Here is a 57,671-nt window from a genome sequence, read left to right as displayed (position 1 = left end):
GGCGTTTTCCAGCCAGGCCAAGGCCAGGCCAATGGCCAGAATAAAGCCGCCGTCGCCAATGCGATTGGTGACAAACACCCGCGTCGCGTTATGTGCGGCAATGGGGCGGTCGTAGGCATAGGCTATCAGCCAGTAAGAACAAACCCCGGCGATCTCCCAGGCAATAAAGGTAAACACCGCATTGCCGGACAACACCAACAGCAGCATCGCCGCCGCAAATAGATTCAGGATGAAAAAGAAGCGGTGGAAACCGGCCTCGCGGTGCAGGTAATTCACCGAGAAACGTATCGCCACCACCAGCAGCAAGGAAAACAAACTCGCCAAAACCAGATTGAAGCCGCCGGTGGCGAGTGTGTAGTCTACGGTCAGCGTGCCGCTGCGCAGCCAGATACCGTAAGACACAGAGTCGGGAAGCAGGCCGGATAAATCGGCTATCAATAAACCTAAGGCCGTCAGCACAGACAGGCCGATAGCCGTCAAAGCCAGCCGGGCGGTGGTTTTCTCGCCGGCCTCGCCGTCGATAATCCTGCAAAAATGCAGGCCACCTATCAGCAGCGCAGCCAATAACGGAAACAAGGGAATCAAGGTTGCGTAGGCTACCATACTCACGCAACTCCCATTAATTCGGGCTGCTTAATCAGCATTGGCGTCACCGGCTGGGTTTCCTCGCGGTAACAATCCGGGGAGTTGTCCCTTACCGCCAGCTCGATGTCGCCGGGCTGCCAACGCACAAAGCCGACGCCGCGCTGAAATACAAATATCTCACCGCTGTCAGGATCTTTGGCGCTGAGATGCACCCAGCCGCCGCCTATCAGTTCTCGCAGGCTTTCCTGCCGGCCATAAATTTGCTCCAGCACTGCGGTTTTGGCTTCGACGATGATTTGCAAGCGCATAGCCTCGTGAATCTCGATCATCTGCCGGGGCAAACCGGTGCGCAAATCGCTGCCGGCACCTTCCATCACCGCGCAAAAGCCGGTCAGATTGTGCGGCACTTTCGAACCGCAACCCAGCCGCTCGTTATTCACGGTGGAAAAATAATATTCCAGATTGATGCCGGCACCGACCGGGCCAACCGCCAACAAGATACCTTCCAGCACCATGCCTTCCGGGTCTTGACTAGGATCGTAGGAAATCAAAAACAAGCGGCGGTCGAAAAACGCACCTTGCGTCAACGAGCGTCTGCCGACCAGCGCGGCGGCATTGGTGGCGTGGCCCAACTCCGGTCGAGCCTGGGAAAAATCGGCGGCCCGACCGAGAAAATGCCGCAAAGCTTGTTCCGGTTCGGGCCGACGCGGCGCGGAAGCCAGGCGTCGGCAACGCTCATGAGCAGACATGCGCTGTGCGTGTTGCATCTGCTGCATAAATTTATTGAAAGCCGCTTGCCGCTCGGTTGGCACGGCAATGCTGTCATACCAGGTAATGTCTTCGTCGCAGGTGTTGTGTTCGGCGCCGATAAACCAGGTATCGTCTGGAATAACGATGCCGCGCTCGGTCAGCAATTGCCGCACCTCTGGACGATTGGCCATCGCCGCGAACAGCCGCGCATTCGGTCCACCATGCCGGCCGCTACAAGCCCCACAATCATAAGCGGATAAATGCGGATTGTTTTGGCTCATCGAGCCGTGGCCCATCAAGACCACCAATTCGGCAAAGCCATAGGTCAAGCCGGTATTGCGCAAAAACCCGGCGATCCGATCAGCTTGTTCCTGGTCGGTAAAGCCCAGTCTCGGCTGTTGCGGTGTGGCCGGCGTCGCGGCGTCGGTAGCGGTAAAATTCAATTGCGAGGCCACATCGGGCGCGATCTCTTTCGCCGCCGCAACCAACAGCTGATGCTGAGTTTTCGGAATGAAGCTTTTCGCCAGCAAACCGAGCAAGGTAAACGGCGCCATGGCGTTAATCACCGGATACGCCAGCAGCGCATCGCGGCGCAAGCCATGATGGAGCAAATCGGCAATTCGTTGCTTCAGATTACGGCCTTGCCGGTGCCGGGCCAAGGCTTTTTCCTGGCCGGGTTGACTGCACTCCTGAACATTGTGCGCCGGCACCACGACAACCGGACACAGAGCCGTCAATTTGCTGTCATCCAAGCCTTGATAATTCATCGGCACGCCGAAAAACCCAGCGGCCCCCAGCGTTTCGATAGCCGGATTGAGTTCTTCCAAGTGGCGACGGATACCTTCCTCGCGGTCGTCCATGCAAAACACGATTTGCGCCTCGGGCCGGCTATTGCGTTGCGCCCAACGCCCTCTATTGTGATTAGCGTGCAAGGTTTGCAGCAGCGCTTGCTGATAGTGGCGTTCATAGGCGTTCAGCCAAACGGTGCTACGCTGTGCTTCGCTGAAAGCGTCGATAATGCCCAGGCACTCCAATAGCAGTACCGGCTCTAAATGCTGCACATCATTGGCGGTTAAACCAAGTAATTGACAGACCCGAAACAGCCGCCACCCCTGGTTATAAACACTCAGGGCCGAGGGCGCCAGCGGGCTGAGCTGCCAAGTCCAGATCCGTTCGGCCAAGGTCTGCCAGGCTTGCTTGTCTCGCGATGCCTCGTTTAATAACGATTGCGCGGCCAGTGCCAGATATTCCGGCAATTGGCCCTGAATTAAGGCCTGCCTGACCGAAAACTCCGCCAGGTTTTTCGAAAAATAGCCGCGCAGTTTGTCCAGTTGCGCCTCGCAATGCCATTGCCGGCGGCAAAGCTGTTCGGCGTAAAGCCGGTCCAGGGTCAAGCGTATCGCCAAGTAATCGGCCAATAAGGGCTTCGTGTCGTCGTCTGCTTGATAATCCGGGTGGCCCTGACGCCAGTTGATCAAGCCGGACCAACCCGGCAATTCCAAGGCCAGTCTTTGCAAATACCCGGCCCAGCCTTGTTCCGGGACAGCCAGCGCCGTCAGTTGTTGGGTAATGGCGTCAATGGCATCGGCCGGCAACGCTGCGGTAACCGCTTCCCAATCATTCAATTCCTGAAAAACCGGCTGGGCGTCGTAGATCAAACTCTCGCGCCAGGCTTGATACAAACCCAGTTCTTCCCGCTTGGGTAAGCGCCAGGCCGCCAGCCCTTCGTCCAGCAAGGACGAGCACAAACGGATCAATTGCGGGCGTACCGTGTCCAAAATATCCTTGCCGGTCAAAGCCAACAGCAAGCCACGCACGGTCAAACTGTCGCCGACCCGCGAAAACAGCTTTGCCATACTCTCCTCGCTGAATTGGCGCAGATGCTGCTCCGCGCCGGCATCTGCCGTATCCGGCAACCATTGCTGGATTTGCTCGGCGGACAGGTCGAGCAAATCTTCCGGATGCAAGTCAAGCATCTGCAAGCCAAGCTTGGCGAGCAAGGCGTCCCACAACTCCCGAGCGGTTTCGCCCGCGGCAGACGGCCTATCCAACACGCCCAGTTCGCGCACCTGCCAATCGAATTGCGCGGGCGTCAGTGCAGACAAATCGTGCAGCAAGGCCAGCCGATAAAGCATTTGCTGAGTGATGGTTTTGCCATGGACCTTGCAAATCTCGGTATCCAGCGTATCCCCAAATTGCTGCCCTAAAGTGGCGTCAATATCGCCATCGTCAATTCGGCCCTGCGCATAAAGCTCGCGAAACTGTTCGGCCGACAGATAGCAGCTGATACCGGTTAACTGAGTAAATTCCGCCAACGCTTGTTCGAACGGCAAATGCTGAAAGCCATGCAAGGTATTGTGATGCACGAAATCGTGAATCGGCGCCTGTCCCGGCAGGACATGATCCAGGTGGTGGATCGCGTCGAGGATAATGTCGCGCGGAGAGGCGCTATTCGATAAGGAATCGTGCATGATCAAATCAATTCCATATCTATTGACACACCGAACGATGAGACTCGTCCCTTGAAGGTGGCAAGGGTGTTTATCCCGTATGCCGCGCCGAGCACCGGAGCTTTTGGCAGGGTCAGCCCGTAGGGGCGATGCAAGGATGCATCGCGTTGCCGAAGGGGCAGGAAGCCCCTTTCGGCAACCCCTGTCAAAAGTGAGGAGCACAGGAAATAAGCGGCATCCGGGCCGCCTTTTCTTTGGATACTTTCTTTTGACGGAGCAAAAGAAAGTATCTCGCCTGTCGGTGCGAGAACCGACTTCAAAAAACCGTCGCGATAGCGACACATCATCATCCAAGCGACCGCACGTCCAGCAAAAAGCAACATCACGGCAACCTCTCCCCCATCACCAACAACATCTTCCCCACCGTCGCTGTAGACAACTCAATCAAAGGCGCCGGCAATAAACCAAATAACACAATACCGCCGACCAACACCCCGGAGGCCATCAGTTCCAGCGATTTTAAATCGGCGATGTCACGCATCTGCGGTTTGACCGGCCCGGTGAACAGCAAACCGATGGTGCGCATCGCATAAGCCGCGCTGATCAAAATGCTTAAACTAAAAAACACCATCAGGCCGCCCCATTGCTGAAAGCCGCCGATCAAAGTGTGCAGTTCGGCGATAAAACCCACGGAACCGGGTAGGCCCATGGCTGCCAGCAAGGTCAAGGTTGTCAGCGTGGCGAAGCGCGGCATGACCTGCACCAGCGAACTGTAATCCTGGATATTGCGGGTATGCGTACGCTCATAAAGCAGGCCCACTAACAAAAACAACGCACCGGCAATCAGGCCGTGAGCGGTCATTTGCAATATCGCGCCGGTGAAGCCGGTTTCATTCAGCGCGGCGATCCCCAGCAAAACCACGCCCATATGACTCAAGGACGAGTAAGCCACCATGGCTTTCAGATCGCGCTGCCGCCAGGCCAGCAAGCCGCCGTAGATCATGCCGAACAGGGCCAGAAACACCAACAAAGGTTGAATCAATTTGGCGGCGACCGGCAGCATCACCACGCAGCGCAACAAGCCGTAGGCACCCATTTTCAAAAGAATGCCGGATAGCAGGATACTGATCGGACTGGGCGCTTCGACGTGAGCCAGCGGCAGCCAGCCATGCAAGGGAAAGATCGGCATTTTCACGCCGAACCCAATCAGAAACCCCAGCAGCACCAGCACTTGTTCGACCTCCGGCATGTTTTGCGCGGCTTGGCCCATAGAGGCCATCAGGGAACCCTGGTTTTCCAAATCGTATTGACTGATCGCCAGCAGACTCAGCAACATGAACACCGAGCCGCCCATCGTGTACAACACAAAATTCAAACTGGCGGCATGCCGGCGTTTGCCGCCCCAGCGGTCGATCAGGAAGAACAGCGGGATCAAGGTCACTTCCCAAAAAATGTAAAACAGCGCCCAGTCTTGTGCCATGAACACGCCGAGCATGCCGAATTCCAACAACAAAACGGAGATGTGATAGCCCTTGATGCTATCGGACAAGGAGAATGAAGCCAGCAGAGAAATACAAGTCAAAAGAGTAGCCAGTACCAGCATCGGCATCGACAGGCCGTCTACACCCAATGCGTATGCACTACCCAGCTTGGGGTTGAGGGGATAGAACTCGCTAAATTGCAGTGCTGTGTCGTTGGCATCGAACTGGACCAATAGCAAACAGGCCAGCAACAAAGCCGCCAAACTAAATAGATTAGCTACAATTCTGATCAATCGACTGTTCCGGCCGGAGACCAGTACCAGCAATATTGCCCCCAGCGCCGGGGTCCATAACAGCGCGCTTAGCATCACCATTGTTATCGTCAAAGTCCAATACAGCAAACATTCTAACGACATTTGGTTGAAAAAAGCCAATCCGACAAAAAATCGGTTTAAATAAACCACGCCGTATCCAACGGCTCATAACTTAGGCGACGGAACCGATTTCGCAAACCCACGGGCTTCGTGTAACCTACGCCAACCAAAAAGCAACGGGATTTAGGGGGAATCCTTACCATGCGCAACAATGTCACACTATTCAATAGCAGCAATCACCGCTACGTTTTATTAAACGAAAGCGAGCCGGGCGAAGAAGACGGCATCCCCTCCAACCAATACCTGATAGTGCATAACGGTAAGGGCACATTAATGGATCCGGGCGGCTTCGGCGTGATGCCGCAAGTGCTCAACGAAATGCTGCAATACCTGAATCCCGACGACATCGAAGCCATTGCGCTCTCTCATCAGGATCCGGATATCGTCGGCGGCCTGAGCAGCTGGATGAAACTGACGCCGGCACGCATATACGCCTCCCGCATTTGGCTGCGTTTCCTGCCGCATTACGGCATTTCCGGCATGCGCCGTTTTGTCGGCGTGGCCGATCAGGGCGAAACGGTAAGCTTACACTCCGGCCTGCAATTGCAATTTGTCCCGGCGCATTTCCTGCACTCGCCCGGCCAGATCAATGTTTACGACCCGATTTCGAAAATTCTGTTTTCCGGCGATGTCGGCGCGTCAATGGTGCCGAACAATAACTGCGATATTTTCGTTGACGATTTCCAAAAACACTTGCCGTTTGCCGAGGGCTTTCATAAACGCTACATGGCCTCCAACCGCGCCTTGCGCTATTGGGTGCAGCAGGTGCGCAAACTGGACGTGGAGCTCATCGCTCCGCAGCATGGCCCGGTCTATCGCGGCCAAGCCAAAATCGATTTTCTAAACTGGTTGTACGATTTGCAGTGCGGCAGCGATTTGCTGGATCTCGAATAAATGGACTATCCGCATAAAAAACCTTCGCAGCTCAAATCGCTGCATATCCACAGCATCCGTACGCTGACCGAATTACTGGAAGCGCAAAACCGTACGCAAACCTTCGAGCACGGCATCATCGATCTGGCGATACGCGAGGTCGGCAAGTTGGCGGCGCGCCTGCCGGTGCTGGCCGACAACGACGCTGCGAAAGCAGAGGTAGCCGGGCACGCCCAGCGCTGCAAGACCATTGCCGCCAGCCTGACGCTGCTTAACCAGCAGCAGGACAAAGACGCGCAGCGAAACTGCCGGATGATTTCCTCGCTGATCACCGAAACCCACGAGCTGTTGCAGAGGATGGAGCTGACGCTAATCGACAAAAGTCTGTTCGAACGGCAATCCGCGGTATTGGAGAACATCATCCTCTCCCACGAAAAAGTCACGCAATGGAAAGAGTTCATCCAAGATATCTTGCTGGAATTTCACGGCTTTTTCCCATTTAATTTTTTCTCTATCGCTTTCACCAACGAATCCGGGATCAGCATTTATTTGTATTACTTGGGCCAATACAGCGAAGAAACCAAGAATTTCGTTCGTAAACGCCTGGCAGACAATCTGCTGGCGGAACTGAAAATTCCAGCCGACACCCTGATTGAGCTGGAAGAATTTTTCATCACCGGCATTAAACAGCAACGCGACTTCGAGGAAATCGAAACGATCACAGTCGGCGTACCGGACGAAAAAATTGGCGTCGGCGGTATCCTCGGCGTCAGTTACGCCTCCGGGCTACGCTTGACGGCTCAAGAACAAAGCATCATCCGCTCGTTGCTGGCGGTAATGGTGATGGTGGTCGGCTCCAGCAAGACCTTGTCGCGCACCCTACAGGAACTGGCGTATTACGCCGAACACGATCCGCTTACCGGTCTGCACAATCGCCGCTATTTTAATGAAATCCTCGAATACGAATTCGGTCGCGCCGCCCGCCATAACGATCAATTCGCCCTGTTATCCATGGATTTGGACAACTTTAAAGGTGTCAACGACGGCTTCGGACACATGATCGGCGATCAGGTGCTGGTGCACCTGGGGCAACTGTTGAAAAAGCAGCTTCGTAAGGGCGATGTATTAGTGCGTTTGGGCGGAGACGAATTTGCCGCCTTGCTGCCCGGTACCGACGGCCACAGCGCGCTGATCATTGCCGAATCGTTAAGGCAGGCAGTGCATGATTTCGAATACCAGGTCGATGGGCCTTATCAAGAACATATCAGCCTGACAATGTCGGTCGGCGTGGCTACCTTTCCGAGAGACGCGCCGGTCATTGCCGATTTGCTGGCGGGCGTGGACTTGGCCCTGTATCAAGCCAAAGCCGCCGGCAAAAATTTCGTTTGCCCCTTACATAGCCTGGAAACCGGCATTGCCCAAAACAAAAAGTTACTGGGTCTGTCGGAAGTGTTGAAAAAGGCCTTAAAGGAAGAGCGCATCGTGCCGTATTTCCAACCGATCATGGCGTGCGCCAGCGGCGAATTGCATGCTTACGAAGCGCTGGCGCGGCTGACTACCGAAGACGGCGAGATTATCCCGGCCGGGGTGTTTATCGATGCCGCCGACAAATACGGTATCAGCTTGAATCTGGATCATGTGATGCTACGCAAGGTCACCGCGTTCATGGCCGAGCAGCGTGCCGCCACCGGCCAAATGCCCACCGTATTCGTTAATCTGACGCCGCAGGAAATTCAGCGCCGCGACATTTTGCAATATGCCGAAGATCTCTGCCGGCAATACCACATCCCGCCGAAAAAACTGGTATTCGAAGTCACCGAGCGCGAAGCCATCGGCGATTTATCCAATATGCGCAAATTTTTAAGCAATTTGCGGGAGAAGGGCTTTGCCTTTGCGCTGGACGATTTCGGCAGCGGTTACAATTCCTTCCATTATCTGCGCGACCTACATTTCGAATACGTCAAGATCGACGGCGCATTTATTGCCAACATAGTCGAATCCGAGGTCGATAGCGTGTTGATCGAAAATCTGAATCGGCTCTGCCAGCAATTGGGCATGAAGACCCTGGCGGAATTTGTCGAATCGGAAGAAATCCTGACCCGGCTGAGGGCGATGGGCGTCGATTATGTCCAGGGCTTTCATTTGGGCTTGCCTAGAGCGCGTTTCCTGTAAACACCATGCAAATACACATGATCGCCGTTGGCAACAAAATGCCGGACTGGGTGCAGCAAGGTTATAATGAATACGCCAAGCGGCTGCCGCGCGAATGCGAGTTGCTGTTAAAGGAAATCGCCCCGGACAAGCGCCGCAGCGGCGACATTGCCCGGATAACCAAGGACGAAGGAGAACGCATGATAGCGGCATTGCCCAGCCGGGCGCACGTGGTGACGCTGGACATTCCCGGCAAGCCCTGGACCACGCCGAATCTGGCGCAAGCGCTGCAACGCTGGCTAGGCAACGGTCAGCCGGTCGCGATGATGATAGGCGGGCCGGAAGGCTTATCCCAGCAAGTACGCGATCTGGCGCAGGAATCCTGGAGTTTATCGCCGCTGACTTTTCCGCATCCCTTGGTTCGAGTGATTGTCGCTGAACAAATCTACCGGGCTTGGAGTCTGCTGAATAACCACCCTTATCATCGTTAAGCGCATGCACCCACAACTACTCCTGGCGTCCGCCTCGCCGCGCCGCAGCGAATTGCTCAAGCAAATCGGCATCCGTCACAGTATCATGGCGGTCGATATCGACGAAACGCCGTGGCCGGGCGAAGCACCCGCCGCTTACGTCGAGCGGGTAGCTGCGGAAAAATCCGCGCTCTGTCTGGCATCGACCGCTACCGATTTACCGGTACTGGCCGCAGATACCAGCGTGATTTGCGACGGCCGCATCCTGGGTAAACCCGACGATTTGCAGCATGCGATTGAAATGCTCAGCCAGTTGTCGGGACGCAAGCATCAAGTGTATAGCGCGGTATCCTTACGCGGAGAGCAACACTGGCAGGCGCTTAGCGTCAGCGAAGTGCGCTTCCGGCCCTTGAGCCATCAGGAAATCGTCGCTTATTGGCAAACCGGGGAACCTCACGACAAGGCTGGAGCCTATGCAATTCAAGGCTTGGCCAGCGTGTTTATCGAATCGATCACCGGCAGTTTTTCCGGCGTGATGGGCTTACCGCTATTCGAAACCGCGCAATTATTAAGCCTAGCAGGCATAGACATCATCCCATGAGCGAAGAAATATTAATCAACGTCACGCCGCCGGAAACGAGAGTAGCGGTGATCGAAAACGGCGTACTGCAAGAACTGATTATCGAGCGGGTGCGGCAAAAAGGCTTGGTCGGCAACATTTACAAAGGCGAGGTGTGCCGGGTGTTGCCGGGCATGCAAGCGGCCTTTGTCGATATTGGTTTGGAAAAAGCGGCGTTTTTACATTTATCCGATTTCAGCAGCAAGGAGCTGGCCGAAAAAGCCTCGGAAAATATCGAGCACTATCTAAAGGAGGGCCAAAAACTGGTGGTACAAGTCACCAAGGACCCGCTCGGCAACAAAGGCGCGCGGCTGACCACCGACATTTCCATCCCCTCCCGCTACCAAGTTTACATGCCCTATGCCGGCAACTCCGGCGTGTCGCAACGCATCGAATGCGAATCCGAGCGCACCCGCTTGCGGGCCTGCATCGAAGCCTATCAGCAAAAACATCAGGTACCGGGCGGCTTCATCGCCCGCACCGCCGCCGAATGCGTGGAAGATGTGATTTTGTATTCGGACATGACTTTTCTGCACAAACTCTGGGAATCCATCCTGGAAAAAAGCAGTAAAGCCAAGGTCAAAACCTTGATTCATGAAGACCTACCGCTCAGCATCCGTACCTTGCGGGATTTGTACAAAGACGGCATCGAAAAAATCCGGGTCGATTCCAAGGAAACCTTTCTAAGGCTGGTCGAGTTTGCCGAAACTTTCGTCCCGGAAATCGTCTCGGTGATCGAGCATTACTCCGGCGAAAGGCCCGTGTTCGACATTTACAACGTCGAAGACGAGATCAGCAAAGCGCTGGACCGCAAAGTCAAACTCAAATCCGGCGGCCATCTGGTGTTCGACCAGACCGAATCGATGACCACCGTCGACGTCAACACCGGCGGTTACGTCGGTGGTCGCAATCTGGAAGAAACCATCTTCAAGACCAATCTGGAAGCGGCGCAGACCATTTCCCGGCAATTGCGGCTGCGGAATTTAGGCGGCATCATCATCATCGATTTCATCGACATGCAAAGCGAGGATCACAAGAAGCAGGTGTTGACCGCCTTGCAACGCAACTTGGACAAGGACCACGCCAAAACCAAAATTACCGAAGTATCCGCGCTAGGCCTGGTGGAAATGACCCGCAAACGCACCCGCGAGAGCCTGGAACACATCCTCTGCGAACCCTGCTCGACCTGCGGCGGCCGCGGTGTCCTGAAAACCCCGGAATCGATTTGTCTGGAAGTTTTTCGGGAAATTATTCGGGTGGTCAGACAATACAATGTCCAACAAATCTTGGTATTGGCGTCCGAGCAAGTCGTGGAAATGCTGCTCGACGAAGAAGCCGATATGTTGGCGGAGCTGGAAATGTTCTTGAAAGTCGGCATCAAAATCCGCGCTGAAGCCGAATACAATCAGGAGCACTACGACGTGGTGTTGTTATAGGCGGCTATTTTGGTTATTCACCACGTCACCCGGGCCACCCGACACCTGCTGTTCTGGTCGCTGATCGCGATAGCCCTCGTCTTGAGCGCGGTACGGGTTTTTTTGATCGATATTGCCGATTACCGCATCGCACTGGAACAAAAAGTCCGCGAGACCACCGGCATTCCGCTGCATATCGGCAAACTGGGCGCGAATATGCGCGGCTTCAGCCCGGAATTATTGCTGCGGGAAATCGCTATCGAAGGCACCGAAGCCGATGCCAAGCCAGCCATCCGCCTGCGCGAAGTGCGGATCGGCATCGATTTGCTGGAATGGCTGCTGACCCGCGACCCGATGGCCGCCGGTTGGGTGACGCTGGTGGGCGCCAAACTGGATATTCTGCGTAATGAAGATGGCAGCCTCAGCATCAAGGGCCTGCAAAGCAGCGACGAACAACCGCTATGGCTATTGCAGGGCGGTAAATACGAGATTCTGCAAAGTCAGGTAACTTGGCAGGATCTGAAGCGGCATCGGTCCCCGGTCACTGTCGAACACTTCGATTTGCTGATCAAAAACCACTATCTGGATCAAAGCCACGAGATCCATCTACTCAGCAGCTTGCCGGAGCAATACGGCGACAGCTTGCGTATTTCCGCACGGCTTAACGGCAATATCTTCCAGGCCAACGCGATTAACGGCCAAATTTATGTGGAAGGCAGCAATCTGCAAGGGCCGGCCTGGCTGATCGAGGATTTACCGCTGGGCTTGCATTTGGAATCAGGCTCCGGCGATATGCGGATCTGGAGCCAATGGCGCGATTCCATGCCTTACCAAGTCAGCGGTTATCTGCAAGGCCAACAGATTAAACTCGCCAGACAGCAAGGTAAAACCCTGCAATTGGACACTTTCGAAGGCAATCTGGGCTGGACCGAGCAAGATGGCCGGCAACGCTGGAGCGCTTACGACATCAATGTCTTCGCAAATCATCAGCGCTGGCGGGGTGGAGAAGTCTATCTACAGCAGGACGCGCAAGGCAATCTGAGCGGTGTGATCAAGCAGTTGAATTTGCAAGCCTTGATGCATGTGATACCACCGTTTTTGCCGGCAGAGCAAACCGATTTGGGTAAATGGCTGCAACTCAATCCACGCGGCAATTTGCAAGACCTGTCGTTTTACGCTGACGGTAAGCAGCAACGCTATGCGCTTAACGGACATTTCAGCCAGCTTGGTAACGATGCCCAAGGCGACGTGCCGCAACTACAGGAACTTAGCGGCTCTATCATTGCCGACGACCAGGGTGGGCAACTAACATTAGACAGCGCAAACGCCAAGTTCAACGCGCCGGAAATGTTTAGGAGCAGCCTGGACGTCCCGCGCTTACAAGGCCGAATCGACTGGCGGCAAACCGACACCGACTGGCAAATCTCCAGCGAAAATCTGCAACTGGACAGCGCGGCCTTCCACACCCAAACCAACCTGCAACTCAGTATCCCGAAGAATAACGACAGTGCCGTTATCGATATGCGCACCCGCTTCGGCAATTTCAAAGACATCAGTAAAGTACCGCAATACCTGCCGGCCAAAATCATGGGTAAGGATGCGGTCGCCTGGCTGGACGACGCCTTTATCGGCGGGCATATCGACAAGGGCGAAATGCTGTTGAACGGCAAATTGGCGGACTTTCCTTTTACCAACGGCCCCGGTCGGTTTGAAGTGGTGTTTGCGATAGACGACGGCGAAATCCAGTTCAACGCCTTATGGCCGCATTTGCGCGCAGTGCATGCCGACGTGCAATTCCTCGGCGCGGATCTGAAAGTAGCCATCAATGGCGGGCATAGCGAAAACGTGGACATCAATCAAGCCGTGGTCTCGATTCCGGATCTGGCCAATAGCGATTATGTTTACGTGTTGGGCCAGGTGCAGAGCAGGTTACCGCACAGTTTGCAGTATCTGCAAAAAACCCCGTTACGCGCCAAAATCGATCCGCTAGCCAAAGTGTTGGCCCCGGATGGCAATACCCAGGTCGATCTTGATCTGAAAATCGCTTACTACGAAACGCTGCCGACTACCGTCAAAGTCGATGCCCATCTGGATAAGGCTCGCTTGCTGGTCAAGCCGGTCGACCTTGCGGTCAACGACATCAGCGGCGTACTGCGTTTTACCGAAGAAAGGGTGAGCAGCAACCGCCTGGAAGGCAGTACCCTGGGTTATCCGATACACGCCATACTGCAAAGCGATGCCAGTGCCACGCAAATTCTGATAGACGGCACGACCGACATCAAGCGCCTGGAAAAGCAATTCAGCTTCCTGAAAAACCAGGTGGCCAACGGTAGCTTCAACTATCAAACCGTATTGACGCTGCCTTACGACGCAGGCCTGCCGTCTACCCTGAGCATAAACAGCAATTTACAGGGCGTAACGATCAACACGCAAGACGCACTGGCCAAATCGGCCGACCAAGAACAGGCATTGAATCTGCAATTTACCCTCGAAAACAGCAGCGCCTATTTGCCATTAAAAGTTGCTTACGGCAAAGAGCTTAACGCGGCACTATTGATCGACGGCAAACAAAATCAGCTGCACTCCGGGCATATCGTCTTCGGTCAGGAACAGGCCGACTTTTTCGAACCTGCGGGTTTGAAATTGCAAATTCAGCAGCCACAGTTCAAATTATCCGATGCGCTTGCCGCATTCTCCGATACCGAGACTCAGCAACGCTTGCCGACGTTAAAAGAAGTTATTCTGGATACCGAGCAACTGATCTGGCAGGGCCAGAACATCGGCGCGCTGAAATGCCGGCTCCAGCATTTGAATCAGGCTTGGCAAGCCACGCTGGACAGCCCGATGGCGCGCGGCAAGTTGACCTTACCCGATCAACGCGGCGGCGCCAATGTTATCAAGTTACAAATGGATTACCTGAATTTATCGGCGATGGACAGCCTGAATTTCGACGCTGCGGAAGAAGTGGTCACCGATTTGCCCTTAATCGACATCGACAGCAAACAGCTGCTATGGCGCGGCGTGGATTTGGGCAGCTTAAAACTGAATACCGAGCGGCTGATCAACGGCATTCACTTCAAACACGTGCAACTGGCGAGCGTGGCCGGTACCATCGATTTCAGCGCGGACTGGATCAAACTGGTCGGCGGCAGCTCGACACAATTGACCGGCAAGCTGAACATGAACGGTTTCGGCTTATTCTTGTCGCAATTGGGTTTTACCGACGATTTAAGAGGCACGCATGCCGAAATCAATTTCAACGGCGGTTGGCGCGGCGCCCCGCAGCAGTTCGCGACGGCCAATCTGACCGGGCAAATGCAGCTCAAATTCAGCGACGGCCGCATTTCCAGCATCGAGCCGGGCTTCGGCCGCTTGCTGGGCTTGATCGCCATGGAACAATGGGCCAAACGCTTGAGTCTGGATTTTACCGACGTCTACCGACAGGGCCTAGCCTTTGATCAAATTACCGGCGACTTCAAAATCAGCAACGGCTTGGCCTATACCGACAATTTATTGATCGACGCGGTATCGGCGAAACTCAGCATAGCCGGCACCGCAGATCTGGTGAAAAAGACCATGGATCACCGCGTTGCCGTCGTGCCCAAGAGTTCCGGGGCTGTGCCGATTGCTGGTACAATCGTTGGCGGTATCGCTGCCGTCATTACCCAAGTGGTGACGGACGATTACAAAGAAGGTTATTTTTTCGGCTCGCAATACAAACTTGCCGGGCCATGGGGCAATGTCGAAGTGACGCCGCTACACGATCAAGACGGCTTGGTGCAAAAAGCCTGGCGCGGCTTAACCGGCGGCTGGCTGGAGTCACTGAGCAAATGAGCGGCTCTGCCGAGCGAACTTCCCACAGCAGTTAAAACTATCGAAAACAATTAAAATCAGGGACACCTCATGACCATATGTGCCGCCATCCAGATGGCCTCCGGACCACAAGTCAGCGCCAATTTGCTCGAAGCTGAAAAACAGATAGCCGAAGCCGTGAAAGCTGGCGCGAAACTGGTGGCCTTGCCGGAAAATTTCGCCATCATGGGCATGAACGAATACGACAAAGTTAAAGTCAGCGAGCAGGATGGCACCGGCCCCATCCAGGATTTTCTGGCCACCACCGCGAAAAAATACGGCGTATGGGTGATAGGCGGCACGATGCCGATGCAGGCCACCGCCCCCAATAAAGTCCGAGCGGCCTGTCTGATTTACAACGAACAAGGCGACCGAGTCGCCCGCTACGATAAGGTGCATCTATTCGACGTCAGCGTGCCGGATACCGCCGAAGAATACCGGGAATCCGATTCTGTGGAAGCCGGCGACGCCTCCTGCGTGATCGATACCCCGTTCGGCCGGCTAGGTGTAGCGGTTTGCTACGACTTGCGTTTCCCGGAGTTTTTCCGGCCTATGGCGCGGCAGGGCCTGGATATATTGGTCATTCCTTCCGCATTTACGGCTAAAACCGGCGCCGCGCACTGGGAAGTGCTATTGCGAGCCCGCGCGATCGAAAACCTCTGCTACGTCATTGCGCCGAATCAAGGCGGCTTTCATATGAACGGCCGGCAAACCTACGGCCACAGCATGGTGATCGATCCTTGGGGCGTGGTGCTGGATTGTTATAAAACCGGCCCTGGCTTCGTCAGCGCCGAAATCGATAAAAGCCGCCTGGAAAAAACCCGCCTGTCTTTCCCGGTGCTGGAACATAGACGCTTTTTTTGCGAGTGAGCCTTATGCTGTTGAGAACGCTGACTTACGGCCTGCCTTGCCTGTTGCTGACGGCTTGCGCGGATGCGCCGGACAAATACCGCGACACCCATCACCTGGAACTGCCGCCGGTTTTGCCGATAGAACACACCAATCCGCAGCCTGCGGTAGCCGTCGACGATTTGAAACCCAAATCGGCTCTGGCCGATTTGATGGCGTTTACCGACGACGGCGGCAAGCCCGTGCTTACCTTGAAAACCCGCCCCGACCGGGCTTGGGAAATGGTCGCCACTGCACTGAAAATCAGCAATATCGAAGTGCTGGATAAAAGCCAGGAAGATCAACGCTTTCAGGTACGTTATGACCCCGACACCGGCGGCAAGGATGTCGGCTTGTTACGCTCTTTATTCAACAATAATTACGACGAAGCCGAGTACACAATCAAGTTGAAAGAAGAGCGCCGCGGCTTAACCGTCAACGCCAGCCTGACAAAATCGGACGACTTGGAGTTTGGAGAAGATGGCTCTGCAGAGCTGATACGACTGCTGCACAAAGCCATAGACGAAAAAATCATCAACCGCGAGCCTGACAAGAAAGCCGACGATTAAGCGGGAAGGGCCGATTAAGCCTCGTCCCGCTGCCAATTCCCGGACTTACCGCCGCTTTTTTCCAGCAAGCGCACCCCTTGAATCGTCATGCCGCGATCCACGGCTTTGCACATATCGTAAATAGTCAGCAAAGCAATCTGGGTCGCGGTGAGGGCTTCCATTTCCACGCCGGTTTGGCCGGTAGTCTTCACGGTCGTTTGACAATAGACACGACTCAAGTCGGTTTGGGCTTGCAGGCTAAGCTCGACATGACTGATCGGCAAAGGGTGGCATAAAGGAATCAACTCGGCGGTTTTTTTACTGGCCATGATGCCGGCTATGCGGGCGATTCCCAGCACGTCGCCCTTCTTGTGGCTGCCGGCCGCAATCAGCGCCAAGGTTTCCGGCTGCATCTCTATGTAACCCTCGCAAACCGCCTGACGTTGGGTAATGGCCTTATCCCCGACATCCACCATATGGGCTTCCCCGGCGGCATTAAAATGAGTGAGCGGTGAATTGGACATGGCATACTAGGCAAGTGAAATCAGCCAAGCATTGTATTACCGGGTGAATAAAGATGTCGATTAAAGTGCTTTACTTTGCAAGCTTGAAGGACCGCGTTGGCCGTAGCGGCGACGAACTAAATATAGAGGCTCCGCTGTCGGTACTCGAGGTTTGGCAACGGGTCAATCCAAACATGAACATACCCGATACGCTGTTGGCGGCGGTCAATATGGAGTATGTCGGGCTGGAGGCCGAAGTTAACGACGGCGACGACGTAGCGTTTTTCCCACCGGTCACCGGAGGTTGAAATTATGACCATCAAACTCTGCGCCGAGATTTTCGACCCCTGGCAGGAGCTGGCCGATTTTCAAGGCCAAGCTGCCGGCATGGCAGGCAAATACGGGGCCACCGGTATCTTCGTCGGCACCATGCGCGACTTTAATCAAGGCGACGAGGTGCGCGGCATGCACCTGGAACATTATCCGGGTATGACCGAAAAGCAATTGCAGCGCATTGTCGAACAAGCGCAAGGCCAGTGGCAGTTGTTGGACGTGTTGCTGATCCATCGCATCGGCCAAGTATCGCCCAACGATACGCTGGTGCTGGTGGCGGTGTGGTCCGCGCATCGCGGCGACGCTTTTGACGCCAGCCGCTTCATTATGGAAAACTTGAAAAGTCAGGCGCCGTTTTGGAAACGGGAAACCTTGGAATCCGGGCAAATCCGCTGGGTGAAAAAAAACAGTAACGGCTATCTAAAGCAACCGTAATGCTGTTAAGACTGGCGCAAATTGCCCGTGGATTTTGTATCAGCAGCGTAATTTACCGTTGGCATTTCACCTAATGAATGGGCTTGCAGCTGCTGTTGCAGTTCGGCAATTTGCTGATTGGCTTGAGTAACCTGCTGTTTCAATTCGCTTATGGTTTCATGCAGATATTCGAAGTGAACTTGAAAATAGCGGGCCGACGGGAAGCAGGCATCCAAGGCTTCCGGCGACATTTTGTCCAATTTGGTTCGAGATCGTCTTGTTTTCATATTACACCTAATCATCATTCTCGGCTAAAACATACCCATCCGGCATGATTGCTATGATGCTGTTAATAGTAAGACGTTCCAGAACGCAAATCCCCCACTTAAAATACTAAATATTTTCGCAAGCGCTCCAAGCGTCAAGCAAACTTGCCCGGCAACCAGCCACGCTCGACACATTCCCGAAAATTCCATTGCGGCATATTCTCGGTTTTATAGCTCCAGAAAAACCACCCCAAATACTTTTCGAACACGGCTAACTGGGCGGCCGCGTAGCCACGACAAACGATATCGAATTGAAAGTCGTCCATCTGCGTATGGACATAATCGAAAGGCCCGTCGGCCCAAAGTGTTGCAAGCTTTGCATCTAAACCCAAACTCCATTCTCCGACGTAGGTCGGCAAACCCAGGCCGCCGATGATATAGTCGGCTTCGGTTTTCAAGTCGCAAACAACTTTTTGCAGATGCCGATAAATATCCCTGTCGATATCGTCCTGCACAAAACATTGATAACGGTGTATATCGAAGATCACATTGCCATGCTCGGGCGGCTGTAAAAAGCCCGCGTATTCGCGAAATGACCTGAAACCATCATGAAATACTACCGCCACCCGTTCGGCCGGACAATGGCGGCGTATACGCCAATACGCGGCGCTGGTGTAACGTTTCAACAATTCGGTATCCACATCCCAACGCGGCTCGTTCAAGACCTCAATCCCATGCAAGGCCGGGCGCTTGCCGTAGCGCTGCGCCAATCGTTCCACGGTCTCCAGGGAATAGTCGATATAGGTGTCTTGGGTATGCCACTCGCAGACATCCTGGATGCCGCCATTATCGAAACCGTTCTGACAGCCGGGCGCGGCATGCAAATCGACAACTACCTTTAAACCAAACTCTTCGGCCCAATCGAACGCACGATCAAGCACCTCAACGCCGCCATCGACAAAGGGGTGTCGCGCCGTGCCGAAACTATGATGATAGGGGTAGTCGGCCGCGAACAGCCAGTAGCCAACCGGGATGCGCACCGCATTGATCCCGACTTGCGCCAACCAGGCAAAGTCGGCGCGGGTGATGAATGTTTGCCAATGCTGCTGCAAACGCGTTTCGGCGTCGCGGCCCAATTCGACGCACCAACTGGTTTCGTCCCTGGCATTCAGCCCGGCAAATAAACTGGGAGTCATCCATTTTTCTAAAACCAACCAGCCGCCCAGATTGACCCCGCGCAGCTTGTTAGCAGACATCATGACAACTCCCGACAACGACGCCCTAGAGCGAGTTACCCGTTAACAGAGGGTAATCCGCCGTTTGTACAAGGCCTGTATATTGGGCTGTTTGGTGATGGTCAGCACAGCTGAATCTGAGAGCCTTTTATGAATCAGATTAACCATATCCACTTCACCTTCAGGGTCGAGCGAATCGAAGGCTTCCTGCATCAATATCCATTTAGGTTTGTGCAACAACAGTCTAACTAGACCCAAGCGTTGTTTCTGTTCGCGCTCGAGATTCTTTTCCCAATCGGCAACCTGATCTAGCTGCTCTTTCAACTCTTTAACCCCAGCCAGCTCGAGAGTATTTTCCAAGACCTGCTGATCGAAAACGGATGCGTCGGAAGGGTAGCAAATTGAGGCGCGTAGAGTGCCGGTCGGTAGATACGGACGCGGCGGCATAAAGAACATGGTTTCATCATCCGGCAATTCTACAGAGCCCTCGCCCCATGGCCAAAGCCCGGCAATCGCCTTGAACAACTTATTGCCGGAAAATGCATTACCGGCAATCAATACCCGCTCTCCGGCCCTGATTTCTTCGTTGAGGGTGGACACGCAAACGATTCGGTCCAAACGCGAAATGCATAAATCGCGAAACGCCAATACGGATTTGTCACTTTTAACCAACCGAATCCGATAGGGATCGGGTTTGGCGATTTCCCGCTCCAATTGTTCTAAAGCCTTGCTCAATCCTAATACCCGCTCGACTGAAGCGCGCCATTCCGCAACCTTGCCCATATTGTCCACCGGCCAGGATAAAGCCGCGACCATTTGTTGGAAAGCCTGCGCGGATTGCATCAACGCACCCAGACTGATAGTACCCAGGATGAAGCGCGGTGCCGACACCAGAATAGGGAACGCCATAGACAATATGGAATAACCGGAGCTGAACATGGTGATACGCTGCCAGGCGTGGGTTTGCTGATTCCAGGCATCGACAATATTTCCGAATAAGCGGTGAAAATGCGGATTCTCATGACGCTCACCGTGAATCAAGGCGATGGCCTGAGCATTCTCGCGGGCTTTGACCAGCGCGAAACGGAAATTGGCTTCCACGGTCTGCCTGTTGTCGGTAGCCATGGTGAGCGGTTTACCGATCCACCAACCCAGCGTGGATGCGCTAGCGGCGTAAATCAGCGCCAACCACACCAAATGGCCTTGAATGGGGATTTCGATCAAACCTAAATCTACCGTAACGGTCCCCGACAAGGTCCACAATATCTCGGTAAAACTGGTCAACAACAGCACGCAGTAAAAGAAAGTGTGTAACAGATCTATTGCATATTCAGTGGAAATGCGAACATCTTCGGCGATCCGGCCATCGGGATTATCGTGTTGGCCCGGCAAGTGCGTCACCAGATAATGCCGGCCGTCACGCATCCATTGACCGATCAATTTGTCGGTTAGCCAGCCCCGCCAGCTCAATTGCAAACGACGTTTGACGACCAAATGGGTGGCCGTAATCGCCATATTCGCGATAAAAATCAAGACGATCAATCCAACTTGGGTAAACAGTCTCGACATCGAGCGCTGTTCCAGAGCATCGAATAAATCCGCGCTCCACTCGGTAATAATCACCGAGACCGCAATTTGCGCCACTGTCAACGCGACCAAAAACGCCGATAAGGTGCGGATGGTAGTCTTATTTTCGGAGCACCAGAAAGGGCCCGCCAATCGGACGAATTGCATAAAAAATTTGCTGGTTGTTCGCAAGGCCGTACTCCTCGTTTAAGGTCGTCGCGCAATATAACAAAATTAATCGCATCGATAACCATCAAATGTGTTGCTGCGCGGCTACCTGCGCCTCAGACTGAGGATAGGCTTTTGTGTTTTATGGATAAAACAGGGGAAGTAAAATAGGATTGGAGAGTGTTTGGCTAACTTGCGACGAGCGATGCGTATCGCTCGTCGGCGGGAGTTTGGTACTTATCGTTTCATCGACTCGAAGAACGCGGCGTTGGTTTTAAAGTCTTTGAGTTTGCCTAACAAAAACTCGGATGCGGCCAATTCGTCCATCGGTTGCAGGATTTTGCGCAAAATCCAGGTTTTTTGCAGTTCGTCAGGATCAACCAGATATTCTTCGCGGCGGGTGCCGGAGCGGTTGATGTTAATGGCCGGATAGATCCGTTTTTCAGCGATTTTCCGCTCCAGATGCAGTTCCATGTTACCGGTACCTTTGAACTCTTCGAAGATCACCTCGTCCATCCGCGAGCCGGTTTCCACCAGTGCGGTGGCGATGATGGTCAAGCTGCCGCCTTCTTCGATATTCCGCGCCGCACCGAAAAAGCGTTTGGGTTTTTCCAGCGCATTGGCGTCAACACCGCCGGACAACAATTTGCCGGAAGACGGCACTACCATGTTGTATGCGCGGGCCAGACGGGTAATCGAGTCTAACAGGATAACCACGTCGTGCTTGTGCTCCACCATTCTGCGGGCTTTTTCGATCACCATGTCGGCCACTTGTACGTGGCGGGTGGCAGGTTCGTCGAAGGTACTGGATACCACCTCGCCGCGCACGCAACGCTCCATCTCGGTGACCTCTTCCGGACGCTCGTCGATCAACAACACGATCAGATAACATTCGGGATTATTCTCGGCGATCGCGTGGGCGATGCTTTGCATGATCATGGTTTTACCGGCTTTCGGCGGCGAAACGATCAGGCCGCGCTGGCCTTTACCGATAGGGGCAATCAAATCGATGATGCGGGCGGTTAAATCTTCACTGGTACCGTTGCCTTGTTCCAGACGGAAACGTTTGTTGGCAAACAGCGGCGTCAGGTTGGAAAAGGAAATCTTGTTTTTGGATTGCTCGGGCGATTCGAAGTTGATGCTTTCCACCTTCAACATCGCGAAATAACGTTCGCCTTCCTTGGGTGGGCGGATTTTACCGCTGACTGTGTCGCCGGTGCGTAATCCAAAGCGCCTGATCTGACTGGGCGATACATAAATGTCGTCCGGTCCCGCCAAATAAGAACAACCGGGGGTTCTTAAAAAACCGAATCCGTCCGCCAGTATCTCCAAAACCCCATCGCCAAAAATATCTTCACCGCTCTTCGCCTGTTTCTTCAAAATCGCAAAAATCAATTCCTGCTTTCGGGCTCTGTCGATATTTTCCAGGCCCAAAGACTCGGCAATTGCAATGATTTCAGTGACTTGTTTAAGTTTTAACTCGGTAAGATTCATGTTGATTAAGGGAAATGAAAGAAATGCAAAACAGCAGAGTGCCGTTTACAGCGGAAGGTAGTTGTTGGATTAATTAAGGACGTTCAGGATGCGAAGAAGCAAGCGGAGAAAATTCTAGCGCAATAACCGGACTTATCAAAAACATTTTTAATAAATCCGGTGATTCGGCTTGATTTAGATGTTGCTATCGATAAACGCAGCCAATTGGGATTTGGTTAAGGCGCCAACTTTAGTCGCTTCCACTTCGCCGCCCTTGAAAAGCATCAAAGTCGGAATACCTCTTACACCGTAGTGCTGAGGCGTTTTGGGGTTTTCGTCGATATTCAGCTTGGCAACAGTGAGTTTGCCTTGATACTCGGATGCAATTTCATCCAAAACCGGGGCAATCATTTTGCATGGACCACACCATTCTGCCCAATAATCAACCAATACCGGCGTACCGGCTTTCAACACAGTTTCATTAAAATCAGCGTCTGATACATGAAGGACTAGGTCGCTCACGCCATTCTCCATTAGTTTACAAAGTCAAGACTATAGTTTCGCGGCGCTTTAATTGTCAATCGATTTCAACCGCGCGGCTTTTTAGTTTATTCTATCGGGCTATGAAGAAAACACATTTAACGGAAACGCGTTTTAGCAATTTGGAGCTGTCCGACTCCATCATTAAAGGTCTGAAAGAAGCAGGATTCATCAACTGCACGCCCATTCAGGATAAGTCCTTGCCCTTGTCGTTGCGGGGCAAAGACATTGCCGGCCAAGCCCAAACCGGCACCGGTAAAACCGCCACCTTTCTGCTGGCCACCTTTCAGCATCTGATCAACGACGAAAGCGAAAAAATCAAAAACCCGCGCGCGCTGATTCTGGCACCAACTCGAGAACTGGCGATTCAGATTCATAAAGATGCACTGGCCCTGAGCAAGTATCTGAACCTGAAGTTTGCCTTGATCTACGGCGGCACCGACTACCAAAAGCAACTGGATAAAATCAAAGGCAATGTCGACATCATTATCGGCACACCCGGCCGGATTATCGATTTTTACCGGCAGGGCGCCTTCACGCTGGATAACATTCAAGTCACCGTGATGGACGAAGCCGACCGCATGTTCGATCTGGGCTTTATCAAGGACATCCGCTTCTTGCTGCGCCGCATGCCGCCGGCGGAAAAGCGCCTGAACATGCTGTTCTCGGCCACGCTGTCTTATAAAGTGACCGAACTGGCTTACGAGCACATGAACAACCCGGTGCTGATTCGTATCGAATCCGAGGAAGTGACATCCAAAGCCATCAACCAAGTGGCTTACTGTCCCGCCAATGAACAAAAAATCCCGCTATTGCTGGGCTTGCTGAAACAGCATCAACCGCAGCGCAGCATTGTCTTCGTCAATACCAAACGTTGCGCCGAACAGTTGGACGATTATCTGCAAGCCAACGGCCACAAAACCGCCATGCTCAGCGGCGACGTGCCCCAAGAAAAGCGCCAGCGTCTGCTCAACGACTTCCAGGAAAATCGGGTCACGCTGTTGATTGCTACCGACGTCGCGGCGCGCGGACTACATATTCCCGATGTCTCGCATGTGTTCAATTACGACTTGCCTCAGGATGTCGAGGATTACGTGCATCGTATCGGCCGTACCGCCCGTTTCGGTGCCAGCGGGGAAGCGATCAGCTTTATTTGCGAGGAATACGCTTATTCGATGCCGGACATCGAGGATTACATCGGCGAGAAAGTGCCGGTGCAAACCATCACGCCCGAATTGATGGTGGAAGACGTAGTCAAACCCGAACGCCGCGAGCCTCGCGAACGGGTCATGCAGCGCGACAAACGCCCGCCGCGTTCAGAGCACAAACCCAGAGAGCACCGGCCGCCGCGCCCCGCTACAGCTACAAACCAGGCATCAACGCCCGAAAATCCTCCACCGCCGCAAACTCAGCAACCTGCTTAACCGGCCGTTGACTATCCGGCTTGCTGATCGACACCAGATGAGCAATGCCGAAAGTCCGGGCCGAAGCCAGCACCGCAACACTATCGTCTACCAGCAGCGTTCTATCCTTTTCAAACAGATGTTTGTCTTGCAGGATTTGCCAAAAACCTTGCTGCTCCTTGGCAAAACCAAAATCGTGCGACGAAACGATTTCGTCGAAAAACCCATGCAGACAGGTTTTTTCCATCTTCAAGTTCAAGCTGTCGCGGTGCGCATTCGTCACCAGCAATAAACGCTTGCCGCTGGCTCGCACCGCATCCAAAAACTCGGTGACATGCGGATGCACCGCAATCAAGCCGGCCAACTCTTGCTTCAGCCCGGCGATATTCAAGGCCAATTCCTGAGTCCAATAATCCAGGCAATACCATTCCAGTTTACCTTCCATCGCCTTAAAACGCGGTGCCAACTGCTGCTTGGCGTCCTCAAGCGTTAGGCTGTGCAGTTCGGCAAAGCGCAAGGGTACAAACTCCTGCCAAAAATGATTATCGAAATTCAAATCCAGCAAAGTGCCGTCCATATCCAACAGTACGGTATCGATTTGTTTCCAGTCGAGCATTTCAGTTTATCCTTATCATTCAATAGCTCTTGTCGTTCCCAAACACAGCCTAAATTAGTTTTTTATTCTAACCGGAAAATCGCCAAGTTCAGCTAGGCTTGATGTCTATAAGAAAAAGGATTAAAAGCTTTTATATCTGTTTTGTTCCGGCTTCAGCCATCGAAAGGAGTTAAATTCATGAGTGCCATGAAAGTGCGAACCCGTTTAGGATTGGGATTCAGTGGGGTCCTACTATTATTGGCCATGATTGCCGGTATCAGCATCAACGGGATGAACGACCTGCTGTCCAACATCGACAATATGGTCAACGATAAATTTCCGAAAACGGTCTGGGCCAATAATGCCATCGACAATATCAATATTATCGCCCGATCGATGCGCAACACCCTGATTGTCAAAGACCAAGCCACCATCGACAAGGAACTCACCCGCATTCAAGACGCGCGTCGAGCTATCAAGGAAAACCTGGATAAACTCGACGAGAGTATTAGCAGCGCGGAAGGTAAAGCCGTACTCAAAAAGGTGCTGGATGCCCGTACACCTTATATTGCCGCCCAGGATCAGTTCATCAAATTGGCCGGAGCAGGCAAGCAGGCGGAAGCTGCGGATTTCCTGCTGTCCGAAGTTAGAAAATTGCAAACCAGTTATATCGATGCGGTCAATTTGCTAATCGAGTTTCAAACCAAGCTAATGAAACAATCCGGAGTAGAAGCCAAAGAAACGGTTAATCAAAGCGTGAACTTGATTACCACATTGGCGCTAATTTCCGTGGTGATTGGCGGCGTTGCCGGCTATCTGATCACTAAAAGCTTAATGACGCAGCTTGGCGGAGAACCCAGCTATGCCGCCGAAGCGGTCAATACCATGGCCGCCGGCGACCTTTCCGTGGCGATAGAACTGCGGGACGGCGACAGCAGCAGTTTGCTGTACGATTTAAAAAGCATGCGTGACCAGCTCAGTAACGTCGTTCAGCAAGTTCTCGGCAACGCCGACGTATTAAGCTCGGCGTCCAAGGAAGTCAGCGCTACCGCGCAATCGATCAGCCAAGCCACCACCGAGCAGGCGGCCAGTGTCGAAGAAACCACCAGTTCCATCGAACAACTCAGCGCTTCGGTGCAACAAAATACCGAAAACGCTCACGTTACCGAACAGATGGCCGGCAAATCCGCCAGCGAGGCCAAACAAGGCGGGGAAGCGGTGATCGAAACCGTCAATGCCATGAAACACATCGCCAAAAAAATCGGACTGATCGAAGACATCGCCTACAAAACCAATTTGCTGTCCTTAAACGCGGCAATCGAAGCCGCTTCCGCCGGCGAACACGGTAAAGGCTTTGCCGTAGTGGCGGCGGAAGTCCGTAAACTGGCGGAAAGCAGCCGCACCACGGCGGCGGAAATCAACGAACTGGCATCCAACAGCGTATCGATTGCGGAAAAAGCCGGCGTACTGATCGGCCATGTGTTGCCGGATATCGTTAAAACCGCAGACCTGGTGCAAGAGATCAATGCAGCGTCAGCAGAACAAGCCAGCGGTATCAAGCAAATCAGCGAGGCCATGCGCCAGCTGGACAGAGTAACCCAACAAAACGCGGCCGCCTCGGAAGAAATGGCGGCAACCGCCGAGGAATTGAACGGGCAAGCCGAACAACTGCAAAACGTGGTTGGATTTTTCAAGTTAGCCAACAGTTAGAATTGCTTTCGCGCCGATCTTGGCATTGAAAGCAAATCCACTTCAGCAACCAATCAGCAACCAAGTTGTAGAACCTGAGCCGATGCCCAACAGACCGAAAATCCTGAAACAAACCGTCATCGCCCAAACCCGGCAATTCTGCATCGAAGCCCTGGACCTGGAATTTAGTAACGGCGAGCGCCGCCAATACGAGCGCCTGGCCCGCAGCGCCTCGCATGGCGCGGTGCTGATTGTGCCGATGCTGGACCCCGATACCGTGCTGCTGGTTAGGGAATACGCCGCCGGCATCCATCGTTACGAACTGGGCTTACCCAAAGGCAAGCTCGATGCCGGCGAAGACATGCTGGACGCCGCCAATCGGGAATTGAAAGAAGAAATCGGTTACGGCGCCGCCAAATTACGCCATTTGCACCGCGTATCCCTGGCGCCGGCCTATTTGGAACACACGATAGATATTATTCTCGCCGAAGAACTGTATCCGGAAAAACTGGTCGGCGACGAACCGGAAGAGCTGCAAGTGGTGCCTTGGCCGCTGAATAGTATCGATACTTTGTTAGCCAGCGGCGAATGCAGCGAAGCCCGCTCGATTGCCGCGTTATATATTGCCTTGGCACATCTGAACGGCCGCGACTGAGTCTGTCTCAGATTCGAACCTTAGATCTTGAACAAGGGCTCCAAACCATCGCCGTTTTTCCCATCGCTGCTGACCGCTGTTGGTTTGGCGGAAAACGCCTGCCAAAGAGCCTGGCCTTGCCAATCCTGATTCCGCCCGGAATATAACAAGCGATTCAGAGCCAAAATCTCTTCGCGAAGCGCCTCGGCACAATGGGCCGCAATTGCGCCCAAACTCTCCGCGCCGAACTCGGCCTTACCCCATTGCAGCAAGGCCTGCTTGGCGGCCTGCGGCTTATTTTCCCAACAAGCCCGTTTCAGCGTCTTTTCCATGGCTGTTTCCGGCACCTGCTCAACGCCCTTGCCCGTTGATACTTTGGCTGACGGGCGGCGATACCAGACGACGATAGTCAGCAACCAGCCCAGTGCCAAAGTCGCCGATACAGCTTGCCAAAAGCGGGTGTCGCTGCTGCTGGTAACAGTAATCGGCGATGTGGTCACTTGGCTAGTTGCCGGCTCTTGCGCCACGGTCGCCGCAGCTGGGGGAGCGGGCACTTGGGCATTTTCGGCGCTGGCCAAAGCTTTTAGCTTGACGCTGGGCAGGTGTGCGGTTTCCATTTTCTGCGTTTTGGTGTTGAACCAGGCAATATCCAGCGCCGGCAAGGTGTATTCGCCGGGTTTGGAAGGAATAAAGGCGATTTTTTCCTCGCGTAACGCGGTCAAGCCGTCGCTTTCCTTATCTTCCTTCAGCACCGGTTGATCGGGATAGGTTTTGATACCGTCGATAGCGGTTTTATCGAGCAGTTCCGGCAACTGGCCGACCGTGGCGCCTTTTGCGTTTAGCGTGAGAGTACGAGTCAAGGGTTCGCCGACTTTGGTTTGCAAACCCGCGTCGGACCAGGTTTCGCTGAGCGTTACAGATTCAGCACTCAACCAGTTCGGGCCTTTAAAGCTGGCCGGCACCGCTTGCACGTTTAAGGTGATAGCTTTGGAGGCCACCCGGCGAGTTTCTGTATCGGGCCGGTTGAAAAAACCGTTAAAACGCGGCTGGCGTTGATTGCTCATGTATTCGGCATTCAAGATCAACGGCGCAATGGTAAACACGCCGCTTTGCTGCGGAAAAATCGCATATTTGCGTTCGGTCACCCAATAATCCACGCCCTTGATCTGGGTGGCGTAGGTACTGTCCTCGCCCAGCTTTTCGACCAGCGCATCCTTGATCTCCGGCTCGCTAAGACTGGCCTGAGTAATCTGTACCTTGCGGAACAACTTCAGCGTGTAAAGCACCTGCGACTGCACGTATGGTTGCTCGGGCGTGGCAGCCACTTCCAGAAATATGTCGTCGTTGCCTTGCGGAGCGGCGGTATTTTCATTCACGACCAGTTTCAAAGGCTTGCTGCTATCGGCACCGAAGGCAATCGGCGGAATGAACAACTCTCCGGCTTGTTTAGCCATCGCCCGGACTATCCATTGTTCGCTGCGGCTGCTTTTGCCGTTCACCCACGAGGAGTTGCTGCTGCGCTGCTGACTGAGAATTTCGAAATTCTCCTGCAAGGGCGCGAAATCGGGGTTGCCGTCCGGATCTTCACTGGCCGTGAAGGTAATCTGAAACGATTCGTTGAGGCCGACCGGATTGCGATCAACCGCCACTTGAATCTCCGCCGCCTGTATCGCGGTGCTCAGCAGCATTAACAGGCCATACAGCAGCCACGCGCAATAGTGTCTATGCATACAATTGATCATTTACTTCATCGAGAAAGGTTTATGTATATCGCGTCTATCATCGAACCAACCGTATAACACCGGCAATACCACCAGCGTCAGCAGCGTGGAACTAATCAAGCCGCCTATCACCACGATAGCCAAGGGTTTTTGTACTTCGGAACCGGGGCCGATAGCAAATAAGAACGGCACCAGACCCAACAAGGCCACCGTGGCGGTCATCATCACCGGCCGGAATCGCTGTTCGCAGCCGCGCCGAATCGCATATTCCAGGCTCAAACCGCTTTCCCGTTGCGAACGGATATACGACACCAATACCACGCCATTCAGCACCGCGATACCCCATAAGGCGATGAAGCCCACCGAAGCGGGGACAGACAGGTATTCGCCGCTGAGAAACAGCGTGATGATGCCGCCAATGGACGCAAACGGCAGCACCAGAATAATCAATGCGGCAAAGCGCAGCGATTTAAACAGCATGAACAGCAAAAAGAAAATCGCCGCGATGGTAACCGGAATAATCATCTGCAAATGTCCCAAGGCCCGCTCCATATTCTGAAACTGGCCGCCCCATTGCAAATAATAGCCTTCCGGCAATTGCACCTTGTCGGCCACGGCCTTTTGCAACTCGGCGACGAAACCGCCCAAATCCCGGTCGCGAACGTTAATCCCCACCACGATGCGGCGTTTACCCATTTCCCGGCTGATCAAGGCCGGGCCGTCGTTTAAGGTGATGTTGCTGACATCGCCCAGCGGTACGCGGGCGCCGTTCGCCGGCGTCAGCATCAGTGCATCGATGGCACCGATATTATTCCGAAACTGCTCCGGCAGGCGCACCGCCGCCGAAAAGCGCCGTTCGCCCTGATAAATCTCGGTAGCCACCTTGCCGGCTATCGCGGTTTCTATGACATCGTGAATGTCCGCTGCATTCAAACCGTGGCGGGCGATAGCTTGCCTGTCGACGGTAATATTCAAATATTGCTGACCGGTCAGGCGCTCGACCCGAATATCGCGGGCACCGTTTACGCTATTGGCAACGCCGGCAATATCGTCCGCCAGCCGTTTCAGTTCGGCAAGATCGTCGCCGAATACTTTCACCGCTACGTCGGAGCGCACACCGGTTACCATTTCGTCCACCCGGTCGGAAATCGGTTGCGCCATTACCACCTGCATACCCGGTAGGTTTTCGGTGAGTTTCGCACTCATGGCATCGGCAATATCATCCTGATTCCAGCCTTTCGGCCATTCCGCGCGCGGCTTCAACGTAACGATGGGGGTCGATTCGTTTTGCGCTTGCGGATCGGCCGGACTTTCGCCGCGGCCCACGCCGCTGACCACGGTTTTCACGCCGGGAATTTCCATCACCATTTTCATCGCCTGCATTTCCACATTGATGCTTTCCTCAAGCGAAATGTTCGGCATTCGGTTGATGCCCGGCACGATAGAGCCTTCCTTCATTTCCGGAATGAACGACGTGCCCAGCAAAGGCAACAAGGCTAGTGTCGCAGCGAACACGCCGACCGCTCCGCCCACCACCTTCAGCCGATTGGCCATCGCCCAATCCAGCATGCGTAGATAAATCCGTTTAATGAAGGCAATCAGCTTAGTGTCGTGTTCGCCGTCGTGCCCCTCTAGTAAAAAGGCGCACAATACCGGCGACAAGGTCAGCGACACCACCAGCGAAATCAGCAAGGCGATGGCGATGGTATACGCCAGCGGCGCGAACATCTTGCCTTCCATGCCTTGCAGAGTCATCAGCGGCAAAAACACCAGCACGATGATACCGACGCCGAACAACACCGGCGTCGCCACTTCCTGAGCAGCAGTCATCACTACTTTCACCCGGCTGGTGGCGCGGCCCTTGCGTTCGCCCAGCAACCGAAACGCGTTTTCCACGACCACCACGGAGCCGTCCACCATCAAACCGATTGCAATCGCCAAACCGCCCAGCGACATCAAATTGGCGGAAAGACCGAGCTGATTCATCGCGATAAAGGTGACCAAGGGCGTCACGATCAAGGTGCTGACCACGATCAAGCTGGAACGCACGTCGCCCAAAAACAGGAACAAGACGATGACCACCAGCACGATACCTTCCAGCAGCACTTTGGTAACCGTATGCAAAGCGGCATCGACCAGGTCGCTGCGATCATAATAGGAGACGATTTTCAGATCGTGTGGCAGCATGCCCTTGGCGTTGATTTCCGCGACCCGCTCCTTGATGCGACCGACCACTTCCTTGGCGTTGCCGCCGCGCAGCATCATCACAATGCCGCCAACCGACTCGGTATAGCCGCCTTTCAATACGGCCCCGGCCCGCACTTCGTGGCCGATTTTGATTTCTGCGACGTCGTGCATATGTACCGGCACGCTGTCTTCTTCCTTTAATACGATGTTGCCGATGTCTTTGACGTCGTTGATCAGACCCACCCCGCGAATCAGATACTGTTCTGCAAAATGCGGCAAGACACCGCCGCCACTGTTGGCGTTATTTCTCGCCAATGCATCGAAGACCTCTCGCAACGATATTCGGTAATGGTGCAAGCGGTTGGGGTTCACCAGTACCTGGTATTGTTTGACATAACCGCCCTGGGAATTGATTTCCGCGACACCCGGAATACCGCGCAGCAGCGGCCGCACCACCCAGTCTTGCGCTTCGCGGCGTTGCTGCAATTCCTCCTGGGTCAAGGCCCGCTGGCCGTCGTCATCCCGCTCAAGGGTATATTGATAGACCTCGCCCAAACCCGTGGATACCGGGCCGAGCACCGGATTGATACCTTCCGGCATCTGCTGTTTCACTTCGATCAGCCGTTCCATCACCAATTGCCGGGCAAAATACACTTCGGTGCTATCGGTGAAAATCAAGGTAATCAGGGACAGGCCGTTTTTGTTCATGGAGCGCATTTCTTCCAGGCCGGGCAGGCCGGCCATCGCGATTTCCAAGGGCACGGTGATCAGCCGTTCAACTTCGTCCGGCGAGCGGCCGCTGGCTTCGGTGGCGATTTGCACCTGGATATTGGTGACATCCGGGAACGCATCCACCGACAACTGCTGCACGGCGCGCACCCCGAACAGCGTGAGCGCCACCGCCAGCACCGCCACCAGCACACGCTGGTGCAGTGCGGCTGCAATAAAGCTATTAATCATGGTTTACTCCAAGATGCTGCGCAAGCGCTCGTTATTCAAATGAAACGCACCACCGACTACAATTTTTTCCCCCGCTTTCAAGCCTTCCAGCAACGGCCGTTTCTGGGCTTCTTCGCGACCCAGCCGCACCGGGCGCATCTCAAAACGCGCCGCCCCTGTGTCGACAAACACAAAATCCCTATCATTTTCCCTGACCACGGCCTGACTAGGCACGATCAAAGTTTGCGAACCCGGTCTACTCAACTTCAATGTGGCCAGCATTTGTGGCTTAAACAGGCGCTGCGGATTGGCCAACGCCATTCTGACTGTCACCGTACGCGTGTCGGGATCCACCATGTCGGCGACGTAGATTAGCTTGCCGCTGACTTCCTGCCCCGGCAGTGCCGGCACCTCGGCAAAAGCTTGATCCCCCTGACGGGCCCAATGCGCTTGTTGCTCGGGAATTTCCGCAACCAGCCACAAGTGCGACAAATCCGCGACGGTATATAAGCTGTCCGCCGGCTGCACCACCTGGCCGATGGCGACGTTACGTTCGATGACCACACCGTCTATGCTGGCGGTCACCGGCGAGAACGAATGAATGCTGCGTTGCTTGTCCAGGCGCTTTAAATCGGCTTCGCTCATGCCCATCACCCGCAGCTGATCGTTGGCCGCGCGTAAATCCACGTCCGCCTCGGTCAACACGCTTTGCCGCTCTTGAAATTCAGCTTCCGAAATCACGCCGCTTTCCATCAGGCGTTCGGCGCGCTTGACGGTAATGCGGCGCAGATTGACTTGGGACGCTGCTTTCAAATAGTCCGACTGGGCTTTACCCAGCTCGGTGCTGTTCAATAAGGCCAGACGTTCGCCCTTTTTGACGGCTTGACCGAGCATCGCGTTGATCTCTGTAATCCGCCCGGTGACCGAGGCACCGATGCGCGCCACCCGTGCTTGATCCAGTTCCACCCGGGCCGAGACATTCAGCGATTCGCCGACTTCTCCGGGTTTAACTTCGGCGATACTCAACAGCTTTAACAAGGCGGGCGAGGCCTCCAGGACCGGTTTCAAATCGGCGCCAAGGGCGGGTAGGGCAAAACTCAGCAAAAACAGCACAGCCATAAGCGGCGAATAGCGGAATGGAGTCTGGAGCTTGGGTGTCATGGTCTTTCCTTTAAGCAAAATAATCTTTTTCAATCAATTAACTGATAACGGACTACGCCCGATACAAACCACGTTAGCGGATAGTTTGGTTGGCGCCTATTGCGCTTTAGGCCCAACGCAGCTTAACGAACCGCTAAATTGCAGCCTCGGGCGGCGTTTGGCTGACCAACACCTTGTCGATGCGGGTGCCGTCGATATCGACGATCTCGAAACGCCATTGCCGAAATTCGAAGTTATCCGTCACTTGGGGAATTTTTTCCAGGTAAAACAGAATGAAGCCGCCGACGGTGTGATAGGCATTGTCGGTCTCGCCGGGTAAATTGCCGTCAACACCAATCACCGATTTCAAGCGCTGAATCGATAAGCCGCCATCCACCAACCACGAACCATCGCTACGTTGCACCACATCGACGTCCAGATTGGTGCGACTGGGTAGATGGCCGACGATGGCTTTCAGCACATCGCTAAGCGTCACCAAGCCCTCGATGTCGCCATATTCGTCGACGACCAACGCCAGATCGGCCCGCTTTTCCTGAAAGAACGCTAGCAACTGACTCAGGGTCATCGCTTCCGGCACGTACAGCGGCGTATGCAGCAGCGGCACTATATCCAAGGCTGTGCCGGCCATCGCCAGCTTCAGCAGATCGCTTCTTTGCAATATTCCTACCACATTTTCCAGACCGTCCCGGCAAATGACCGCCCGGGCATACGGACAGTCGGCGATTTTCTCGCGCACCGCTGCGTCAGAGTCGCTCAAATCGATGGCATATATTTGCTGTCTCGGCGTCATGGCCGCGCCGAGCATTTGTTCGTCCAGTTGCAAAACGTTGCCGACCAAATGGCTTTCGCTGGCGTGAAACACCCCGGTTTCCGCGCCGATTTCCATCAGCAGTTTGATTTCTTCGTTGGTAACACTAGTCTGCGGCGGTCTATGCGCGCCGAATATCCGCAGTATCAGCGTACTGGACGACGACAGCAGCCAGACAACCGGACTGGCAACCAGCGACAGCGTATGCATAGGCCGGGCGATAAACACCGCAATCCGCTCCGGATGCAGCAAGGCCAGACGCTTGGGCACCAGTTCGCCGATCACTACCGAACAATAAGTAATCAGGAATACCGTTGCGATCAGTGCAATGCTCTGCGCATAGGGCGCCAGCAGGGGAATGTTCAGCAGTTGACTATGCAAGGGCTCGGTCAAAGCCTCCTCACCCAACGCGCCACTGAGAATACCGACAGACGTGATGCCGACCTGCACGGTGGACAAAAACCGCGACGGATCTTTGTGCAGCTTCAAGGCGGTACGCGCACCCGCGCGTTTTTCACCGGCCAGTTTCTGCAAGCGCGCCAGACCGGAAGAAACCAACGACATTTCCGACATCGCAAACACGCCGTTGATCAGGATCAAAATTAGTATTAGGCCTATATCCATCGTTTCATCGCATCACAAGTCATAAGAAAGTTGGGCTTAATTCTACGTTGTCAGATTATCCGTAAGTCCGTCATACCCGCTTCCCTGCTGGAATGACGACCATTTGAATCTGACAAAGGAGATTTAAAGTGCCTGGTTTTAATCAAGGCTAAAGCCACCCTGGATTTTCAACTGTAGTCATACCGGCATTTACCATGCCGGACCGGACTGGTTTCCTCGATTGCGCTGACCGTACTGATATTTGAATTTACGCTTCAACAAGCCGGTCGGCTCATCCGGTATGCGCTTCAATAATTGCTCGTTGGCGCGCTGAGTTTCGTCTTTTTCCGTGGCTTGCGCGGCTTTTTCCGTTTCGTTGGGTTCTTGTTTGGGCGGCTGCGCAGGCTGTTTGGCGTCGGCTGCGGACTGTTGTTGGTCTTCCTTCGCCTGGTTCTGCTCGGCATCCTGCTTGGTTTCTGCTTGCTGTTTGTCCTGCGGCATTTGCTCCTGCTGCGAATCTTTGTCGGCTTGATCGGATTCGCCATCCTGCTGCTGTTTTTGCTGTTGAGCGGACGAATCCTGTTTGTCCTGCTTTTGATCGTCTTGCTGATTATTGTCCTGCTGCTTTTGTTGTTCCTGTTCTTTCAGCTTCTTCTCGACCAGTTCCTTATTGTATTTCGCATCCTGATGGTTAGGATCGAGTTGCAGCGCCTGTTGATAGGCTTGCACGGCTTCCGGCAACTGGCCGGCCTGGGCCAACGCATTGCCGCGATTGTAATGGCCTTCCGCAGTTTGAGTGTTTTTTAAGGTCTCGGCAGCTTCTTGGAATTGACCGGCCTTGTACTGAGCGGCGGCACGCCAGTCCGGATTATCGAACTGCTCGGCGGCTTGTTGATATTGCTGTTGCTCGAAAGCCTGCTTGGCGCGTTGATCGGGCGTTTGCCACAGGCTTTGCCAATCCAGCGCGTAGCTATTTTTGGGCAACGGCAATAAGCACAGCAGTGCCAATAACAAGCCCTTTCTAAATTGCAAAGCCGCCCAGGGTATGACCAACAGCAACAGCCAAGGGCCTTTTTCATCCCATTGTTGCAACAACAGATTGCTATCCAAATTTTCGCTACCGGTATCGGCGCTATTGAACAAACGTCCCAGATTTTCGACATCCGCGTCGTTTGCGGTTACAGGCTGATAAATGCCGCGACCATGCTGGGCCAATGTGCTCAACGCGGCTTCGTCCAGCTTGGCAATCACGATGGCACCGTTACTATCCTTTAAGAACCCGGCACCCTGTAACTGGATAGGCGCGCCTTCCGGCGTACCCACCGCCAGCACCGACAGCCGGTAATCGCCCAGCCAATGTTCGGCCTGCTCGGCCACATCGGCATCGACACCGTCGGTGACCAGCAGGATATGTCCCTTGACCAGGCCGGCCTGGCGCAACAAAGCCACCGCGGCATTCAGCGCCACGCCGGTATTACTGCCGGGACTGGGCATGATGTCGGTGGTCAGCGCAGTCAATTGGCTGTCGATGGTAGCGGTATCGTTGGTCAACGGTGTGACGGTAAAGGCATCGCCGCCGTAGACCAGCAACGCGGTTTGGCCGTCCTTGCGTTGCTTCAATAAATCGGCGATTTTGTAGCGAGCCTTGCCGATGCGGCTGGGTTTGATATCGGCGGCATCCATGGATTTAGACAAATCCAAGGCAATCACCAGCGCGGCATCGTTTCTAAAGGCCGGGCCAGGCAAGCGCTGCCACGTGGGGCCGGCCAGCGCGATGATGGTCAGCAACGCGGCAAAACCGGCACCGAATAAAGGGCCGCGCGACTGTTGCAGCGGCTTGTCTTGCAAAATAAATGGCAGCAACTCGGCATCGCACACCTCGCTCCAGTTACCGCGCCCTTGCCGATGCCTCACCAACAATATCAAAAACAGCGCGGCCGGTAATACAGCCAGCAACCACCAGGGCCGCAAGAAATGAAAATCGGCAAAATTCATGACCACCTCAATCGGGCCAAAGTTAACCAGCCCGTCAATAACAAGGCCAAGCCCAGCGGCCAATAAAACAGTTCGCTGCGCGGCCGGAAGTATTGTTTGTCCTTTTCAACAGGTTCCAGTTGATCCAGCATGCGGTAGATTTTTTCAAGCTCTTCGGTATTGCGGGCGCGAAAATAATGGCCGCCGGTAGCATTGGCAATGGCGGTCAGGGTTTTTTCATCGAGATCGGCGGACGGGTTGATCCGGCGGGTGCCGAACAGGCTGCGCACCAACACTTCGTCGGCGCCTATACCTATCGTATAAATTTTCAGGTGATGGTCGGCGGCCAGTTCGGCGGCTTTTAACGGCATCAATTCGCCGGCGGTGTTAGCGCCGTCGGTCAACAAAATCAACACCCGGCTGGCATCTTGCTGCTGTTGCAGACGTTTGACAGCCAAACCAATAGCGTCGCCGATCGAGGTTTTCGGGTCGTCCTCGGTAATGCCGATAAAAGCCTCGTGCAACAAGGTTTGCACAGTCTTGCGGTCAAAGGTTAAGGGCACATGCAAGTAAGCTTGCGTGCCGAACAAGATCAAGCCCAGGCGGTCGCCGACCCGGCGCTGAATAAACTCGCCGGCCACTTGTTTAATCGCGGTTAAGCGATCCACGCGCTGTTTGCCGAGGATAAAATCTTCTTCCTGCATACTGCCGGACACGTCCACCGCCAGCATCAAGTCGCGGCCGCTGACCGCTTGCTCGATGGGTTCGCCCAACCATTGCGGGCGAGCGGCCGCTATCAGCAAACACAGCCAAGCCAGTGCGGCCAACCATAAAGGCCAGCGCCGCTCGCTGCTGACTACCCGGCTCGCGCTGGGGCCGAAATCGTCCAGAAACGGGACTTTCAATGCCGCCTGTTGAGCGGCGGCACGCGCCGGTAACAGCCAACGCAATAGTAGCGGTAGCGGCAACAACCATAACAACCAAGGCCAGTGCAATTCGATCATGGTTTTTTCGCCTGCTGTTTCAACCAGCGTTCGCACAGCTCGAACAGCGCCTCCAGCTCAGCGTCGGCCGGCGGCGTTTGCCGGTAATGACCGTCGGCCAAACAGCGGCCGGGACCTTGACTAAAAGGCGCATCCGGCAGGGATTGGTCCAGATAACTTAACCAAGCCTCGCCACGCAAGCTGGCGGCATCGCTGCGCGGCGCGGTACTGATGGCGACGCGCCGCAACAAGGCGGACAAAGCCGCCAAGGTCTGTCTGGCATCGGCGCCGCTTTCCCGGCGAATGGCGGACAACAATTTCGCGGCGGTTTTGGCCGCAGTCTGGCGGCGGATGCGCTTATAAAAATAACGGCACAGAAAAATCAGCAGCGGCAGCAACACCGCCAACAACCACCAGCCCGGCGCCAGCGGCCAAAAAGCCACCGAATCGGGCAAATGTATATCTTTTAAAGGCAAGGGTTCCATGTTAAATATCTACATCTCGTCCAAATTGGGGAGCCGGGTATACAAAATCAGCAGATCGTCGATTTGCTGCTGAATAGCCCGCAGCTCATTAAAACCCGCCTGCGCGGCGTCGCGCTGGCCGGCCTCGCAGCGTCTGAGCAAACTCTCGGCCAGCACGTGCAATTGCCGTTGTAATTGTTCGATATGCTCCAACCAATCCTGGGCATACTGTCTGTCGTGTTGTATTTGCTTTAACCAACGTCCCAGATGGGTACGGCGTTGCTCCAAGATCGGCCAGCTTTTTAAAGTGTCGTGCGGTTCCGCGAACAGACAGGCTTGTACCCGCTGCAACCACTGCCGGGTGTCGAAGCGGCGAATCGCAATTTCGATCTGTTCCGCCGACAGCTCGGCATTCGCATAAATCTGCCAGTCGCTGAACGGCCGGTAAGCAATCACCCACTCGGCAATCGCCGCAGCGGGCATGGGACGGGCAATCGCGTAACCTTGCAGCAGATGGCAACCCAACAACAACAGCACGATACCTTGTTCCTGACTTTCCACGCCTTCCGCCACGACTTCCCGGTTAAAAGCCTGACTGAGCGCAATGACGCTCTCTATGATGGCGTAGTCGTCGGGATCGTCGAGCATGTCGCGGACAAAGGTCTGATCGATTTTCACGGTATCCACGGACAAATGCCGCAAATGCGTCAACGACGAATAGCCGGTACCGAAATCGTCCAAGGCCACACTAATGCCCAGTTGTTCCCGGCAGCTTTTGATAATCCGGTTCACCGCCGACAAATCGTCCAAGGCGGTACTTTCCAGAATTTCCAATTGCAGAAAGCGGGCATCCATTTCCGGATGACGGCGCAAGGTCTCGTCGATATACGCGCCGATGCCGGACCACAGTAAATGATAGGAGGAGATATTCACGCTGACCTCCAGCTGTAAGCCTCGCGCATGCCAGCCCGCCAACTGCTCGCAGGCTTGAGCGATGACCCAATTGCCGATGCGGATTTCCAGATCGGTGGAGGCAATCACCGGTAAAAACTCCAGCGGCGGCACCATACCGCGCTGCGGATGCTGCCAACGGATCAAGGCTTCCACGCCTTTGACCTGGCCGGTTTTGATGTCGACCTTGGGTTGGTAATACATGCACAATTCGTTGTTTAAAAACGCCGCTTCGATGTCGCGCAGCTGCTGGTGGCGATGCATGACTTGTTGGTCGTGGCTGGCATCGAACAACTGACAACGGTTTTTGCCGGCCAATTTGGCCTGGTACATGGCATAGTCAGCATGCCGCAATAAGGCGTCGGCGCCGGCATCATCCAGGGGATATACGGTAAAACCGCTACTGGCGCCGACCGAAATCGGCTTATCGTCAATGACATACGGCAGGGCAATCGCCTGATGAATCCGCATGATGGCTTGTTCGCATTGCGCAATCGAGTCTACATTGCCCAATAACAGCGCGAATTCGTCGCCGCCGTGCCGGGATACGCTGTCTTCCGCGCGGATCGCGTTTTTGATTCTTTCCGCCACTTCAACCAGCACCCGGTCACCAATATCGTGGCCGAATTGGTCGTTGACCGGCTTGAACCCATCCAGGTCCAGAAAACAAATCGCCAACAAGGTGTTTTCCCGCTTGCTGTGGGCGATGGCCTGATTCAAGCGATCGGCGAATAAAATCCGATTCGGCAGGCGGGTGAGCGGATCGTAATGGGCAAATAATTCCAGCAGCTGTTGCTGCTGCTTGGCCTGCGTGACATCGGAAAATAGCCCGACATAGTGAGTGATCTTGCCGTCGGCATCGCACAAGGCGGAGACCGTCAGCCATTCCGCATACAACTCGCCGTTTTTTTTGCGATTCCATAATTCCCCTTGCCAATGCTGCGCTTCGTGCAAGGCCTGCCACATATCCCGGTAAAAATCCGCACCGTATTTGCCGGACTGCAACATACTGGGGTTTTGACCGATGACTTCGGCGCGGCTGTAGCCGGTGATCTGGCAAAAGGTTGGATTCACGTCGATGATAATCCCTACGGCGTCGGTAATCAGAATGCCTTCGTGCGCCTCGCTGAACACCCGCGCGGCCAGTTTCAGGTGCTCTTCGGCCTGCTTACGTTCGGTAATATCGCGGGTCAGCCCCAAGAGGGCCGCGATATTACCTTCCGCATCGCGCATCGGTACGGCGTGGGTATCCAACCAGCGCTGACCGCCGCGCAAACCGATGATTTCAAATTCCAGTGTGCCCGACGCACCGGCAAACACCCGCCGAGTCAGTTTTTTAAAGGCTGCCCGGTACTTGGGCAACACCATGTCTTCCAGGCGACCTTGTTGCGCCTGCTCGAAGGAATCGGCTTCTATCATATCCAGACCGGCACGATTCATCTGCAACAAACTGCCATCGTGAGCCAGCAATTTCACGCACTCCGGTTCCGAGTCGACGATAGTGCGCAGTTTTAATTCCGATTCCCTGGCGATATTCGCCGAGACTTCCAACTCAGCAATGGCATTGGCCAGCGCCCGAGTACGTTCTTCCACCAAGGCTTGCACAGAGGCGGTTCTACCGCTGATGATAAGAAGTAAAATGCTCAACAGGCTGGTAAAACAAAGACCACCGATCAGGGTAATCAGGGGCAGTGATGAACCTTGTTCGTCGATAAACTGGCTATCGGGAGAAATGGTGATTTGCCAGGTGCGATCGACAAATGTAAAGCTGCGCTGCCATATTCGTAATTCATAATTCAAGGACACCGGGTTGCGTACCGGTTTTGCAAACAAGCCGGTTTGCCCTGCGGGTGCGCCTAGATCATCGATGGCGATGCCCAGGTCATCGATGTTCAGGCCCCTGGTGACAATCTCCACCATTCTGGCAGGCAAAATGATGGCAGATACAAATCCGGCAATATCCAGTGCGTCACCATCTGCGCCCTGTCGGTTAACCGGAATCGAAACCAAAATGCCGGGATCCGCATCGCTACGTTGCATGAGTGTCAGCTTTTGCGAGGCAGTGGGTTTACCGCTGGCGCGCGCTAAGTTTTTTGCTTGGCGGCTAAGTGGATTTGACATGGAGTCGAAGCCGAAGGCTTTTTCGTTGCCGGCCATCGGCTCCACAAACATAATAGGAAAATATTCGGGCCTGGCTGTTGCCTTAACCACTTGGCCGTCGCTATCGCGTTCGGCAACCTGGAAATTAGGAAATCCTTCGGCACGAATAGCCTGCTCAAAGGCCGGCAAATCGGCTTGAGCGATACGAGGCAGCCATTCCAGGGCCTGAATTTCCGGGTGGCGTTGCAGGATACCCTGCGAAAACACGCTAAATTCGGCTCTATCCACATCGCTGGATGCCAAAAACACGTCTCTTAAAGCCAAAGTGCTGTCGATCACATCAACCGCATATTCCACCAGCAGACGGTCTATTTCGCCGGCTCGACTATCGAAAGCCTGCTGAATGCGGGCATGTTCGGCTTGGAATACTTGCAAGAACACCAGTATCAATGCCAATAGTGTACCCAGTAGGGGCAGCGCCACACTCAGCCGCCGCGCCTGCCAAAGTGCACGGGGCCGTCCGAAATAACAAAATAACAGCGGCGTAATAATCATTACGCCCAAGCTATCGCCAATCCACCAGTTGCGCCAGGACAACCATAGCTGCGACGAGGTCATCAGCTCCAATAAATACAGCACTCCAATGCCGACACTAGGCGCTATCAAACAGGCAACCGGACCCACCAGCCCAAAAAACTTGAGGATAGTGCCCGGGCTATCCAGCTTGGGTAAACCCGGCTGTACATAGTTTTTGACAAGGGCGATGGCAACCAAGGCTTGCAAGGTGCTGCCGGTGCCGATGACCAAAGAGGAAACCACTGTCTCGGTCGTCAATTGCCCGGAAAAATCGATATTGACCAGAAAATTACTCAGCGTGGCGCCTAACCATATACCCGGCCATAGATACCGCCCACCCAGGAACAGTGCCGCGAGCGCAATTCCCGCTGGCGGCCATAGCGGACTGGCATAGCCGGGCGGAATCATCATTTTGACGCCCACCCAGCCGCCGGCAAACATCAGCATGCTCAGTGCACCAATATTCAGTAGCAATACCATGGGTCTGACAGACGTGATTTTTTGCGCCTCCGGTTCCGGCGACGACAAATCTACAGAATTGGGTGAATTGGGGTTTTGCATGGATTGATCGGGAACGGGTTAGGCCGCCGGACGCGAGCGAGATCCGTTCAACGCATCCAAAGGTGCTTGCTGGGTCGTGCAGGGTATCAAAGTTAGACGCAGTTTATTGCCGAGTTTTTGCAAGTACTCCTGCCTGTCCTGGAAACGCTGCCGATAGGCTTGCAGCCGCTGTTTATCGCCGCTGTCGATCAATACCTCGCGCCAGCCGTCGGTAAAACGGTAACGTCCTTGAGCCGGTAAACTGCTTTCCAGCGGATCGGCGATATGCACCAATACCACTTCGCAATGCCGAGCCAGATTGGCCAGATGATTTTCGGCCGCGCTATTCATGCCGCGAAAATCGCTAAGAATATACACCCGGCTGCCGGGCCGGGCGTGATGCAGCAGCCTGGCCAAAGGTTGCGCCAGATTGACTACGGCCGCGCCGTTGTAGTCCGGATTAACCAGAGCGTTCAAAAACCGTAACAAGGCCGGCTTACCGGTTTGCGGTTTTAGTTCCTGGCAACCGGCATCGCTGAAAATTTGCCCGCCGATGCGATCACCTTGCTTCAAGGCCGCCCAAGCCAACAAACCTGCCAAACGAGCAGCCTGCACGGACTTGAATACGCCGCGCGTGGCAAACGCCATGGTGGCCCGGTAATCCACCGCGATGAACATCGGCCTTTCCCGTTCTTCCTTGAAAATTTTACTGTGGGGTTTGTCGGTGCGGGCCGTGACGCGCCAGTCGATACGCCGCACATCGTCGCCGGGTTGATAGAGGCGGGTTTCGTCGAAAGCCATCCCACGCCCTTTCAGATGCGACAGATAATTACCGCTTTGCGCCGCGCGGATGTTGGCATGGCCCAGACTGAGCATGCCGGCCGGTTTGGCCAGGTCTACCAAGGCTTTTAGAGTGACCGTAACCCTGGGGTTATCGGCCGCTGGCGACGTATTCATCAGGGTACGGCAATTCTGGCTATCAGTTCTTTGATCACGTAATCGCTGCTGATGCCTTCGGCTTCCGCTTCGTAAGACAAAATCAGGCGGTGGCGCAACACGTCGTAAGCCATATCCTGAATGTCGCCCGGATCGACGAAATCGCGTTGTTGCAACCAGGCCTTGGCGCGCGCGCAGCGGTCCAGCGCGATGCTGGCGCGCGGGCTGGCGCCGTATTGAATCCAGCCGGCCAAATCCTGACCGTAAACGCCGGGATTTCGGGTAGCCAGCACGATTTGCAGCAGATATTGCTCCAAGCTGTCGGCCAGATATAAATCCAGCACCTCACCGCGCGCTGCGAATAAGGCTTGCTGACTCACTTTTGGCTGCGCGTTGCCCTGATTTTGCAAAGCGCCCTTGGCTTCGGCGCGGGCTAGATGCAGTATCGCCTGCTCGTGCTCGGCATTGGGATAATCGATTTTTACATGCAGCAAAAATCTATCCAGCTGCGCTTCCGGCAAGGGGTAAGTGCCTTCCTGTTCGATGGGGTTTTGCGTGGCCATCACCATAAACAAGGGCGGCAGCGGATACGTGGCTTTGCCGACCGTGATCTGCCGTTCCGCCATCGCTTCCAGCAAGGCGGCCTGGACTTTGGCCGGCGCGCGGTTGATTTCGTCGGCCAGGATCAGGTTATGAAACAGCGGACCTTTCTGAAACTCGAAACTGCCTTGCTGCGGGCGGTAAATCTCGGTACCGGTCAAGTCAGCCGGCAACAGGTCAGGGGTAAATTGCACCCGGTGAAAATCGGCTTCTATGCCTTGGCTAAGGACGTTAATGGCGCGAGTTTTCGCCAGACCCGGCGCACCTTCCACCAACAAATGCCCATCGGCCAGCAGGGCGATCAGCATTCTCTCGACCAACACTTCCTGGCCGATGATCTGCGTATTGATGTGAGTTTTGAGATTTTGTAAGGCGGCTTGGCTGGGGCTAAGACTTGTCGCAGTCATGTGTGTAAAAAATCCTTATGTTTAACAAAAATGTGACCGAGTTGAGTCCTGAAAGTTGCGCAGCGCTTAATTTTTACGCTGCAAATCCTTCCACTCGCGATGCGCAACCATGATATCGACCACTTTTTGCGGATCGTCGGTGACGGTGATCAGAGCCAAATCTTCCTCGGAAATGGTGCCGTATTCCATCATTTTGGCTTTCATCCAATCCATCAGGCCGCTCCAGAAGTCGGTGCCGAACAACACCAGCGGGATAGGATAGATCTTGTGGGTTTGCATCAAGGTCAAGGCTTCGAAGAACTCGTCCAGCGTGCCGAAACCGCCCGGCATGCAGACATAGCCGATCGAATAGCGTACAAACATCACCTTGCGCACGAAAAAATAGCGAAAATTCAGCGAAATATTTTGGTATGGATTGGGCGTTTGCTCCATCGGCAACTCGATGTTCAAGCCTATGGACGGTTGATCGTGCAGGATGGCACCTTTGTTGGCGGCTTCCATCACACCGGGTCCGCCGCCGCTGATCACCGCAAAGCCTTCCTTGCTGAGCATTTCCGCCAATTCCACAGTTTTTTGATAATAAAAATGCTCGGGCGGCAAGCGGGCGGAACCGAAAATCGAAATCGCGTCGCACAAACCGGACAGCTCGTCGAAGCCTTCGGTAAATTCGCTGATGATGCGAAAAATTCGCCAGGATTGATCGCCTTTTAAATCGTCGATGATACTGGACGAAGTCGAGCCGTCGGTACGGCGGTTTTTGATGCAACTCATGATTTATTCCTTATCGAGCACACGGTGCTCCTTGCATAGGGATGAAACGGCGAAGCCAAACTGACTCACGACAACTCCGCCAAACGATAAACCGTTTTTCCGGCCAGTAGCGTCAGCGTCACGCGCCCGGTCAAAGTTTGCTGCCAATACGGCGTATTGCAACCGGCGCTGTGCCAGTTTTCGCGGTTAACCTGCCAGCTGGCTTGCGGATCGAAAATACAGACATCGGCCGCATAACCAGGGGTTAATACGCCGGTTGCCAGACCTAGAATTTGTGCGGGCTTGCAGGTCAGGCTGGCTATGGCTTGCGACAAGCCGATGCGATGTTGCTGGGTTAATGCCAGCGTCAGCGGCAACAGGGTTTCCAGTGCCGCCACACCCGCTTCTGTTTCCGGAAATGCGCCGAGTTTGGCGTCCAGATCGTGGGGTTGGTGATCGGAACAAATCGCGTCTATAGTGCCGTTAACCAGGCCTTCACGTAAATATTGGCGGTCTATAGCACTGCGCAGCGGCGGCAGCACGTGGTAATTGCTGTCGAATGGGGTAATGTTGTCTTCGGTTAAATGCAACTGATGAATCGCCACGTCGGCCGTGACGTTCAGGCCGTATTTCTTGGCCTGCTGCAATTTGATAACAGAGTGCTTGCAACTGATTTGACTTATATGCACGCGGCAGCCGGTCAATTCCGCCAGCTCCAGACATTGAGCCAGCGCAATCGATTCGGCGGCTTCCGGAATGCCCGGCAAACCGTAGCGGCTGGCCACCGCACCTTCGTGGGCACAGCCCTTGCCGGACAAGGCGGGTTCGTTGGCGCGATACATCAACAGCAAATCGTGAGTGGCGGCATACTCCATCGCCCGCCGCAATATCAACAGATTGCCTAGCGGCTCGCTGGCATTGCTGACAGCAATACAGCCGGCCTGTTTCAGCGCGAACATAGCGCTCAGCTCACTGCCGGCCAGGCGCTGAGTCAAAGCACCTATGCTATGGATTTGCGGATAATCGGCCTTTTCGGCCTTGTCCTTGATAAACTCGACTACCGCCGGGCTATCGATACAGGGCTTGGTATCAGGGGGCAAACACAAGGAGGTGACGCCAGCGCTCAACGCCGCGCGGGTTTCGCTGAGGATATTGCCTTTTTGGGTCTGACCGGGTTCGCGCAAGCGCACGCTAAGATCGACGAAACCGGGACAAACGATTTGCTGATCGGCGTCGATAATTTGCTCAGGGGTAAAATCGGCGGCTTGCTCCAGCACAGAGACGATCTTGCCGTCTGCGATATAGACCGGGCCAATAGCATCGATATTATTGGCCGGATCGATGATGCGGCCATTCTGAATTAATATCTTACTCATGGCAGAACGCCTAAACGTAATTCACACCTATTTTTCTCATGGTGTCGGCTGGATAAGCAATGGTACTGATTACTCATTTAAGAATCTCGATGCGCTCTATCTCTACTAAAACTGCTGTGTGATGATGTCCGGTAACCGCATGGAAAAGTCTGCCTTTAACCCTAGTTTGTTTTCCATCATAGTCCTTTAGGTTTTCGTTTTTTAACGGCACAACTGTCACCTGGGTTTGATGTTGTTCCTTTTCTGCGTAAAGAGCTGGATTTGCCTCCACGCAAATAGGCGCACTCAATCGCAATATAGCTTGCGTTTCGTTAGCATCAAGTCTCGGAGTCTCACCATAGTTTGGTGGCCCGTAGAAAGATTGAATTTCAAGCGTGCCAGCGAGCATGACAGGGTTTTCGCCATAGTGAAGGCATGAATTCGCCTCCAAATACGAAGGAAGCAAATAAGTCGCTACCCACCAAATAATTGCGATGTAGGGCTTCATAGTATTTTGAGTTTATAGGCGCTCTTGAGCTCAAGCAGTTCATTCATCCGTTATCGGGTTAGTTGTGCATCGCCATCGACATGATTGCCATCCTGACCGCCACACCATTGCTGACTTGCTGCAAAATCACCGATTGCGGGCCGTCCGCGACGCTGGAGGCAATCTCTACGCCCCGATTGATTGGTCCAGGGTGCATTACGATAGCATCGGCTTTGGCGCGTTTAAGCTTGGCTTCGGTCAGACCGAAGCAGCGGAAAAATTCACTTTCGCTGGGCAAAAATGCCGAATTCATCCGCTCTTTTTGTAATCGCAACATAATCACCACATCCACATCATCCAAGCCTTCGTCCATGTCATGCATGGGTATTACGCCCATGGTTTTGACTTGCGCCGGTAGCAATGTCTTTGGCGCAATCACCCGCACTTCCGCAACACCCAAGGTGTTTAAAGCCAGAATCTGCGAGCGCGCGACCCGCGAATGCAGAATGTCACCGACGATAGCCACTTTCAGACCCTCGAATTGTTTCTTATGTTGCCGGATCGTGAACATATCCAACATCGCCTGGGTGGGATGGGCGTGCTGGCCGTCGCCGGCATTGATCACGCTGATGTGCGGTGCGGTGTGTTGGGCGATGAAATGCGCGGCGCCACTGAGGGCATGGCGAACCACAAACATGTCCACATGCATTGCTTCCAGGTTATGGATGGTATCCAGCAGGCTCTCGCCTTTCGAGGTGGCGGAGGTGGCGATATTCATGCTCAGCACGTCTGCCGACAGCCGGGTGGCTGCCAGTTCAAAGGTGGTGCGGGTGCGGGTGCTGTTTTCGAAAAACAGGTTGACGATGGTCTTGCCGCGCAGCAGGGGCACTTTTTTGACTTGATGTTCGGACATGCCGGCAAACGATTCGGCGGTATCCAGAATCTCGGTCAGTAGCTGTTTGTCCAGGCCTTCAATAGTCAGAAAATGCTTGAGCTTACCCTGTTCGGTAAGCTGAATATGTCGGGTCATGCCGCCACCACTTGTGGGGATTGAATCTCGATGCCCAATGGGTCGGGGCCGGTCAGTTTGATGCGCTGGTCGCCGGCCAGATCGATGCGGACGCCATGACAATCCGGTTGCAGCGGAATCTGCCGGCCGTTGCGTTCGATCAATACCGCCAGCACCACTTGGTTGGGGCGGCCGTAATCGAAAATCTCGTTCAGGGCAGCGCGGATGGTGCGGCCGGTGTAAAACACATCGTCGATCAAGATGATGTCGCGGCCTTCCAGATGCGGCGGCAGTTGGCTAGTCTTAACCTTGGGATGCATGCCGATTTGCGAGAAATCGTCACGATAAAAAGTGATGTCCAGCATGCCCAAGGGTTCGCTCATACCTAAGCGTTGATGCATATGCCGCGCGATCCAGGCCCCGCCGCTATGGATGCCGATCAGTAAGGGATTATTCAGCTTGCGCTCGCTAATCTGCCGGCGAATCGCGGCTTCCAGAGTGTCGAGCAGGATATCGATGTTCAGAGTGGCGATTGGCATGACGGCTACAGGGGGAATCTTGTTATTGTTATAAAATTCGGGAAAAAGGCGAAAGCAACAGGATAAACAGGCTGTGTGACTGTAAAACCGTTTTCGTCTTTTTACTTATCAAACCAGCTTTGCAGAATTATCTGGGCGGCCAGTTGATCTTGCACTGCCCACAGTTTAGCAGCACTGACTTTCAGGTCGTCGAACAGCATCTGCTTGGCGGCAAACGTGGTTAGCGTTTCATCGATTTGATGCACCGGCAAATTGTAACGACCATTGAGCTGGCGGCAGAACTTTTGCATGCGCGGGGTAATCACGTTATCCGAGCCATCTTGTTGCCGGGAAATGCCGACCACCAAGCCTAAGGGCCGCCATTCCGCAATCAGCTGACCGATTTTATGCCAGTTCGGCACTTGGTTAAGCGACGGTATGGTTTGCAGCGGACTGGCTATACCGGTGCCGGCATGTCCCACCGCAACGCCGATTTTTTTATTGCCGAAATCAAACCCTAAATACGCATCGCTGCTGAACTTTGCCGCCAGCGGATCGACCTTAACCATGGCCTGCCGGCGTGGTCAGGCGGTTAATATCGATACCCAACTGTCCGGCCGCGGCATTCCAGCGTTGGCTGATGGGGGTTTCGTAGAGTATCGCTTCACCGCAAGGCGTATTCAGCCAGGCATTTTCGACCATTTCCTTCTCCAGTTGACCGCTACCCCAGCCGGCGTAACCCAGCGCGATTAGATAATGACTGGGGCCTTTACCTTCGGCGATCGCTTCGAGAATGTCGCGGGAACTGGTCAGGGTGATATTCTCGGCGGTGCTGATGCTGGAATCCCAGCGTTGTTCACAGGCATCGTGAATCACGAAGCCGCGTTCCTGCTGTACCGGACCGCCAGCAAACACCGGGGTTTCCAGCACATTTTCCAGCTCGGTTTTAATCCCCATTTGCTCGAAAATATCGCGTAACTTCATGCCGGTCGGTCGATTGATGACAATGCCAAGCGCACCTTCTTCGTTGTGCTGGCACAGGTAAGTCACCGTGTGGAAAAAATGCGGGTCGGCCAGGCCGGGCATCGCAATCAAAAACTGGTTATTTAAATAAGTAACGTCTGTCATTGGAGTGCTGTATGGGCTAGCGGGCAGTCATGCCGGTTTCGTCTGAGAATTTCCAGACCCTGGTAATCACCAAAACGTTCACTTCTCTCAACAAATCATCGGGTAAAGCGGCAAATGGCGCGCTCATCTTCACAATACGTTTCGCGGCGTCATCCAGTGCGGAATTGCCGGAAGACCGGACAATTCGCATGCTGTAAATACTGCCGTCGGCATTGATCCCAACATCCATGGTCAAGGATTGCGAAACGCCTTTTTTGCGCGCGGCTTCAGGATAATTCAGATTGCCGGTGCGCTCAACCTTGTCCTCCCAATCCTTTACATATTGCGCTGCCAGATACTTATGCGTGCTAATCGAGTTGACGAATTTAATTTTAGTATCTTGCGCGCTTTGCTGGGTGTTCCTGATGCGCTCGCCGAGTTGGGTGATTTGTTGCTGAAGCGCTTCAGGCGATAATTTGGGGGTGGATTCATTCATTTCAACGGCTTCCGGTAATTCCACCGGTTGCTCGGGTTCCGTCACCACCTTAACCGGCGCCTTGGCTTGGGTAAGCAACTTTTCGGCGACGGGCTTGACTTGCGGAACTACGGGATGCGGTATGACTTTCTTTACCGGCGGGCTGATCGTTTGTTCCTGCGTAGCTATTTTTTGCTGCGGCGGCTCCGGATTGCGCGTTTCCTCGCCGGCACCAATTTGATGTTCGGCAGCCAGATGTTTCGCATCCTTGGGCGCCTTTTTCACTGGCGCATGGGCAACGGTTATTTCAATCGAACGGTTAATTTTGGGCGGTTGCGGCGCGGTGAAATTGACCCCCAGCAACACGATTACGTGCAGCACCGCCGCCACAAACAAAGCCGTCAGTAGCGAGTCGCCTTGAGACAGCGGCGTGGGAGTCAATTCCTGCGTGTGCATATCAGGCCTGGCATTTGGCGGCGATGTGATCCATTAATTGCGCGCTAATATTGATGCCGAACTGCTTATCCAACTCCTGTACGCAGGTCGGGCTGGTGACATTCACTTCAGTCAGATAGTCGCCAATTACATCCAAACCAACAAATATCAGACCTTTTTCGCGCAAGGTCGGCCCCACCTGTTCGGCAATCCAGCGATCACGATCACTCAAAGGCCGGCCCTCACCACGGCCGCCGGCAGCCAGATTGCCACGGCTCTCGCCGCTGGCCGGAATCCGCGCCAGACAATAAGGCACCGGTTCGCCATTGACCACGAGAATCCGTTTGTCGCCGTCTCTTACTGCAGGCAGATATTTTTGCGCCATGATGTAACTGCTGCCGTGCTGGGTCATGGTTTCCAGAATCACACTCAGATTGGGGTCGTTTTCCCGCACGTAAAAGATCGATGCGCCGCCCATGCCGTCCAATGGCTTCAGGATGATTTCCTTGTGCTCTTGCAGAAAATCACGAATTTTTTGGGGATCTCTGGCCACCAAGGTGTCGGTGCAACATTGCGGAAACCAGGCCGTGAACATTTTTTCGTTGGCGTCGCGCAGCGATTGCGGCTTGTTGACCACATAAACGCCTTGCCGCTCAGCCTGTTCCAGCATGTAAGTGGCGTAAATATATTCTTGGTTGAAGGGGGGATCCTTGCGCATGATGATCGTGTCCAATTCGGACAAGGCGATTTGCTGTTCACCGAGAAACCGATGCCATTGCTTTTCGTCGCGTTCTACTTCCAGCACGCGGGAACGGGCATATGCGTCGCCGTTGCGCATGAACAGGTCGGACAACTCCATGTAATGCAGCTCCCACCCGCGCGCCTGAGCTTCCAGCAGCATCGCGAAACTGGTGTCCTTTTTGATATTGATTTGGCCGATGGGGTCCATGACCATGCCGAGTTTGATAGCCATTAAAGTCCTGTGTTATCCGAAGCAAGTGGAAATAAAAACGATTTTATCAAATTTATTTTGCAGGCTGTTGTTTACCAACAAAAGTTTTTTTGATATAAAGCGCGGCTATTTTGAATTAAAAGCTCGCATTGAGGTAGTCATGTCCAGAGTATGCCAAGTAACAGGTAAACGCCCGGTAAGCGGGCACAACGTTTCACACGCGATGAACAGAACCAAAAGACGTTTCACGCCTAATCTGCACCACCACAGATTCTGGGTTGAAAGCGAAAACCGTTGGGTTCGTTTGAGAGTATCTTCCAAAGGTATGCGTATCATCGACAAAAACGGCATTGATGCTGTTCTGGCCGATATGCGTAAACGCGGCGAACAATTTTAAGGAGACTGAACATGCGCGACAAAATCAAATTGGTATCTAGCGAAGGCACCGGCCATTTCTATACAACCACCAAAAACAAAAAAACCATGCCTGAAAAAATGGAGATCAAAAAATTTGATCCCGTCGTTCGTAAGCATGTGATGTACAAAGAAGCCAAAATCAAATAATCAGCGTTTTATTGATCCGCTTTTAGGCGTTGGCGGGCTAGCCAAGGTTTTGTCCGACTAGCCACCGCCACCGGCTTTCTTCATCGCTTCCAGTTCGGCTTTTAACGATTCCGTAAACTTGGCAAGCGCCAAATATTTCATCTCTAAAGCCTTTTTCTCAGCTTCCAAAATATTGTATTTGGTTTTAAGTTGTTGCAGAAAACGCCGTAAACGTTCCATATCGTCTTGTATTGAGGATTGCTCGGTGAACGAGTGATTCGTCTCGCTCTCCCCGCCAGTCCCTCTAAAATTACTCGTCTCAATACCGTCGTCGATCGGAAATGACGAGGGCGCTTTCAGCTCATCCGGGTTAATGCTGTCGATACCGCCGCTTAAAATCAGCGCATTGAATTTATGTCGCATCAGGATGAAAGCTGCTGTTTCGCTAATCTTGCCGTTCTGGCAAACCACTACGATGGGATGCTGCCGATTCAAGGTTTTTAGCTGCATGCGCAAGGAAAAAAACGGCAGATTGATGCTGAACGGCAGATGCTTGGGCTTATATACATCGGGCTCGCGCACATCAATCAGATCGGCACCCTTGGCCACTAAATCCTGGGCGTCTTTGTAGCTGATGTATTTAAGCGTCGGCTGCTTGATCAAGGTCAGAAACTGCTCCTTACCCAAACGCAACAGGCAGACATCGGTCAATGCGCTGACTGAAACATTACGGGGCTCACCTGAAATCAGCGCATCCTCGCCAAAAGTATCCTGATCGCTGAGTTGCGCCAGCTTAATCTCTTTGGCGTTGGGTGCCGGCTTCCTGCTCACCAAGCATTGCCCTCTTTTGATAATGTAGTAAAAATCGCCCGGCTCACCTTGATTGACAATGACAGTGCCGGCATCCACGCGCACTTCCTGCATGCCCATCAAAATTTTTTGCAAATTAGCCGGAGGCAACGCCCGAAATACCGGCGACTTCAACAAAGTCGTCATCCAGTCGTCATTGTCCTCCACCTCTTCAACTACCATAAAACTCTCTGCTTCTTCATACGGGACATCTTGAACCGATTTCATCATATCAGCATTCAATCGCAAAAAACGAATTCGGGAACTCGCAACCGCATGCACTTTTCTGGGGATTTGATGCGCCAGCGCGAAGCGCGCCGAAGGGCTATCCGACTTGATCGTTTCGATCTTTAACAGATCGGTCTGCAAGGTCACGCTACCGTCGATCAAGTAAACCAGATCGTTACGTTCGTCACCGCATTTGAACAAAAATTGACCTTCTTCGGCATCCTCTATCTTGATTTGTGCGCACAGCGCCTCAAATTTACTGAAGGGCAAGGTGGATAGCGGAATTAATTGCCGAATTACACGGCCTTCAGCGGAATGGATGTCGACAGCCACGTACTCGTCGCGAATAAAAAGTGAAGGGAAACCAACAAGAAAACTTAATCTATGATAGTCGATTATTAAGTAAACTCTCAGTGAAACATTTTGCCACCCAGCGTGTCCATGCTGGCAACTTAACTGCCTGGAATGCAAAAACCATGACGAACATGAACAAACTATTCCTGATTATCTTGTTTGGCCTGAGCAGTTGGCAGGCCGGCGCGGTCCTGCCCGGACAAGTCGACGGCGCGCCGTTGCCGTCCCTGGCACCGATGCTGGAGCAAAGTATGCCGGCCGTCGTCAACATTTCCACGTCCACCAATGTGCGGGTGCAGGAAAATCCGTTGATGATCGATCCGGCGCTTCGGCGTTTTTTCAATATCCCCAAAAACCAGCGGCAACAGCAAAAAAACAGCCTGGGTTCCGGCGTGATTATCGATAAGGATCAAGGTTATGTGTTGACCAATAATCATGTAATCGATAAAGCCGACAAGATTACCGTCACGCTCAGCGACGGCCGCCAGCTTAACGCCAAATTGCTGGGCACCGATCCGGAAGCCGATGTGGCGGTGATCCAAATTCCCGCCGACAACCTAAGCGCCTTGAAAATTGCCGACTCCAGCCAACTGAAAGTCGGCGACTTCGTGGTCGCCATCGGCAACCCGTTCGGCCTGGGCCAAACCGTCACTTCCGGCATCGTCAGCGCGCTGGGCCGTTCCGGACTGGGCATCGAAGGCTACGAAGATTTCATTCAGACCGATGCCTCGATCAACCCCGGTAACTCGGGTGGCGCCTTGGTGAATTTACGCGGCGAATTTGTCGGCATGAACACCGCGATTCTGGCGCCTACCGGCGGTAACGTCGGCATCGGTTTCGCGATTCCCTCGAATATGGCGACTCGGCTGATGGAATCGCTGGTTCAGCACGGCGAAGTGCGTCGCGGCCTGTTGGGCGTGACCACTCAAGATTTAACGCCGGAACTGGTAAAAGCCTTTGCCCTGAAAAGCCAACATGGCGCGGTGGTTAGCCGGGTGGAAGCCGGATCGCCCGCCGAAAAGGCCGGCCTGGAACCGGGCGATATTATTCTGACCATCAATGGTCAGGACGTGAAAGGCGGTAGCGCGCAAATTCGTAACGCGGTGGGTTTGCTGCAAATCGGCGACACCGCCAACCTGGAAGTCATGCGCGGCGAGGAACGCAAGTCGCTGCAAGCCACCATCGGCAAGCCGAAACGGCCGGAGCTGGACGGTAATAAACTGCATCCGACTTTAAGCGGTGCCGTGCTCGGCGTTACGCCCAAAGATCAGGTGGAAGGCGTGATGATCGAAAAAGTCGAGCAAAACTCCAAAGCCTGGAAAACCGGCTTACGGCCGGGCGACATCATCGTCACCGCCAACCGCTACCGGGTCAGAAATCTGGACGAAATCAAGCAAGTGGTCAACCCGAATGCGCCCTTGCTGGTCAATCTGCAACGCGGCGGCGAAGCGTTCTTCGTGGTGCTGCAATAAGCCTAATTCAACATGGTTTTCAGCGCGGCCAGACTAGCCTTGCCGCGCTGTTTAATTTCTTCCGGCGGCAATTGCTTTTTGTTGGCCCATTCCAAATCTTCTTCCGGTAACTCGTTTAAAAACCGGCTGGGTTCGCACTCGGTCATGTCGCCGAAGCGCTTGCGGTGCGTGCAATAACTAAAGGTTAAAGTTTGTTGGGCGCGAGTGATGCCCACATAGGCTAGTCGTCGTTCTTCTTCGATATTATCGGTCTCGATGCTGTTTTGATGCGGCAGCAGGTTTTCTTCCATACCGATCAAAAACACATGCGGAAACTCCAGGCCCTTGGCGGCATGCAAGGTCATTAAACTGACCTGATCGCCGGCTTCGTCTTCCTGATTGCGATCCAGAATATCCAGCAGCATCACCTTGGCGATCACATCGGCCAGCGACTGCTGAGCACCCTGGTCTTTACTGGCGAGACGTTGCAACCACTCGATCAACTCGTAAACGTTTTTTAGTTTGCGTTCGGCAGAGGCCGGGGTTTTGCTGTTTTCCTGCAACCAGGCCGGATAATGGATTTCGTCGATCATCCGGTTAATCACCACAAAGGTGTCCTCACGCTCGGTCTTGATGGCGGTTTCTTTCAGCCAATCGCAGAAATTGACTAAACGGTGCATAGCCTTTTCCGGTAAGCGCTGCTGCAAGCCAAATTCGGAACAGGCCGCAAACAAACTGATATGCCGCTCGTTGGCATAAGCACCGAGTTTTTCCAGGGTAGTCGGGCCGATCTCCCGGCGCGGCGTATTGATCACCCGCAAGAAGGCCGCATCATCGTCGCGATTAACCAGCAAACGCAAATAAGCCAATACGTCCTTAATCTCCGCATAGGAAAAAAACGAGGCGCTGCCGCTGATGAAATAGGGCACATTGTTCTCGCGTAACTCCTTCTCGAACAGCCGCGACTGATGGTTGCCGCGATACAAAATCGCATAATCGCCGTAACTGCCGCCGGTCTTGAAGCGGTGATGCACGATTTCGGCGGTAACTTGCTTGGCCTCGGCAATATCGTTCTTATGACTCAACACCCGTAGCGGGTCGCCATAGCCCAGTTCACTCCAGAGCTTTTTCTCGAAGGCATGCGGATTGTTGGCGATCAATTGGTTGGCCACCTTCAAAATCCGTCCGGCGGAACGGTAATTCTGTTCCAGCTTGATCACCTGCAAGCGGCTGTAATCTTTTTGCAACTGGCCCAGGTTTTCCGGCTGTGCACCGCGCCAGGCGTAAATCGACTGGTCGTCGTCGCCGACCACAGTGAAGCGGCCCAGATTGCCGGCCAATAGTTTCACCAATTGATACTGGGTGATGTTGGTATCCTGGTACTCGTCGACCAGTAAATAGCGAATCTTGTTCTGCCACTTTTCCAGCACCGCCGGATGTTGTTGGAACAGCAGCACCGGCAACAAAATCAGATCGTCGAAATCGGTAGCGTTATAGGCTTTTAAACTGCGGGTGTAAGCCTCATAAAGCAATGCCGCCGGCAGACTGTTGGCATCGGATTGGCTCAAGGCTTGGAGCGGCGTGATAAAGGCGTTCTTCCACTGGCCGATTTGCCAGTTGTACTGTTCGACGTTATCGATATCACAACCGCCGACGCCGTGACTGATCAGGTTACGCAGTAAGGTCAGCCTGTCCTGTTCGTCGAACAAGGTAATCGCGGCCTTATAACCCAAGGCTTTGTGCTCGGCGCGCAAAATATCCAGCCCCAGTGAATGAAAGGTCGAGACTCTCAGCCCACGCCCCTGCTTGTCATCCAGCAAACGGCCGACCCGGCTCTTCATTTCCCGCGCCGCCTTATTGGTAAAGGTCACCGCCGCAATATGCCGCGCTGGCGTACCTTGCTGTACCAAGTAAGCGATCTTCTCGGTAATCACCCGCGTCTTGCCGCTACCGGCGCCGGCCAGCACCAGTAAGGGTCTATCTATAATTTTTACGGCGGCTTGTTGTTGGGGGTTGAGTTTGGGGGACACGAAAACAACTGGATTACTGACAGGCCGATCATTATCGCAGGGCTAGCTGAATTTGTGTGAACTTGGGCGAATGGGCATTGGCTTGTCGAGAACACGGGGAACAAAACTGGTTTTGGTGGAAAACGTAGACGTAGTACCGGGAGCCGTGCAGCCCGCCTAGCCTCGATGCAGCATCAGCGGAATAGAAGACGTCAGCTTACCGACCACCATCCCACATCAGTAAATGAAAGGAGTTGCCCTTCGAAACCTCGAGTCCACCGAGGTTACTTGCTTTGCCGTTAAACAAAATGAATTGTTTAATAATGGGTCTTAGCCGTAGGGCGCATTAGAGCAGACGGCGCAATGCCCGTTGGTTATTGCGCCCTACGAGCAAATTTAAATCACTACTTATCGGCACGCTGACAAAACAATATCGCGTCCCGCCAATCTAAGCCTTTTCCCACCGCTTGCTCAAAGCAACCGACTGTGTTTTTGGCGTTATTGCTGCCGGCACACAAGTTGATTATATTCTGCCAATCCCAAGTAATACCTTTACCCCAGTTCACCCGGCCGTCGAGTACGCTTAGAAAGCACGCACCAGGTTCGGCTGGCTTGGTCGTTCCGGCACAGAGCTGTTTCACGTTTTCTGGCTCCCAATTCATATTCTTATCGTCGTTCCAAGGGATTTTGCCTTGAACCGAGTTAAAGCATTCCGACTCGTGATCGGACGCTTGAACTGTCAATGGGTTAAAAAACAAAGCAATTGAGCCGATGGCAATCGAGACTCGGATAAATCGGTAAATAATATTTGATGTTTTCATGAATAACTCCAAACAATTTTTTAATTTTAGTGTTGAATATAAT

Annotated in this window: 49 protein-coding genes (1 of these 49 running past the window's edge); 16 read left to right on the top strand and 33 right to left on the bottom strand. The window is 53.9% G+C overall.

Features of this window, described 5'->3' with window-relative positions:
* The 4 genes in view from NP589_RS00955 to NP589_RS00940 are tightly spaced (at most 2 nt apart) and all read right to left on the bottom strand, a layout consistent with a single transcriptional unit that may run on beyond the window.
* Positions 1-603: the 5' portion of a proton-conducting transporter transmembrane domain-containing protein gene (locus tag NP589_RS00955; RefSeq protein ID WP_256605328.1), read on the bottom strand. It extends 969 nt beyond the left edge of the window; 603 of the gene's 1,572 nt are visible here — the first part of the coding sequence; the start codon lies at positions 601-603; the stop codon falls past the left edge of the window.
* Between the two features lie 2 nt (positions 604-605).
* Positions 606-3,806, bottom strand: coding sequence for a DUF2309 domain-containing protein (locus tag NP589_RS00950; RefSeq protein WP_256605264.1), 3,201 nt, complete (start codon positions 3,804-3,806; stop codon positions 606-608).
* A 2-nt stretch (positions 3,807-3,808) separates the two neighbouring features.
* Positions 3,809-4,168 carry a hypothetical protein gene (locus NP589_RS00945; RefSeq protein ID WP_256605263.1) on the bottom strand — a complete coding sequence of 120 codons (360 nt, stop codon included), beginning with the start codon at positions 4,166-4,168 and terminating at the stop codon, positions 3,809-3,811.
* Entirely contained in the window at positions 4,168-5,640 is a 1,473-nt protein-coding gene (locus tag NP589_RS00940) for a complex I subunit 4 family protein (protein WP_256605327.1), read from the bottom strand. Before NP589_RS00940 ends, NP589_RS00945 begins: the two co-directional genes overlap by 1 nt.
* Before the next feature lie 201 nt (positions 5,641-5,841).
* Between NP589_RS00940 and NP589_RS00935 the strand changes: the two genes are divergently transcribed.
* From NP589_RS00935 to NP589_RS00900, 8 genes are all read left to right on the top strand, one after another.
* Complete coding sequence (locus NP589_RS00935; protein ID WP_256605262.1) at positions 5,842-6,594, top strand: oxygen-binding di-iron domain-containing protein; 753 nt, start codon at positions 5,842-5,844, stop codon at positions 6,592-6,594.
* Positions 6,595-8,745, top strand: a complete 2,151-nt coding sequence (locus tag NP589_RS00930; RefSeq protein WP_256605261.1) for a putative bifunctional diguanylate cyclase/phosphodiesterase — start codon at positions 6,595-6,597, stop codon at positions 8,743-8,745. It begins immediately after the preceding gene.
* Between the two features lie 5 nt (positions 8,746-8,750).
* Positions 8,751-9,215 (top strand): 23S rRNA (pseudouridine(1915)-N(3))-methyltransferase RlmH, encoded by a 465-nt coding sequence (rlmH, locus tag NP589_RS00925; RefSeq protein ID WP_256605260.1) that lies wholly within the window; start codon positions 8,751-8,753, stop codon positions 9,213-9,215.
* Positions 9,216-9,219: 4 nt separating this feature from the next.
* A complete protein-coding gene (locus NP589_RS00920) occupies positions 9,220-9,795 on the top strand; it encodes a Maf family protein (RefSeq protein WP_256605259.1) in 576 nt (191 codons plus the stop codon).
* Positions 9,792-11,249 (top strand): ribonuclease G, encoded by a 1,458-nt coding sequence (gene rng, locus NP589_RS00915; RefSeq protein ID WP_256605258.1) that lies wholly within the window; start codon positions 9,792-9,794, stop codon positions 11,247-11,249. The genes NP589_RS00920 and rng overlap by 4 nt, the downstream gene beginning before the upstream one ends.
* Positions 11,250-11,258: 9 nt before the next feature.
* On the top strand, positions 11,259-15,062 hold the full coding sequence (locus NP589_RS00910; protein ID WP_256605257.1) for a YhdP family protein: 3,804 nt from the start codon (positions 11,259-11,261) through the stop codon (positions 15,060-15,062).
* 69 nt (positions 15,063-15,131) lie between these two features.
* Positions 15,132-15,950: a carbon-nitrogen hydrolase family protein gene (locus tag NP589_RS00905; protein ID WP_256605256.1), complete on the top strand. Its 819-nt coding sequence runs from the start codon at positions 15,132-15,134 to the stop codon at positions 15,948-15,950.
* 5 nt (positions 15,951-15,955) lie between these two features.
* Positions 15,956-16,537, top strand: coding sequence for an outer membrane protein assembly factor BamC (locus NP589_RS00900; RefSeq protein ID WP_256605255.1), 582 nt, complete (start codon positions 15,956-15,958; stop codon positions 16,535-16,537).
* 14 nt (positions 16,538-16,551) lie between these two features.
* Here the strand turns inward: NP589_RS00900 and moaC are convergent, their stop codons facing one another.
* Positions 16,552-17,040 (bottom strand): cyclic pyranopterin monophosphate synthase MoaC, encoded by a 489-nt coding sequence (gene moaC, locus NP589_RS00895; RefSeq protein ID WP_256605254.1) that lies wholly within the window; start codon positions 17,038-17,040, stop codon positions 16,552-16,554.
* Between the two features lie 53 nt (positions 17,041-17,093).
* On the opposite strand from moaC, the gene NP589_RS00890 reads away from it, so the two are divergent.
* Both NP589_RS00890 and NP589_RS00885 read left to right on the top strand, forming a co-directional pair.
* The gene (locus NP589_RS00890) at positions 17,094-17,327 is read left to right on the top strand and encodes a MoaD/ThiS family protein (protein WP_064009273.1); all 234 of its coding nucleotides are present in this window, start codon (positions 17,094-17,096) and stop codon (positions 17,325-17,327) included.
* A 4-nt stretch (positions 17,328-17,331) separates the two neighbouring features.
* Entirely contained in the window at positions 17,332-17,787 is a 456-nt protein-coding gene (locus tag NP589_RS00885; RefSeq protein WP_256605253.1) for a molybdenum cofactor biosynthesis protein MoaE, read from the top strand.
* A gap of 5 nt (positions 17,788-17,792) precedes the next feature.
* On the opposite strand, the gene NP589_RS00880 is transcribed toward NP589_RS00885, so the two are convergent.
* From NP589_RS00880 to trxA, 5 genes are all read right to left on the bottom strand, one after another.
* The gene (locus tag NP589_RS00880) at positions 17,793-18,053 is read right to left on the bottom strand and encodes a hypothetical protein (RefSeq protein ID WP_157204844.1); all 261 of its coding nucleotides are present in this window, start codon (positions 18,051-18,053) and stop codon (positions 17,793-17,795) included.
* Between the two features lie 134 nt (positions 18,054-18,187).
* Positions 18,188-19,288 carry a glycoside hydrolase family 5 protein gene (locus tag NP589_RS00875; protein WP_371929636.1) on the bottom strand — a complete coding sequence of 367 codons (1,101 nt, stop codon included), beginning with the start codon at positions 19,286-19,288 and terminating at the stop codon, positions 18,188-18,190.
* A gap of 42 nt (positions 19,289-19,330) precedes the next feature.
* On the bottom strand, positions 19,331-21,001 hold the full coding sequence (locus NP589_RS00870) for an ABC transporter ATP-binding protein/permease (RefSeq protein ID WP_256605251.1): 1,671 nt from the start codon (positions 20,999-21,001) through the stop codon (positions 19,331-19,333).
* A 237-nt stretch (positions 21,002-21,238) separates the two neighbouring features.
* Positions 21,239-22,495: a transcription termination factor Rho gene (gene rho / locus NP589_RS00865; protein ID WP_020483996.1), complete on the bottom strand. Its 1,257-nt coding sequence runs from the start codon at positions 22,493-22,495 to the stop codon at positions 21,239-21,241.
* Between the two features lie 174 nt (positions 22,496-22,669).
* Complete coding sequence (trxA, locus tag NP589_RS00860; protein WP_064009313.1) at positions 22,670-22,996, bottom strand: thioredoxin TrxA; 327 nt, start codon at positions 22,994-22,996, stop codon at positions 22,670-22,672.
* A 101-nt stretch (positions 22,997-23,097) separates the two neighbouring features.
* Here trxA and rhlB point away from each other — a divergent pair, with 101 nt between their 5' ends.
* Positions 23,098-24,438, top strand: a complete 1,341-nt coding sequence (rhlB, locus tag NP589_RS00855) for an ATP-dependent RNA helicase RhlB (RefSeq protein ID WP_256605250.1) — start codon at positions 23,098-23,100, stop codon at positions 24,436-24,438.
* Here the strand turns inward: rhlB and yrfG are convergent.
* Positions 24,377-25,033 (bottom strand): GMP/IMP nucleotidase, encoded by a 657-nt coding sequence (gene yrfG, locus NP589_RS00850; RefSeq protein WP_256605249.1) that lies wholly within the window; start codon positions 25,031-25,033, stop codon positions 24,377-24,379. The genes rhlB and yrfG overlap by 62 nt on opposite strands.
* Before the next feature lie 177 nt (positions 25,034-25,210).
* On the opposite strand from yrfG, the gene NP589_RS00845 reads away from it, so the two are divergent.
* Both NP589_RS00845 and nudE read left to right on the top strand, forming a co-directional pair.
* A complete protein-coding gene (locus NP589_RS00845) occupies positions 25,211-26,722 on the top strand; it encodes a methyl-accepting chemotaxis protein (protein ID WP_256605248.1) in 1,512 nt (503 codons plus the stop codon).
* A gap of 82 nt (positions 26,723-26,804) precedes the next feature.
* Positions 26,805-27,356 (top strand): ADP compounds hydrolase NudE, encoded by a 552-nt coding sequence (nudE, locus tag NP589_RS00840; protein WP_256605247.1) that lies wholly within the window; start codon positions 26,805-26,807, stop codon positions 27,354-27,356.
* 20 nt (positions 27,357-27,376) lie between these two features.
* Here the strand turns inward: nudE and NP589_RS00835 are convergent, their stop codons facing one another.
* The 19 genes from NP589_RS00835 to gshB form a co-directional block, all read right to left on the bottom strand.
* On the bottom strand, positions 27,377-29,065 hold the full coding sequence (locus NP589_RS00835; protein WP_256605246.1) for a BatD family protein: 1,689 nt from the start codon (positions 29,063-29,065) through the stop codon (positions 27,377-27,379).
* A gap of 12 nt (positions 29,066-29,077) precedes the next feature.
* Positions 29,078-32,203 carry an efflux RND transporter permease subunit gene (locus NP589_RS00830; RefSeq protein WP_256605245.1) on the bottom strand — a complete coding sequence of 1,042 codons (3,126 nt, stop codon included), beginning with the start codon at positions 32,201-32,203 and terminating at the stop codon, positions 29,078-29,080.
* Positions 32,204-32,206: 3 nt separating this feature from the next.
* Complete coding sequence (locus tag NP589_RS00825; RefSeq protein WP_256605244.1) at positions 32,207-33,343, bottom strand: efflux RND transporter periplasmic adaptor subunit; 1,137 nt, start codon at positions 33,341-33,343, stop codon at positions 32,207-32,209.
* Positions 33,344-33,476: 133 nt separating this feature from the next.
* Positions 33,477-34,775 (bottom strand): hemolysin family protein, encoded by a 1,299-nt coding sequence (locus NP589_RS00820; protein ID WP_256605243.1) that lies wholly within the window; start codon positions 34,773-34,775, stop codon positions 33,477-33,479.
* A 189-nt stretch (positions 34,776-34,964) separates the two neighbouring features.
* A complete protein-coding gene (locus NP589_RS00815; RefSeq protein WP_256605242.1) occupies positions 34,965-36,749 on the bottom strand; it encodes a vWA domain-containing protein in 1,785 nt (594 codons plus the stop codon).
* Positions 36,746-37,732 carry a vWA domain-containing protein gene (locus tag NP589_RS00810; protein ID WP_256605241.1) on the bottom strand — a complete coding sequence of 329 codons (987 nt, stop codon included), beginning with the start codon at positions 37,730-37,732 and terminating at the stop codon, positions 36,746-36,748. Before NP589_RS00810 ends, NP589_RS00815 begins: the two co-directional genes overlap by 4 nt.
* Positions 37,729-38,196 carry a DUF4381 domain-containing protein gene (locus tag NP589_RS00805; RefSeq protein WP_256605240.1) on the bottom strand — a complete coding sequence of 156 codons (468 nt, stop codon included), beginning with the start codon at positions 38,194-38,196 and terminating at the stop codon, positions 37,729-37,731. Before NP589_RS00805 ends, NP589_RS00810 begins: the two co-directional genes overlap by 4 nt.
* Positions 38,197-38,205: 9 nt before the next feature.
* Positions 38,206-42,363, bottom strand: a complete 4,158-nt coding sequence (locus NP589_RS00800) for an EAL domain-containing protein (protein WP_256605239.1) — start codon at positions 42,361-42,363, stop codon at positions 38,206-38,208.
* Between the two features lie 18 nt (positions 42,364-42,381).
* Positions 42,382-43,299 (bottom strand): DUF58 domain-containing protein, encoded by a 918-nt coding sequence (locus NP589_RS00795; protein WP_256605238.1) that lies wholly within the window; start codon positions 43,297-43,299, stop codon positions 42,382-42,384.
* Positions 43,299-44,285, bottom strand: a complete 987-nt coding sequence (locus tag NP589_RS00790; RefSeq protein ID WP_256605237.1) for an AAA family ATPase — start codon at positions 44,283-44,285, stop codon at positions 43,299-43,301. Before NP589_RS00790 ends, NP589_RS00795 begins: the two co-directional genes overlap by 1 nt.
* A 66-nt stretch (positions 44,286-44,351) precedes the next feature.
* Positions 44,352-45,056, bottom strand: coding sequence for an LOG family protein (locus tag NP589_RS00785; RefSeq protein ID WP_256605236.1), 705 nt, complete (start codon positions 45,054-45,056; stop codon positions 44,352-44,354).
* Positions 45,057-45,121: 65 nt separating this feature from the next.
* The gene (locus NP589_RS00780; RefSeq protein WP_256605235.1) at positions 45,122-46,411 is read right to left on the bottom strand and encodes a dihydroorotase; all 1,290 of its coding nucleotides are present in this window, start codon (positions 46,409-46,411) and stop codon (positions 45,122-45,124) included.
* 73 nt (positions 46,412-46,484) lie between these two features.
* Positions 46,485-46,898: a DUF4431 domain-containing protein gene (locus NP589_RS00775; protein WP_256605234.1), complete on the bottom strand. Its 414-nt coding sequence runs from the start codon at positions 46,896-46,898 to the stop codon at positions 46,485-46,487.
* 58 nt (positions 46,899-46,956) lie between these two features.
* Positions 46,957-47,907, bottom strand: a complete 951-nt coding sequence (locus NP589_RS00770) for an aspartate carbamoyltransferase catalytic subunit (RefSeq protein ID WP_256605233.1) — start codon at positions 47,905-47,907, stop codon at positions 46,957-46,959.
* Positions 47,904-48,425 (bottom strand): bifunctional pyr operon transcriptional regulator/uracil phosphoribosyltransferase PyrR, encoded by a 522-nt coding sequence (gene pyrR / locus NP589_RS00765; protein ID WP_256605232.1) that lies wholly within the window; start codon positions 48,423-48,425, stop codon positions 47,904-47,906. Before pyrR ends, NP589_RS00770 begins: the two co-directional genes overlap by 4 nt.
* A gap of 101 nt (positions 48,426-48,526) precedes the next feature.
* The gene (gene ruvX / locus NP589_RS00760) at positions 48,527-48,973 is read right to left on the bottom strand and encodes a Holliday junction resolvase RuvX (RefSeq protein WP_256605231.1); all 447 of its coding nucleotides are present in this window, start codon (positions 48,971-48,973) and stop codon (positions 48,527-48,529) included.
* Positions 48,966-49,532, bottom strand: coding sequence for a YqgE/AlgH family protein (locus tag NP589_RS00755; RefSeq protein ID WP_064009296.1), 567 nt, complete (start codon positions 49,530-49,532; stop codon positions 48,966-48,968). Before NP589_RS00755 ends, ruvX begins: the two co-directional genes overlap by 8 nt.
* A 16-nt stretch (positions 49,533-49,548) precedes the next feature.
* Complete coding sequence (locus NP589_RS00750) at positions 49,549-50,442, bottom strand: energy transducer TonB (RefSeq protein ID WP_256605230.1); 894 nt, start codon at positions 50,440-50,442, stop codon at positions 49,549-49,551.
* 1 nt (position 50,443) lies between these two features.
* Positions 50,444-51,394 carry a glutathione synthase gene (gene gshB, locus NP589_RS00745; protein WP_256605229.1) on the bottom strand — a complete coding sequence of 317 codons (951 nt, stop codon included), beginning with the start codon at positions 51,392-51,394 and terminating at the stop codon, positions 50,444-50,446.
* Between the two features lie 139 nt (positions 51,395-51,533).
* Here gshB and rpmB point away from each other — a divergent pair, with 139 nt between their 5' ends.
* Together rpmB and rpmG are read left to right on the top strand one after the other, a co-directional pair.
* Complete coding sequence (rpmB, locus tag NP589_RS00740; protein WP_064009315.1) at positions 51,534-51,770, top strand: 50S ribosomal protein L28; 237 nt, start codon at positions 51,534-51,536, stop codon at positions 51,768-51,770.
* Positions 51,771-51,781: 11 nt separating this feature from the next.
* Positions 51,782-51,937, top strand: a complete 156-nt coding sequence (gene rpmG / locus NP589_RS00735) for a 50S ribosomal protein L33 (RefSeq protein ID WP_013816853.1) — start codon at positions 51,782-51,784, stop codon at positions 51,935-51,937.
* A 57-nt stretch (positions 51,938-51,994) separates the two neighbouring features.
* Here rpmG and NP589_RS00730 read toward each other — a convergent pair whose 3' ends face one another.
* Positions 51,995-53,326, bottom strand: a complete 1,332-nt coding sequence (locus NP589_RS00730; protein WP_256605227.1) for a cyclic nucleotide-binding domain-containing protein — start codon at positions 53,324-53,326, stop codon at positions 51,995-51,997.
* Positions 53,327-53,478: 152 nt separating this feature from the next.
* Between NP589_RS00730 and NP589_RS00725 the strand changes: the two genes are divergently transcribed.
* Entirely contained in the window at positions 53,479-54,819 is a 1,341-nt protein-coding gene (locus NP589_RS00725) for a DegQ family serine endoprotease (protein WP_256605326.1), read from the top strand.
* Between the two features lie 2 nt (positions 54,820-54,821).
* Here the strand turns inward: NP589_RS00725 and rep are convergent, their stop codons facing one another.
* On the bottom strand, positions 54,822-56,828 hold the full coding sequence (rep, locus tag NP589_RS00720; protein ID WP_256605226.1) for a DNA helicase Rep: 2,007 nt from the start codon (positions 56,826-56,828) through the stop codon (positions 54,822-54,824).
* A gap of 383 nt (positions 56,829-57,211) precedes the next feature.
* Complete coding sequence (locus NP589_RS00715; protein WP_256605225.1) at positions 57,212-57,628, bottom strand: hypothetical protein; 417 nt, start codon at positions 57,626-57,628, stop codon at positions 57,212-57,214.
* Positions 57,629-57,671 lie beyond the last annotated feature (43 nt).

Source organism: Methylomonas rosea (assembly GCF_024505055.1).
In the GTDB taxonomy this organism is placed as follows: Bacteria; Pseudomonadota; Gammaproteobacteria; order Methylococcales; family Methylomonadaceae; genus Methylomonas; species Methylomonas rosea.
Note: the sequence above shows the minus strand (reverse complement) of the source record. Positions and strands in the feature narration are given on the sequence as shown.

Bases quoted from the DNA above. Each gene is read 5' to 3' on its own strand.
- NP589_RS00950 (WP_256605264.1), bottom strand. From the start codon at position 3,806: ATGCACGATTCCTTATCGAATAGCGCCTCTCCGCGCGACATTATCCTC.
- NP589_RS00945 (WP_256605263.1), bottom strand. From the start codon at position 4,168: ATGTTGCTTTTTGCTGGACGTGCGGTCGCTTGGATGATGATGTGTCGC.
- NP589_RS00940 (WP_256605327.1), bottom strand. From the start codon at position 5,640: ATGGTGATGCTAAGCGCGCTGTTATGGACCCCGGCGCTGGGGGCAATA.
- NP589_RS00935 (WP_256605262.1), top strand. From the start codon at position 5,842: ATGCGCAACAATGTCACACTATTCAATAGCAGCAATCACCGCTACGTT.
- NP589_RS00930 (WP_256605261.1), top strand. From the start codon at position 6,595: ATGGACTATCCGCATAAAAAACCTTCGCAGCTCAAATCGCTGCATATC.
- rlmH (WP_256605260.1), top strand. From the start codon at position 8,751: ATGCAAATACACATGATCGCCGTTGGCAACAAAATGCCGGACTGGGTG.
- NP589_RS00920 (WP_256605259.1), top strand. From the start codon at position 9,220: ATGCACCCACAACTACTCCTGGCGTCCGCCTCGCCGCGCCGCAGCGAA.
- rng (WP_256605258.1), top strand. From the start codon at position 9,792: ATGAGCGAAGAAATATTAATCAACGTCACGCCGCCGGAAACGAGAGTA.
- NP589_RS00905 (WP_256605256.1), top strand. From the start codon at position 15,132: ATGACCATATGTGCCGCCATCCAGATGGCCTCCGGACCACAAGTCAGC.
- NP589_RS00900 (WP_256605255.1), top strand. From the start codon at position 15,956: ATGCTGTTGAGAACGCTGACTTACGGCCTGCCTTGCCTGTTGCTGACG.
- moaC (WP_256605254.1), bottom strand. From the start codon at position 17,040: ATGTCCAATTCACCGCTCACTCATTTTAATGCCGCCGGGGAAGCCCAT.
- NP589_RS00890 (WP_064009273.1), top strand. From the start codon at position 17,094: ATGTCGATTAAAGTGCTTTACTTTGCAAGCTTGAAGGACCGCGTTGGC.
- NP589_RS00885 (WP_256605253.1), top strand. From the start codon at position 17,332: ATGACCATCAAACTCTGCGCCGAGATTTTCGACCCCTGGCAGGAGCTG.
- NP589_RS00880 (WP_157204844.1), bottom strand. From the start codon at position 18,053: ATGAAAACAAGACGATCTCGAACCAAATTGGACAAAATGTCGCCGGAA.
- NP589_RS00875 (WP_371929636.1), bottom strand. From the start codon at position 19,288: ATGTCTGCTAACAAGCTGCGCGGGGTCAATCTGGGCGGCTGGTTGGTT.
- NP589_RS00870 (WP_256605251.1), bottom strand. From the start codon at position 21,001: ATGCAATTCGTCCGATTGGCGGGCCCTTTCTGGTGCTCCGAAAATAAG.
- rho (WP_020483996.1), bottom strand. From the start codon at position 22,495: ATGAATCTTACCGAGTTAAAACTTAAACAAGTCACTGAAATCATTGCA.
- rhlB (WP_256605250.1), top strand. From the start codon at position 23,098: ATGAAGAAAACACATTTAACGGAAACGCGTTTTAGCAATTTGGAGCTG.
- yrfG (WP_256605249.1), bottom strand. From the start codon at position 25,033: ATGCTCGACTGGAAACAAATCGATACCGTACTGTTGGATATGGACGGC.
- NP589_RS00845 (WP_256605248.1), top strand. From the start codon at position 25,211: ATGAGTGCCATGAAAGTGCGAACCCGTTTAGGATTGGGATTCAGTGGG.
- nudE (WP_256605247.1), top strand. From the start codon at position 26,805: ATGCCCAACAGACCGAAAATCCTGAAACAAACCGTCATCGCCCAAACC.
- NP589_RS00835 (WP_256605246.1), bottom strand. From the start codon at position 29,065: ATGCATAGACACTATTGCGCGTGGCTGCTGTATGGCCTGTTAATGCTG.
- NP589_RS00830 (WP_256605245.1), bottom strand. From the start codon at position 32,203: ATGATTAATAGCTTTATTGCAGCCGCACTGCACCAGCGTGTGCTGGTG.
- NP589_RS00825 (WP_256605244.1), bottom strand. From the start codon at position 33,343: ATGACACCCAAGCTCCAGACTCCATTCCGCTATTCGCCGCTTATGGCT.
- NP589_RS00820 (WP_256605243.1), bottom strand. From the start codon at position 34,775: ATGGATATAGGCCTAATACTAATTTTGATCCTGATCAACGGCGTGTTT.
- NP589_RS00815 (WP_256605242.1), bottom strand. From the start codon at position 36,749: ATGAATTTTGCCGATTTTCATTTCTTGCGGCCCTGGTGGTTGCTGGCT.
- NP589_RS00810 (WP_256605241.1), bottom strand. From the start codon at position 37,732: ATGATCGAATTGCACTGGCCTTGGTTGTTATGGTTGTTGCCGCTACCG.
- NP589_RS00805 (WP_256605240.1), bottom strand. From the start codon at position 38,196: ATGGAACCCTTGCCTTTAAAAGATATACATTTGCCCGATTCGGTGGCT.
- NP589_RS00800 (WP_256605239.1), bottom strand. From the start codon at position 42,363: ATGCAAAACCCCAATTCACCCAATTCTGTAGATTTGTCGTCGCCGGAA.
- NP589_RS00795 (WP_256605238.1), bottom strand. From the start codon at position 43,299: ATGAATACGTCGCCAGCGGCCGATAACCCCAGGGTTACGGTCACTCTA.
- NP589_RS00790 (WP_256605237.1), bottom strand. From the start codon at position 44,285: ATGACTGCGACAAGTCTTAGCCCCAGCCAAGCCGCCTTACAAAATCTC.
- NP589_RS00785 (WP_256605236.1), bottom strand. From the start codon at position 45,056: ATGAGTTGCATCAAAAACCGCCGTACCGACGGCTCGACTTCGTCCAGT.
- NP589_RS00780 (WP_256605235.1), bottom strand. From the start codon at position 46,411: ATGAGTAAGATATTAATTCAGAATGGCCGCATCATCGATCCGGCCAAT.
- NP589_RS00775 (WP_256605234.1), bottom strand. From the start codon at position 46,898: ATGAAGCCCTACATCGCAATTATTTGGTGGGTAGCGACTTATTTGCTT.
- NP589_RS00770 (WP_256605233.1), bottom strand. From the start codon at position 47,907: ATGACCCGACATATTCAGCTTACCGAACAGGGTAAGCTCAAGCATTTT.
- pyrR (WP_256605232.1), bottom strand. From the start codon at position 48,425: ATGCCAATCGCCACTCTGAACATCGATATCCTGCTCGACACTCTGGAA.
- ruvX (WP_256605231.1), bottom strand. From the start codon at position 48,973: ATGGTTAAGGTCGATCCGCTGGCGGCAAAGTTCAGCAGCGATGCGTAT.
- NP589_RS00755 (WP_064009296.1), bottom strand. From the start codon at position 49,532: ATGACAGACGTTACTTATTTAAATAACCAGTTTTTGATTGCGATGCCC.
- NP589_RS00750 (WP_256605230.1), bottom strand. From the start codon at position 50,442: ATGCACACGCAGGAATTGACTCCCACGCCGCTGTCTCAAGGCGACTCG.
- gshB (WP_256605229.1), bottom strand. From the start codon at position 51,394: ATGGCTATCAAACTCGGCATGGTCATGGACCCCATCGGCCAAATCAAT.
- rpmB (WP_064009315.1), top strand. From the start codon at position 51,534: ATGTCCAGAGTATGCCAAGTAACAGGTAAACGCCCGGTAAGCGGGCAC.
- rpmG (WP_013816853.1), top strand. From the start codon at position 51,782: ATGCGCGACAAAATCAAATTGGTATCTAGCGAAGGCACCGGCCATTTC.
- NP589_RS00725 (WP_256605326.1), top strand. From the start codon at position 53,479: ATGAACAAACTATTCCTGATTATCTTGTTTGGCCTGAGCAGTTGGCAG.
- NP589_RS00715 (WP_256605225.1), bottom strand. From the start codon at position 57,628: ATGAAAACATCAAATATTATTTACCGATTTATCCGAGTCTCGATTGCC.